Below are 55,330 nucleotides of genomic sequence, written 5' to 3' on the forward strand. Positions count from 1 at the left end.
GCGGTCGCCACCTACGGCTCGTCGGCGGAGGCCGCCCGGTGGGTCGCCGGCCCGACGACCTCGTCGCACGTCTCCGGCAGCGCCGTCGACGTCGGCCCCACCGCCGCGACGTCGTGGCTGGCCCGGCACGGCGCCGCCTACGGGCTGTGCCAGACCTACCGCAACGAGCCCTGGCACTACGAGCTGCGCCCGGCGGCGGTCCGCACCGGGTGTCCCGCGATGTACGCCGACCCGACGCAGGACCCGCGCCTGCAGCCGTGAGCAGGCCGGCGCAGCCCCGCCCGTGCCGTCCGGCCCGCGGGGTGCCACGCTGAGGCGGACGCCGGCTCGACGCCCCGGCGCCCCTGCGCCTGCCGCTCCCGGCGGCCCGCAGGCCCGTTCGGTCGGACACACGGAGGCCCGGTGCGCACCACGACGACCACCGACGCCCCCCGGCTGGACCCGCGACGACCCGCCGTCGTGGACCTGCTGCTCGCCTCGCACGCCGGACCGACCGCGGCGGTGTCCGCCCTGGCCGGCGTGCTGGTGGTCACCGCCGGCGCCGGTGCTCGCAGCGTGCTGATCGTCGCGGCGGTGCTCGCCGGCCAGCTGTCCGTCGGGTGGTCCAACGACTGGCTGGACGCGGTGCGCGACGCCGCGGTGGGCCGGACCGACAAGCCCGTCGCCGCCGGGCGGCTGGCGGCCGGCACCGTGCGGGTCGCCGCGCTGAGCGCCGCCGCGGCCTGCGTCGTGCTCTCGCTGCTGCTCGGCTGGGCGGCCGGCATCGTGCACCTGGCGGCGGTCGCGTCCGCCTGGTCGTACAACCTGCGGCTGAAGCGGACCGCGTGGTCGTGGGCGCCGTACGCCCTCTCGTTCGGCCTGCTGCCGCTCGCGCTCGCGCTGGCCCTTCCGGCGCGGCCGACGGCGGCGTGGTGGGCGATCGGCGCGGGGGCGCTGCTCGGCACCGGGGCCCACGGGCTCAACGTGCTGCCGGACCTGCTCGACGACGCGGCGACGGGGGTGCGCGGCCTGCCGCACCGGCTCGGAGCCGTCCCCACGGCCGTGGGCTCGGCGGCCGTCCTGCTGGTCGCGACCGTGCTGCTGGTCACCGGGCCGCCCGGCGGGGTGTCCGTCGCGGACTCGGTGACCCTGGTGCTCGCCGCGGCCGTGGCGGCGGCCGGTGCCACCGTGGCGCTGCGGCACCCGCGCAGCCGCCTGCCCTTCGTCGCCGCCATCGCCGTCGCCGCGATCGACGTGGTGCTGCTCGCCGGCTCGCCGTGGACGGTGCGCTGACCGGTCGACCGGCCCGCGGCCGCGCGGGCGGGTGTGCACGCGGGTGCACGCGAGCGCGCGGGCGGGGGATGTCCCCCGTGCCCGCTCGGCGGCGGGCACCCTGCCCTGCGCCACCCGGGACCGGAACGCTGGGACCATGACGAGCATGAGCGTGCCGGCGTCCGCCACCCCTGACGCCGTCCGGCCGCGCGAGCAGCGCCCGGGACCGAACTTCCTCACCGCGCCGTTCCACGCCCGGACCTGGCGCGAGCACGGCTACCTGTGGCTGGCGCTGCTGCTGGCGCCGTTCGCGTTCGCCTACGCGGTGCTGGTGCCGTCGCTGGCGGCCGGGCTGGTGGTGACCGTCGTCGGGCTGGGACTGGTCGGTGCACTGGTGCTGGCCGCCCGCGGCTGGGGTTCGACCTACCGAGGGCTCGCGCGGACGCTGCTCGACCAGGAGGTCGCCGAACCCCACCGGTTCGTCCGGCCGCGCGGCTTCTGGCGCAGCATCTGGGCGATGCTCGGCGACCTCGACGGGTGGCGCGCGCTGCTGTTCATGCTGGTCGCGTTCCCCGTGGCGATCGCCGGGTGGGTGTCGAGCATCACCGTCCTCGGCTGGGCGGTCGCCGGGCTGACCTACTGGGAGTGGTACCAGTTCCTGCCGGCGCAGCAGGCGGCCGACGGCACCTGGCACCGCGGCGCCCAGTTCGGCACCGGTTGGTACGCCGACACCCCCGGCCGGTTGGTGCTCGTCGCGGCCGGCGGCCTGCTGCTGCTCCTGGTGTGGCCGTGGGTGCAGCACCTGTTCGCCCTGCTGTTCCGGCTGCTGACGCAGGCCCTGCTCGGTCCGTCTCGCACCAGCGCGCGGGTGGCGGAGCTGCGGGCGTCGCGCGCGGCGTCGGTCGAGGACGCGGACGCCCGGCTGCGGCGCATCGAGCGGGACCTGCACGACGGCACGCAGGCCCGGCTGGTCGCCGTGGCGATGCAGCTCGGCGAGGCGCGCGACCAGCTGAGCTCGGGCGACGCGACGCTGGCCGCCGAGCTGCTCTCGACCGCGCACACCTCCACCAAGGAGGCGCTGACCGAGCTGCGCGAGATCGCCCGCGGCATCCACCCGCCGGCCCTGGACAGCGGCCTGTCCGTGGCGCTGGAGACGCTCGCCGCACGATCGGCGATGCCGGTGCAGCTGCGGGTCGACCCGGCGGTGGCCGGTGGTGCACCGCTGACGCCGGCGACGGAGTCGATCGCCTACTACACGGTCGCCGAGCTGCTGACCAACGCCGCCAAGCACTCCGCGGCCCACGTGGTGCGGGTGGACGTGGACCGGGACGCCGACCGCCTGCGGCTGCGCGTGCACGACGACGGCGACGGCGGTGCCGTGGTGGTGCCGGCGGACGGCACCGGCCTGCGCACCGGCCTCGCAGGGCTGGTCGAACGGGTGCACGCCGTCGACGGCACGTTCGACCTCTCCAGCCCGGTGGGCGGCCCTACGGTGGTCACCGTGACCTTGCCGGCCGGCCCCCAGCGGTGACGCCCACCGACGGTGCGGTGGCCACCCGCCCGTTGCGCGTGGTGCTCGCGGAGGACTCCGTGATCCTGCGCGACGGCCTCGTGGCGCTGCTCGCGCGGCGGGGGCACGAGGTGCTCGCCGCGCTCGGCGACGGCGAGACGCTGGTGCGCGAGGTCGACGCGCTGGCGGTCGCCGGGACACCGCCGGACGTCGTCGTCGCCGACATCCGCATGCCCCCGAACCACACCGACGAGGGCCTGCGCGCGGCTCTGGCGCTGCGCGCCGCCCATCCGGAGCTCGGCGTGCTCCTGTTCTCGCAGTACGTGGAGACGAGGTATGCCTCGCGGCTGCTCGCCGGCGACGCCCGCGGAGTCGGCTACCTGCTGAAGGACCGCGTGGCCGACGTCGGCGACTTCGTCGACGCGCTGCGCCGCGTCGCGGACGGTCAGACCGTGCTCGACCCCGAGGTGGTCAGCCAGCTGCTCAGCTCCTCGACGGCGCGGGACGACGGCGTCGGACGGCTGACGGCCCGTGAGCGCGAGGTGCTCGAGCTGATGGCGCAGGGCCGCTCCAACGGCGCGATCGCCGAGCAGCTGTACCTGTCCTACGGCGCCGTGGAGAAGAACGTCGCGGCGATCTTCACCAAGCTGAGCCTCGAGCCCGATGCGGCCGACCACCGGCGCGTGCTCGCCGTGCTGCGGTACCTCGGCGCCTGATCGCGACGGCACGGGGGGACAGCCCCCGCCGGGGCTGAGGCGGCCCCCCGAAGCACGAGGGCGGGAACCGCCCGGACTCTGGGAGGACGGCCACGTTCCGGGCATCGCGCCTGGTCACAAGGCTGGGACGGCATCGTCAGCCGATCCTGGGAGCCTGCCGTGGCCACCGTCCTCCTCCGTCCCGCACCGAGCCCGCCGGCGTCGCCGGCGCCCGCGACGGCGCCTGCGGGACGCGACACCTTCGTCGACGCGGTACGGGCCCTCGGCACCGTCGCGGTGGTCACGCTGCACTGGCTGATGGCCGACGCGACCTGGGACGGCACGTCGCTGCACATGGGCAACGCCCTGGCCCACGGCGCCGCCTGGACGATCACCTGGGTGCTTCAGGTGCTGCCGCTGCTGTTCTTCGCCGCAGGCGCAGCGGCCGGGTACCACGAGCGCCGAGCAGCCGCCGCGGAGCGAGGCGCAGAGGTGACTCGCGCAGCCACCGTGCCGAGCACCGGCTGGGCGCGCACGCTCGGTCGACGCGTGCGTGGCGTGGGCCGCCCCGTGGCGGTGCTGGCGGTGGTGTGGGTCGTCGCGGTCGCCGGGCTGCTGGGCGCCGGGGTGCCGGCCGGCGCGGTCCGGCGGATGGCGACCACGGCGCCGCAGCCGCTGTGGTTCCTGCTCGTCTGGCTCGCCCTCGTCGGCGTCGCACCGCTGCTGCTGCGCACCTGGCGGCGGTGGCGCGGCCGGGCGCTCGCCGTGGCGGTCGCCCTGCCGCTGGCCGTGGACCTGCTGCGGTTCGGCGCCGGCCTGCACCCGCTCGCCTGGGCGAACGTGCTGCTCGTCTGGGCCGTGCCCTTCCTGGCCGGACTGGCCTACGCCGACGAGCGTGCCGCAGGCCGCTCCTCCAGCCCCCGACCCGCGCTGCTGTGGGCGGGACTCGGCCTGGCGGTCGGCTCGATGGCGCTGCTGGTCACGCTGGGTCCGTACCCGCTCAGCATGGTCGGCATGCCCGGCCAGGCGATGTCGAACCTGTGCCCGCCGACGGCTCCCGTCGTGGCGCAGGCCGTCGCGCAGGTGTGCACGATCCTCCTGGCGCGCACTGCGATCGAACGGTGGGCGCGCGGTGCCGGACGACGGCCTGTCGCCTGGCTGGCCGGCCGGTCGATGACCGTGTACCTGTGGCACCTGACCGCGATGTTCACGGTGGTCGGTCTGGATCTGCTGGTGCTCCACGAGCGCCTGCCGGAGCCCTGGGGCGTCGACTGGTGGGCGAGCCGGCCGCTCTGGTTCGGCGCCTTCGCCCTGGTGCTGGCGGTGCTGGTCCGGGTGTTCGGCCGGTTCGAGCGGTCACGGTCCGCCGTCACCGGCGGTGCGGGTCACCGGCTGCCCGCAGGCGCGGTGCTCAGCGACGACGGCCGCTGTGGTCCGGCAGCCGGCGGCGCTGCCACGCCTCGATGATGTGGGAGTGCATCGCCTCGGCGGCCGCGTCCCGTGCACCCGCCTCGATGGTGGCGAATACGGCCTCGTGCTCGCGCAGCGTCTGCTCGTGGAACGAGTGGGGCGTGGTGCCGCGGTACCGCGCGCTCTCCCGGGCCCGCTCGAACAGGACGCGCGCGATGCTCTCGGCCAGGCGGTTGCCGGAGATGGCCATGACGGTCTCGTGGAACTCCACGTCCGCCGCGCCGAAGACGGAGTAGTCGTCGAGCGACCCGCGCATCGTCTCCACCACCTGGCGCAGCCGCGCCAGGTCCTCCTCGGTGCGCACCGCCGCGGTCTCCCCCGCCATGACGGCCTCGAGCTGGGCCCGCACCACGCTCAGCTCGTCCAGGACGCCGAGCGACTCGTCGTGCGCGATCAGGGCGTTCAGCACCATCCGGTCCATCATGTTCCAGCTCCGCGTGGGCTGGACCACGGTGCCGCGGCCCTGACCGACCTTGACCATGCCCTTCTCCTCGAGGCGCTTCACCGACTCGCGGAGCACCGTCCGGGACACCCCGAACTGCTGGCTGAGCGGCAGCTCCGGTGGCAGCGACTCCCCCGGGGCGACCTCGCCCGAGACGATGACGTTGACCAGAGCCTCGACGACGGCGACGCCGAGCCGCTGGGCTGGCAGCCTGTCGGGCAGCGAGGAGATGCGTGGGGCCTTGCCGTCGGTGGCCCGCTCCGTCATGCGGCCACTATAGGGCCCGCCCAGCCGTGAGTTGAGACGTGTGATGTATGCTCTTTCCGGTGCCGTTCGACGACGTCGCCACCTCGACCGGCCACGCGAAGGACTCGTGACACGCCCATGAAGATCACCGGCCTGCGGACACTGACGACGCTGCAGGACTGGGGCCGTCCGGTCGGTGACGTCAACGGCTTCATCAGCGGTGGGGTGACCGACGTCCCCCTCGTCGTGCTCGAGACCGACGAGGGACTGGAGGGCATCGGCATCGGCTCGCACGCGGACGTCGCGCGCGTGTTCCCCGCGATCGAGGGTCAGGACCCCCGTGCGACGTTCGCGCTGTACGACCGCATGCTCGCGTGGGTGTTCAAGAGCGGTCACGGCGGGGCCACCTTCGGTGGCATCGGCGCCCTCGACATGGCGCTCTGGGACCTGAAGGCCAAGATCGCCGGCGAGCCCCTGTGGCGCACTCTCGGCGCCCTGGACCGGTTCGTGCCGGGGTACGCCTCCGCGCTGGAGATCGCGATCCCGGACGACGAGCTCGAGGGGTTGTACGCCGGCTGGATCGACCGGGGCTTCACCAGCGTCAAGGTCAAGGGCGGCCTCGACCTCAGCAGCGACCTCCGGCGGCTGGCTCGGATCCGGGAGATCTTCCGGGCGAACACCCCGCACCCGGGCGTGATGCTGGATGCCAACGAGTCGTGGAACCGCAAGCAGGCGATCCGCTACATCAGTGCGCTCGAGGAGCACATCGACCTCGCCTGGGTCGAGGAGCCGCTGCGGCGCTGGGACGCCGAGGGCCTCGCGATGATCAGCCGGTCGGTACGGGCCGGTGTAGCGACGGGCGAGAACCTGACCGGGCTCGAGCAGTACAAGCCGCTGCTCGACGCGGGCGCGGTGGACATCGTCCAGGCCGGCAGCATGTGGGGCATCACGCACTTCCTGCGGGTCGCCACCGTCGCGCACAGCCGCGACCTGCCGGTCAGCCCCGTCGGGTCGGCCGCCAGCCCCGTGTGGCACGCCGCAGCGGCGGTACCCAACCACCTCGCCCTCGAGCTGCAGGACCTGGGCGCACCGCTGGGAGTGCGGCTGGACCACGAGTTCGTCGACGGCGGCGTGCTGCTCGGTCTGGAGCCCGGCAACGGCGTGCAGCTCGACGAGGCGTCGATCGCCGACGGGCTGCTGGAGCAGGGCTGGGCGCAGCCGGCGGGGCCGCACGTCCGGCCGGCGCGTGCGGGGCTCCGGCTGGTGCCGGACGGCCCGCGGCCGAAGGGAGCACCCGGCCAGGGCTGAGCCCCGGCCGCCCGCGTGTGGCGGCCGACCACGGGTGGACCCCCGTGCGGGGACACCCCCGGGTCAGCGACCCGCTGCGACCGCCGCGGGGTCCACGAGCCCCTGGTCGCACAGGTCGTCCCAGAGCTCGTCGGGAACGCCGGTGCGGTAGCGGTCCAGGTTGGCGTCGACCTGGTCGACGGTGCGCATCCCCAGCACGACCCCGGCCACCGCCGGGTGGAGCAGGGGGAACGCGATCGCCGCGGCGGGCAACGTGGTGCCGTGCCGACGGCACGCGTCGGCCAGCAACCGGGCGCGGCGGATGGTGGCGGGCGGGGCCGCCGCGTACTCGTAGCGAGCGTCGTCACCGGGCCACGGGCTGCTCAGCAGCCCGGAGTTGAACACCCCGGCCACCACCACGGCGACACCGTTGGCCCGTGCGGGCTCCAGCGCCGTGGCCAGCGCCGCGTGCTCGAGCAGGGTGTACCGACCGGCCACCATGGCGACGTCGGCGAGGCCGCTGGTGAACAGGCCCGGCACCCGGTCCGGCGCGTTGGTCCCCACCCCGATCGCCCGCACCACGCCCTGCTCGCGCAGGTCGGCGAGGGCCTCCAGCGCCTCGAGGCCGGCCCGGTCGCTCAGCTGGTCCGGGTCGTGGGCGTACGCGATGTCGACGTGGTCCAGCCCGAGCCGGGTCAGCGACTCGTCCAGGGATCGGCGCACGCCGTCGGCCGAGAAATCCCACACCCGGTGCAGGTCGCCCGGGACGACGAACCCGTCGTCGTCCAGCTCGGTCGGGGTCGGGTTGCGCTCGAGGAGGCGACCGACCTTGGTGGACAGCACGTACTGCTCGCGCGGGTGGGCCGCCAGCGCCCGGCCCAGGCGGCGCTCCGACAGCCCGAGACCGTAGTGCGGGGCGGTGTCGAAGTACCGCACGCCCCGGCACCAGGCCTGCTCCACGGCCGCGGTCGCGTCCTCGTCGGACATGGCGCGGTGCAGGTTGCCGAGCGTGGACGCGCCGAAGCCGACCTCGGTCAGCCGCAGCCCGCTGCCGCCGAGCGCGCGGCTGGGCAGCGGGGTCATGCGAGACCGTAGACGCGCACGGCGTTCCCACCGTCGACGGCATCGCGCTCGGCGGGCGTCAGGTGGTCGGTGAGCTCGCGGTAGGCCTGGAGCCAGCGTCGGTAGCCGCCGGCGAGCTCCACGACGGGCCAGTCGGAGCCGAACATCAGCCGGTCCGCACCGAACAGCGCGAGCGCGTGGTCGACGACGGGACGCAGGCGCTCCACCGACCAGGCGTCCCAACGGTCCTCGGTGACGACGCCGGACACCTTCAACGTCACGTTGGGGCGCTGCGCGACCGCCGTCAGCCCGCGCGCCCAGGTGACGAGCTCCGTGCTGGTCATCGGGACCTTGCCGAGGTGGTCGAGGACGAACGACGTGCCGGGATGACGACGGACCACGTCGGCGGCCGCGGCGAGCTGGTGGTGCGCCACGAGGACGTCGAAGGTCAGCCCCGCCTCGCCGAGCGCCGTCAGCCCGCGCCCGACGTCGGGACGCTGCAGCCACGCGGGGTCCGGGTCGGCGAACGTCACGTGCCGGACACCGACCAGCCGACCGCCACCCGGGCCGGCCCGGAGCGCGGAGACCTGCGCCGGGACGTCACCTGCCAGGTCGACCCAGCCCACCACCCCGCGCACCGCAGCCAGGTGCTCCGTGTCGGCGAGCAGGTCCACGGTCTCGGCGAGCTCGTTCACGCACTGGACGACCACGCAGCCGTCGACGCCGGCGTCGGCGAGCTGCCGCACGGCGGTCGCCGGGGGGAAGTCGCGGTCGATCGCGGACATGGCCGGGCCGATCCACGGCTGCGGATGACGTTCGCGTTCCCACACGTGCAGGTGGGAGTCGACGTGTGGGCTCACGGCAGGTGCCACACCTCCTCCAGCGCACGCCACCGGTCCCCGGGCCTCGCAGCGCGACCGAAGGGCACCTGGCAGGGGTCGGTGCGAGACAGCCACTCCTGCGTGACCGGGTCCGCGTCGACCGCGGCCAGATCGGCGGCGTGGTCCTCTCCCACGTACTCGTAATACGCGAACAGGGTGTCCTCGAGCACGAAGATCGAGTAGTTGGTGACGTGGTGGGCCGAGAGGGCCGCCTCGACCTCCGGCCAGACGGCGGCGTGGAGCCGCAGGTACTCCTCGCGCAGCTCCGGCACCACGTCGACGACGAAGGCGAACCGCTGCACGCTCACTCCTTGGTCCCGCCGGCCGTCAGCCCCGCCACCAGGAAACGCTGCGAGAAGAGGAAGATCAGCAGCACCGGGGTGACGGACAGCAGCGTGGCGACCGCCAGGGTGGGCAGCTCGACGGCGGCGTCCCCAGTGGCCGTGAAATTGAACGCCGGGACGCTGGCCAGCAGGTTGGTCAGTCCGACCTGGATCGGCGAGCGCACCCCCGGCACGGTGAGGAACGGCAGGAAGAAGTTGTTCCAGTTCGCCACGAAGCTGAAGAAGCCGACCAGCGCCACGACCGGCCGTGCCAGCGGCATCGCCACCCGGCCGAACACCGCCAGCTCCCCGCAGCCGTCGATCCGCGCCGCGTCCAGCAGGTCGCGCGGCACGCTCGTCGAGAAGTAGATGTACGTGAGGTACACGCCGAACGGGAAGAACGAGAACGGCAGGATCGCCGCGGCCGGCTTGCCGACGAGGCTGACGGCCGACAGCTCCAGGAACACCGGGAGCACCAGCGCGGTGCTCGGGATCAGCATCACGACGAGCGTGGTGGTGAGCAACGCCTTGCGCCCGCGGAAGTCGCCCAGCGCGAGCGCGTAGCCGGCGGGGATGGTGGTGAGCAGGGTGATGGCGAGCGCCGCGACCGCGTAGAACGCCGAGTTGCCGAGCCACTGGAACACGATGCCGTTCTGGAAGTGCACCAGCGCGTCCCAGTTGGCGGACAGCGCACCGAGCGACCCGGGCGTGAAGGCTCCGGTGCTGACCAGCTGGTGCGGTGTCTTGCCGGAGGCGATGAGCAGCCACACGATCGGCAGCGCGAAGAAGACGACGAAGAACGCCAGCACCAGGACCGTCGCGGCGCGACCGAGCCACGCTCCGGGCGTCAGCTGGTACGAGCGTCGTGTGCTAGTCGCGCTCAAAGAGACCTCCGCGGATCACGAAGAAGACGCTCAGCACGAGCGTCACCAGCAGCAGGAGGACCGCGATCGCGGCCGACCCGTTCAGGTCTCCCTGCTTGAACGCGAACAGGTAGGCGAGCTGGTTCAGGGAGTAGTCGTTGGGCACCACGGCGTGGCTCGCCTGGGACAGGACGCGCGGCTCGACGAACAGCTGCGTGCCGGCAGCCAGCGACATGATCGCCATGTAGGAGATCCACTTGCGCAGCATGGGCAGCTGCACGTGCAGCGCGGTGCGCACCGCACCGGCCCCGTCCAGCCGGGCGGCCTCCAGGACCTCGACGGGGATGCTGTTCAGGGCCCCGTACATCACCACGATCCAGCCGCCGGCACCGCTCCAGAAGGCGATCACCGCGAAGATCACGGGCAGGTTCCCCGGTGCGATCGTCTCGACGAAGGTGCTGAAGCCGAACGCACGCAGCACGGCCGAGACGGGGCTGACGGTCGGGTTCAGCAGGAAGAGCCACAGCACCACGGAGGCGGCGCCGGCCAGCGCGCCGGGGATGTAGTAGACGAAGCGCACGCTCGAGCTGAGCCAGGCCCTGCCGATCGCGTGCACCATCAGCGAGAGCACCGTGACGAGCACGAGCAGCGAGACCAGCCACACCCCGACGAACGCGGCCACGTGCCCGACCGCGGGCAGGAACCGGAAGTCCTGGACGGCGTCGACGTAGTTGGTCAGCCCGGCGAAGGTGCCGTCGTCATGGGTGAAGGACATCCGCACGGCGTACAGCGTCGGCAGGATCCCGAACGCCAGCGCGAACAGGACGTACCCCGACACGAACAGGTAGGAGATGCGTGACCACCGACCCGTGACGGAGCGGGACGCGCGGCGGGGCCGCTGCCGGGCCCCCGTAGGGGCGCCGGCAGCGGCTGCGCGGGACGGTGCGAGCGTCACGGTCACTTGACCTTGTAGCCGTTCGCCTGGGCCTGGTTCTTGATCGCCTTGTCCCACTCGGGGAGCGTGTCGACGAGGCTCTTGCCCGCCGAGAGGGCGGGGGTGACGGTCTTCGCCCAGACCGCCTCCTGGCTGAACCGCGGGTAGCCCCAGCCGTCCCAGACCTCGGACGCGGCCGCCGAGACGTTCTTGGCAAAGTCGCCGGCGAAGAACCCGCTGGCCGCCTGCTTGGCCAGCCACTTGTCGCCCGCGTCCTTGTAGGCCGGCAGGCCCTGGGCCAGGTCCACCTGGTAGCTCGGGTCCGAGGTGACGAACTCGATGAGCTTCTTCGCGGCCTCGAGGTTGGCCGAGTGCCGCGAGACGTACCAGGTGCCGCCGCCGACGTTGCCGGCCACGGCCTGCTGACCGTCCCACCCGAGGGGCAGGCCCGCGGCGATGGTTCCGGGCGCGGACTTGAGCGAGCTCGGGTTGTTGAACAGGGCGCCGGAGTACCAGACCGGGCCGGGCATCATCAGCACCTTGCCGGTGTACTTCTGCACGAACTCGGGGCTGAACACGCTCTCCTTGGCCATCGACCCGGACTTCAGCAGATCGTCGATCAGGGTCGCCATCTTGACCGACGAGGCGTCGGACGTGTTCGCGCTGAACTGGTCGGTGCCCTTGACCACGTTCACCGGGGCCTTGGCGCCCCAGAAGTAGATCTCCGGCGCGAACGAGTCGCCCACGGTCCCGACGATGTACCCGGGGTGCTCCTTGCCGACCTTCTCGCCGAGGGCCTGGTACGCCTCCCACGTGGTGGGCACGGTGTAGCCGAACTGCTTCATGAGAGCGGTGTCGTACCAGGTGACGGTCGGGGCCAGGTCGTTGCGGAGCCCGTAGACGGTCCCGTCGACGGTGACCGGTGCGAGCGCGCCCGGGGTGAAACCGTCGAGGAACGACTTGTCGAGGTAGCCCTTGTCCAGAGGAGCCGCGAAGGCGTCCTTCCCCTGGCTGGCCCACGCCGCCTCGTTGTTCTGCGTGGAGAACACCACGTCCGGCCAGCCGCTGCCGGCCTGGTTGAACGCCTCGACCTTGGTCTGGAACGAGCCGGACCCGTCCGCCCCGCCGTCGTACGTCTCGACCTTGATCGGCACCTCGGGGTGCGCCTTCTGGAACTGCTTCGCCGCCGCCTCGCGGGTGGCGTCCACCCACACGGTGATCGCCGCGCTCGAGTCCTGCTTGACCGGGGCGAACCCGAAGGCGGACGTGGAGCCGTCCGACTTGCTCGCACTGGGCGAGGTGGAGGAGCCGCAGGCTGCCAGGGCGAGCAACGTCACGGCTGCGGTCGCCGCCACGACCAGGTGCCGCAACGGGCTCGCTGCGCCTCGGGGGTGCTCTGTGGTCATGTGTCTCGTTCCTTCTTCCTTGGAGAAACTCGAGGCCCACCGCTCGATCGAGGTAGCAGACGGCAGTAGATCATACGTGTGACGTTTGGGCAATGCTCGGCTAGAGTCGGCGCGGGTCGTGACCGGACGGGCCACGCCGAAACCTCACGGAGGCGAGTCGTGCTCACTGCTGCGTACCTCGGCAACCGGACGGTCGCGGTTCGCGACGCGTCCCCGACCGCCCCGGGGCCGGGCGAGGTCCGCGTCCGCGTCGCGTACGTCGGCCTGTGCGGCACGGACCTGCACGTCGCGCACGGCGACATGGAGCGCCGGGTGCGCACGCCGCTGGTCTTCGGCCACGAGATGAGCGGGGTGGTCGACGCCGTCGGCGACGGCGTCGAGGGCTGGCGAGCGGGCGACCTCGTCACCGTGATGCCGCTGCTCTGGGACGGCACGTGCCCGGCCTGCAGGGCAGGCAACAGCCACGTGTGCCAGAACCTGACCTTCATCGGCATCGACTCCCCCGGTGCTCTCCAGGCGCTGTGGAACGTTCCCGGGTCGACGCTGGTGCGGATGCCGGCCGACGTGGAGCCGCGCCATGCGGCCCTCGTCGAGCCGGTCGCGGTGGCGGTCCACGACGTGCGACGCGGCGGGGTGTCCGCGGGCGACGCCGTGGTGGTGCTGGGCGGGGGGCCGATCGGCACGCTGATCGCCTGCGTCGCCGCGCACGCCGGTGCACGCGTCGTCGTCGTCGAGCCGGACCCCTCACGTCGCGAGCTGGTGCAGGACCTCGGGTTCCGCGCGGTCGGTCCGGAGGAGATCGGCCCCGAAGTCGAGCGGTGGACCGCCGGAGCGGGCGCCGACGTGGTCTTCGAGGTGTCCGGCTCCGCCGCCGCCGTCGCTGCCGCCACCGGCCTGGCCAAGGTGCGCGGGACGCTGGTGGTGGTGGCTATCCATCCCGAGCCGCGGCCCGTGGACCTGCAACGGGTGTTCTGGCGCGAGCTCACGCTCGTCGGGGCACGGGTCTACGAGCGCGTCGACTTCGAGCGGGCCGTGGAGCTCGTCGCCGCGGGGGTCGTCCCGGCCGAGAGGCTGATCACGCGGGTGGTGCCCCTCACGGACGTGAACGACGCGCTCGACGACCTCGGCGCGGGCCGCGCGATGAAGATCCTGGTCGACGTGCAGGCGGGTCAGCCCGAGGAGGTCCAGGCATGAGCGGCATGTTCGACCTGTCCGGCCGGCTGGCGGTGGTCACCGGCGCGAGCCGCGGCATCGGGATGGCCATGGCCGAGGCATTGGCGCAGGCCGGCGCCGACGTGATCGGGGTCAGCGCGACGATGCCGGGCAGCGGCAGCGCCGTCGCCGCGGCGGTCGCGGCGCACGGACGGTCCTTCGAGGCGCGCGCCGTGGACTTCGCGGACCGCGCCGCCGTGGTGGCGCTGGGCGCCGAGCTCGCCGAGCGGGCGCCTGACGTGCTGGTCAACAACGCCGGCACCATCGAGCGGGCGCCGGCGGCGGAGCACCCGCTGGAGAGCTGGGACCGCGTGCTCCAGGTCGACCTGTCCAGCCAGTTCGTGCTGACGCAGCTGGTCGCGCGCCCGATGCTCGAGCGCGGCCGCGGCAAGGTGATCTTCACCGCCAGCCTGCTCAGCTTCCAGGGCGGCATCAACGTGCCGGGCTACACGGCGGCGAAGTCCGGCATCGCCGGCCTGACCAAGGCGCTGTCCAACGAGTGGGCCGCACGCGGTGTGAACGTCAACGCGATCGCACCCGGCTACATCGCGACGGACAACACGGCGGCGCTCCGCGCCGACCCGGACCGGTCCCGGTCGATCCTCGAACGGATCCCGGCCGGCCGGTGGGGCCGACCGGCGGACCTCGCCGGTGCCACGGTGTTCCTCGCCTCGTCCGCGTCGGACTACGTCGACGGCATCGTCCTGCCGGTGGACGGTGGCTGGCTGGGACGCTGACGGGCCCGGCCGCGCGGCGCAGCCGATCGGGGCGGCGCCGCGCGCATGTGGTCGCGCACGCGGCCCAGCACGTCCGCCAGGGCCTCGACGTCGGCGCGGGACAGCGGCGCGAACAGCAGCTCGTCGAGCACGGCGAGGTGGCCGGGGAACACCGTCCGCAGCACGCCGCGACCGGCGTCGGTGATCGTCACCGTCACCCCTCGCTCGTCGTCGGGCGACGGCGCACGGGTCACCAGACCGCGCTGCTCCAGCAGCTGGGCCTGGTAGGTCAGGCCGCTGCGGCTGTAGACGACGCCGTCCGCGAGGTCGGTCATCCGGTGGCTGCCGGTCGGCGAGTCGCCCAGGGTGGCGAGCAGCTGGAACTGCACGTAGCTGAGGTCACCGGCCTCCCGCAGCTGCTGCTCGACGGTGTGCCGCAGCAGGCTGCTCGTCTCGATCAGCGCGAAGTACGCACCGAGCTGCGTCGGGTCCAGGGGCGGGGTCGGTGAGGCCACGACCGCAGCATATCGACGCTCCGAACTCGAAGCACTTGCTACGAAGTCGAAGCAGCGTTACGGTGACGACATCCGCTTCGAACTCGAAGCAACGTCCGAAGGAGCTCGACATGAAGGCAGTACGGTTCCACGAGATCGGCGGCCCCGAGGTGCTGCGGTACGAGGACGCGGAGCAGCCGACGCCGGCCGCGGGCCAGGTGCGCATCGCCGTCGCGGGGTCGGCGTTCAACCCCGCCGACGGCAACATCCGGGCCGGCCGCCTGCCCATCCCGGTCACGCTGCCGCACGTCCCCGGGTACGACGTGTCCGGCACCGTCGACGCGGTGGGCGACGGCGTGGACGGTCTGACGGTGGGACAGGCAGTCGTCGGCTTCATCCCGATGACGACCGACGGTTCGGCAGCCCAGTACGTGGTCACCCCGGCCGACGTGCTGGTCGGCGCCCCGACCACCATCCCGCTGGCCGACGCCGCGGCGTTCCCGTCGGTGGCGCTGACGGCCTGGCAGGCGCTGTTCGACGACGGTGGCCTGGTCGCCGGTCAGCGGGTGCTGGTGGTCGGCGCCGGCGGCTCTGTCGGCGGGTACGCGGTGCAGCTTGCCAAGCGGGCCGGCGCGTACGTGATCGCCACGGCCAGCCCGAGCAGCCGCGCGAGCGTCAGCGCCGCCGGGGCCGACGAGGTGGTGGACCACACGGTGTCCCGCCTGCTCGACGCGGTGACCGAGCCGGTCGACGTGCTGCTCAACCTGGCACCCGTCGACCCGACGGAGCTGCGTGCCCTGGTGGCGCGGGTGCGCGACGGCGGTGCCGTCGTCTCCACCACCGCCTGGATGCCGACGCCCCGCGACGACGAGCGGCAGGTGCGTGCCGTCACGGTCTTCGTCCGTCCCGACGCGGAGCAGCTCGCCGAGCTGGTGCGGCTGGTCGACAGCGGTGAGCTGCGCGTGGAGGTGGCCGAGCGGGTGCCGCTCAGCGAGCTGCCGGCGATCCACCGGCGGGCCGCCGACGGTCAGGTGCACGGCAAGGTCGTCGTCGTCCCGCCTGCCGACTGAGGGTCGCCGGCCGCGACGTCCGCTCCCCGCCGCGACACCGCGCCGCACAGCCGGGTGGGCGCGAGGCCTCGAGCCCCGCGCCCACCCGGTCGTGCTCACCTGCACGGGACCGGGGGTCGGCCCCGCCGCGGGGTCAGCCGCGGTGCGGCGCCCGCGTCGTCCAGAGCACCTGGCGCAGGTCCTGGTACTGCGGCTTGGGCTTGAGGTTGTCGTCGAACAGCAGGGCCGCACCCTCACCGGCGAACACCCCGGGGATCCACGAGTTGGAGTCCGCGACGCCCCACGCCGTGTAGGAGATGCAGCTGCGCACCGCGAGGCACGCCTGCAGCGTCTGCTTCCAGTAGGACTCCTGCGTCGACTGCAGCGCAGGCGTCAGCGGGACGTCGGTGTACGACCCCGGCTTGGCCGGGTCCGGCTGGACGAAGGTACGCACGTCCACCTCGGTCAGTGCGACCTTCAGGCCCAGCGCGGCGAACCGCTGCAGGTTGCTCTGCAGGTCCGGGAACCCGTACTGGGTGTCGAGGTGGCCCTGGAAGCCCACGCCCGCGATCGGCACGCCGGCCGCCTGCAGCTGCTGCACGAAGCCGTACACCGCGTTGCTCTTCGCCCCGGTGAACTCGAGGTTGTAGTCGTTGTAGAACAGCAGCGCGTGCGGGTCGGCCTGGTGCGCCCACCGGAAGGCGTCGGCGATGTAGTCGAGCCCGTTCATGCCGAGCGCCTGGTAGGCCTTGGAGAAGATGTCCTGGCGCGGGGTGCCGTCGTCGTTGAACGCCTCGTTGACCACGTCCCACTGCCAGATCTGGCCGCGGAAGTGGCTGACCTCGTCGACCACGTGCTTGTGCAGCAGGTCCCGTACCTGCTGCGGCGTGAACGTGGTGGTGGTGCCGTCGGTGGACAGCCACGACGGCAGCTGGCTGTGCCACACCAGCGTGTGGCCGCGCACCAGCTGGTGGTTGTCCCGTGCGGAGGCGACGAGGCGGTCCGCGGCCGCCCAGTCGTACGTGCCCTGGGTCGGCTCGACCAGCTGCCACTTCATGACGTTCTCGGGCGTGACCGTGCTGAACTGCTGGTCGACGATGCGGGTGTAGGCCGCGTCGGACCCGTACAGGTCCATGTTGACTGCGGTGCCCACCTTGAGGCCGGAGCGCTGCGCGAGGATGCGCAGGCTCGGCTGGGTGCTCAGGGTGCCGTGCCCGGAGTGGTCGGCGGCCTCGGCGGGGTGGGTGTCCGAGGCGGTCGCGGCGGCGGGCGTCGCGGCGAGGGCGGCCGCCGCGAGGGCGGCCACGAGCAGGGGTTGACGGATGCGCACTGCGTGCTCCTTTGCAGCAGAGGGCCGCGCCCCTGGACGTCTCGCAGGTGGCGCCGCCGGCGTTCGATAACGTTTTACATCCGGATGCGCCTCGACAGTAGGTGCGGTTCCAGCGTCGGTCAACCGGAACGAGCGGCGCAGTCATGCCTGCTGTGACGGAGCTCCGACGAAGCGCCTGGTCGAGGCGCCGCGACGGTCCGAGCCCGGAACGCCGCCTCGTCTCGGACCGTGGTCAGACGTCGTCAGACGGTGCCTGCAGGACCCTGGTCGGCGAGCCAGCGCTGCACCCCGCGAGCCGCGACCACGCCCGTGCTGAAGCATGCCTGCAGCAGGTACCCGCCGGTCGGCGCCTCCCAGTCGAGCATCTCGCCCGCGACGAAGGTGCCGGGCAGGCGGTGCAGCATCAGCTGCTCGTCCACCTCCGACCACGCCACGCCACCGGCGGTCGAGATCGCCCGGTCGATCGGCATGGTCCCGGTCACCACCACCGGTACGGCCTTGACCAGGGCCGCCGTCACGGCCGGGTCGGTCGGCAGCCCGCCGCCCGCCTCCCACAGCAGGGCCGTCGAGACGGTGTCGAGCCCGATGCTTCGGCGGAGCCAGGACGGTGCCGACTCCTTGGGGCGACGGCGGGACAGCCGCTGCTCCAGGTCCTGCACCGTCAGGTCGGGACGCAGGTCGACGTGGAGCACGCACCGGCCGTCGGCGTCCAGCGCCTCACGGACCGGCACCCCGAGTGCGTAGACCGGGCCGCCCTCGATGCCGGTGGCGGTCACCATCGCGTCCCCGGTCGAGCGTCCGGGTCCACCGGGGACCGTCAGGGCCACGTGCTTGAGAGGGGTGCCGGCGAACCGGTCGGCGAACACCTGCGACCACGCCACCCGCAGCCCGACGTTCGCCGGCCGCAGGGGCCGCACCAGCACCCCGCGCTCGGCCAGCAGGGGCACCCAGGCGGCGTCGGACCCGAGCCGCGGCCACGACGCGCCGCCGAGCGCGAGCAGGGTCGCCTCGGCGTGGACCCGGGCGGTAGCGCCGTCGGCGACGACGAACCGCAGGTCACCGTCCGGCGTCCAGCCCGTCCACCGCGTCCGCGTCTCGATCCGCACCCCCAGCTCGGCGAGGTGGCGCAGCCAGGCACGCACCAGGGGCACCGCGCGGAACGAGGCGGGGAAGACGCGCCCGCTCGACCCGACGAAGGTGGGCTCCCCCAGGTCGGCGCACCACTGGCGCAGCGCGTCCGGCCCGAAGGCGTCCAGCATCGGCGTCAACCGGTCTGCCGAGAGGCCGTAGCGCGCCCGGAACCGGTCGAGCGCCTCCGAGTGCGTCAGGTTCAGGCCGCCGTGGCCGGCCATCAGCAGCTTGCGCGCCACCGACGGCATGCGGTCGTGCACCGTGACGTCAACCCCGGCGGCCGCCAGCCGCTCCGCCGCCATCAGCCCGGCGGGGCCCCCGCCCACGACGTGGACGACCGTCACCGGCGGGGCCAGCGCGGCACGAAGCGGGGGGTCCGGGCCGCGTACTCGGGGTAGGCGGCGAACCGGCGGGCCAGGCGGACCTCCTCCCACCGGGCCTTCACGGTGAGCAGGACGACCAGGCCCGCGAACGCGAGCGCACGCCAGCCGCTGCCGGTGGCGACGACGTACGAGCCCGAGGCGAGCAGCAGCCCGGTGTAGATCGGGTGCCGCACCACCCGGTACAAGCCCCCGGTGCGCAGCTGCGCGTGCTCGTTGGGGATGGGCACGGCGGTCAGGCCGCGGCCGAGCGCTGTCCCGCCGAGCAGCATGACGACGACGCCGCCGAGCACGCCGAGCAGTCCGAGCAGGCGCAGCCAGGCCGGCACGGACCAGCCCCAGCCGCGCGGGAGGAACGCGATCAGGCCCAGCAGGACGAACTGCGCCGCGACCAGCAGCCGGGCCGTGCGCACCTCATCGGCGGAGAAGGTGTCGCCCTCGCCGGGCGGGCCGCTGGTCGTCACCGGCTCATGATGCCGGAGCGCCGCGGGTCAGTGGTCCGCGACCGCGTCCTCCAGCCACAGGGCGCGGCGCGGGCACGCCCGCACGGCGCGCCGGGCCTGCCGCGTCGCGGCACCGGGCTCGAGCTCCCCGGCCAGCACCGGGTAGCCCCAGCGGTCCAGGGTGACACTCCGGTCGGCGAGCTGCGCGCACAGGCCAACCCCGGCGCAGGCCACCGGGTCGACGCGCAGCCGCAGGGCGGTCGTGGCGGCGCGGCTCACCGGCGCACCCCCGGCACCGGCACGTCCGCCCGGGACGAGCCGTCGGCGCAGGACCGGCCGGCGAGGTGCGCCGCCACGTCCGCCTCGAAGGTCGCGACGGCGGAGGCGACCAGCCGCGTCGCACCGTCCGGGTGGTGGCAGGCGCCGCGGCCCTCCACCACCCCGGCGTCGTCGAGCACCGCTCCGACGCCGCCGCCGCGCCCGTCGGCGAGCGCCCGGAAGGAGTCGGCGAGCGCCGGCAGGCCCAGTCGGCACGGGCCGCACTGACGGGCGCTCATCGAGGCGAGGTAGTCGACCAGGTCCGCCGTCGCGCGCAGCCCGCACCCGCCCGGGGCCAGGGGCATCACCACTCCGGCGCCGAGCGTCAGCCCGTCGGCGCGCAGCGCGCGCTCGTCCAACGGCAGGTGCGCCAGCCGCTCCCAGGGCGCCCACAGGCCGCCGTACCCGCCGAGCAGCACCGCCTCGGGTGCGGACGGCCACCCGAGGCCGCCGAGCAGCTGTCCGAACGTGGTGGACTGCTCCACCTCGACCACCACCCGCTCGGTCCCGAGCACCGACAGCAGACGTGTCGTGGACGGGGCGTGACCGCGGGCGAGCAGGGCCAGCCGCGCCAGGGTCTCGACGTTGTGGACCAGCGTCCGGGGTGCCCGGGGGTCGCGGGGCCGGCGGCGGACGGTCGGCAGCGCGGAGCCGCCCTGCACGGCACCGGCGATCGCGCTCGACTCACCGGCGAGGTAGTGCACCGGACCCATCAGCACGTCGACACGGTGCCGCGCATCGCTCCACCGCCGCTCGTCGAGGGCGGCCAGGACGGCCCGACGCCCGCCGTCGTCGTCACCGTGCAGCCACACGACGGCGCGCTGGGCCCCCAGGGCCTCCGCGGTGAGCATCAGGCCGTCGAGCACCAGGTGCGGGCGCTGCCGCAGCAGGGTGCCGTCCTTGCCGGCCACCGGTTCGCTCTCCGCGCCGTTGGCCACGACGGTCAGCGGTCCGACCCCTGCCGCGAGCGCCCGCCACCGCAGGGCGGCGGGCACGTGGGCGCCACCGTGCCCCGTCAGGCCGGCACGCTCGAGCACGTCGACCAGCCCGGGGTCGCCGAGCGGCCGGGGGCCCAGCCGGTCGAGGTGCACCGAGAGAGGCTCCGCAGGGACGGGGTGCAGCGGGTCGGCCGGCCCCGAGGGATGCAGCCGCACGTCCCGCAGCAGCAGGCGGTGCGCCCCGTCCGCCGGGGCCCCGACAATGCCGGCAGGCAGCGTCGGGAACGTCAGCAGGCCGCTCATCGCCACGGTCCGCGCCCCACCACGGGGATCGGGCGCGTCGGAGCCGAGTCCCGCGCCGGCTGGTCCCGCAGACCTGCGTCGGGCTGAACGCCGTCACGCCGGGCGGCGGCGTCCCACAGCGCGCGGGAAGGCCGGGGCGCCGGCACCCGGTGCAGGTCCCGCGCGAGCTCGCCGACCTCGTCCGCCGGAGTCCGGGCGGCGTAGCGGGTCACCGCGAGGGCGACGACAGCGCACCCCGTGCCGACGTAGAAGCCGCGCAGGGCGACGACGTCGGAGCCGGCCAGCACGCTGTGCGCCCAGACGAGCCCGAGCAGCGCCGCCGCGACCTTGTGCACCGGCCACCACAGCCGCCCGACCACGCGCCCCGCGAACCGCGCGGTCAGCCCGGTGACCAGCCCTGCCCAGAGGGCGATCACGCCGAGGCTGACGGGCACCGGTCGGTACCGCGCCGCCATCGGCAGCAGCGCGCCGACCCAGCCCACCTTCGCCCACGGGTCCGTGGCCAGCACCACCACGTGCAGCACGGTGAAGGCGAGCGTGAACGTGGCGAGGCTCGCGTGCAGCGCCAGCCGAGTCCGGGCGGAGGGCCGGCGCAGGTGCCGGGCCCAGGGGTGGGCCAGCAGGATCCCGGTGCTCACCAGCAGGAGCAGCAGCACGTACGACGTCAGCCCGGCGGCGCGGCCGAGCACCCAGTGCGCGGTGCGGCCGCCGGCCGCGTCGAGCACCAGCCGACCGACCGCGACCAGGCTCACCGCCGTGGCCACCACGAGGGCGGCGGTCGCGACACGCAGCAGCGCGGCGCCGGGCTCCGGCGGCCGGTTCACGCGGCACGCCAGACGACGTAGGGCTCCATCGCCACCGACACGCGGACCTCGCCGGTGTCCGTCACCCAGGCGGCCGCGAGCTCCCGCACGTGCGCCTGCGCCTCCACCTCGAGGGCGCCGGCGAGGAACAGCGTCTTGCTCCAGACCTCGGCCCACACCGGGTCGCGGTGCACCACCGTGACCGCCGCCAGGCCGGGGCCGCCCGGCCGGCCGGTACGGGGGTCGACCAGGTGGTGCACGGGTGTGCCGTCCGGCGCCGCCCAGCGCCGGCGGCGGATCGAGGACGTCGCGCACGCCCGGTCGGACAGCGAGAGCACCAGCACCGGGTCCACCCCGCCGTGCGGATCCTCGACGCCGACCTTCCAGCCGTCGCCCTCCGGTCCGTCGCCGCCGAGCCACTCGTCGCCGCCGGCGTCCACGAGCACGGCGGTGCCGGCGCCCGCGAGCGCTCGCGCGGCGCGCCGCACGGCGAGCCCCTTGCCGATCCCTCCGAGGTCGATCGGGGAGCCGTCCAGGTGGACGAGCCGACGGTCGGCGCCGTCCTCTCCCGGGAGCACCGCCACCCGCCAGGGGGCCGCGGTGCCGGACGTCGGGCTGATCGGGGGGACGGTGGCCGGAACGGCCGTGCCGGCCAGGCCGGTCGCCGGCTCGATCGGGGGGAGGGCCGAGGGCACGGTCGTGGACGCCGCCTTCGTCGCCGACCACTCCGGGTGCGCGTCCCACGCTCCGGCGCCAGGCGCGCCGACCAGCTGGTCGAACGTGCGGTCGTAGCCCCACGCAACCAGCCGATCGAGCACCCGCGGGTCGAACAGCCCGCCGGTCGCGCGGTGCGCGCGCTCGGCCTCCTCGAGCGCCTCGGCGAGGACGTCGGGCACCACGTGCCACGAGGAGGGCTGCGCGTTGAGCCGGGACAGCGCGGACGTCGTCTCGAACCGCGTCAGGTGCGTGGCGACCGACCGGATCGCGGCGCACGCCGCCTCGACCGCCCGCGGTGCGTCCTGGCCGGGGTCGACGACGCGCACCTCCACGTCGCTGGCCATCGACCGGAACGCCGTGCTCAGCTGGTGCGACCCGGCGGTCACCGCCATCAGGACGCCTTGGTGGTGGTGTGCACGGGCGGCGCGGGGGCCGGGGCGGCGGGGCGCACCGGTGCCGCCGGCCGCACCGGTGCCTTGGCGGGCGCGGGGGCGGGGGCCGTAGCAGCTGCGGTGCGTGCGGCCGCCGCCTGCTGGTCGAGGGTCGCCTGGAGCGCCGCGATGCGGGCACGTGCGTCCTGGATCGCCGCGAGGGCGGCCGCCACCTGCGGGTCCGGGGTCGCGGACGCCACGGGCACCGGCGGTGCGGTCGGCACGGCGGCCGGCGCGTGGGACGCCGCCCAGGCGACGCCGCCGCCGAACCCGCCCACGCCGAGCGGCACCAGGCCCAACGCGGCCAGCCGCCGGGCCTGCCGGGCGCGGTCAGTCATCGGACCCGGGGCCCTCGTGCTCGGGTGCCTCGTGGTCGCCGCTCTCCGCCGGCTCGTGCGTCACGGTCGACGCGCGCTCGGGCGTCGAGACGACGGCGGACGCAGGCGCGGGCGCTTCCTCGGTCGGCGCGGGCGCCGTGGTGGCGACCGCCGGGGCCGGCGCCGGCAGCTGCCCCACCGCGGCCTGCAGCCCGGCCAGCTGGTCCTGCAGGTCGTGCGCCTCCTGCGTGAGCGCCACCACCTGAGGGTCGGCGCTCGGCTGTGCCACGGTCGACGGGGCCGGCTGCGGCGACCCGGTGGCGGCGTAGGCGGCGGTGAGCACACCGGCGCCGACGAGCGCGACGCCCGCCGTGCCGGCGAGAGCGGTGCGAGCGGTCCAGCGCATGAGGGTCCTCCTTCGTCCGACGGCCCGGGTGGCGTCGTCGAGGAGCAGCGTGCGGGCGGCGGCGTGAGGTCCGCGGCAACCGGCGGCTAAGACTCGGTTAACTCCGACGGGAGGATCAGGGCGAACCGGGCACCTCGTCCGTCGAGGCCCGGTCCGACCTCCAGCCGCCCGCCCGCGCGCTCGGCGGTCCGTCGCGCGACGTCGACCCCGAGACCCGTGGACCCCGTCCCCGAGCGCCCGCGCTGCGTGAGGGCGCCGTCGGCCAGGCCCGGACCGGCGTCGGCCACGGCGACGACGACGACGCCGGGCCCGCGGTGCACCGTCAGCGCCAGCGCGGTCCCGGCGGGCGTGTGCCGCAGCACGTTGTCCACCAGCACGTCGAGCGCGGCGCCGAGCTCGCCCGGGTCCACCCCGACCGTGCTCGGGCCGGGCGGCAGGTCGACCGTCAGAGGACGCCCCTGGTGGACCGCCAGCACCCGCCAGAACGTCGCCCTGCCTCGGACCACCTCCGCCGCGTCGCAGGTCGCGGGGACACGTGGGTCGTGCGTGCGCGCCGCGTGGATGACGGTGTCGACCGCGGCGACCAGACCGTCGACGTGCGCGCCCACCCGTGCCCGCTCGGCGGGGTCGGCGAGCAGGTCGACGTCCAGGCGGAGCGCGGTGATGGGCGTGCGCAACCGGTGCGAGAGGTCGGCGACCAGCTCCCGCTCGTCGGCGAGGAGGCCGGCGACCCGGTCGCCGAGGCCGTTGAGCACCGCACCCACCGACTGGATCTCGGCGGGCCCGCTGGGTACCACCCGGGAAGCCAGGTCGCCGGAGCCGAGACGCTCGGCGACGTCCGCCAGGTCCCGCACCGAGCGCGACAGCCGCGCGGCGATCCGGTCGCCGGCGAACGTCGTGACGGCCAGCAGCGCCAGGCCGACCAGCGCGAGCACGCTCCACGCGCGCAGCACACCGGCGGTGAGCAGGGCCTCCGGGACGAAGGTGCGCACCACCGCGGTGCCGGCCGACCCGCCGACCGGCAGCAGCACCTCGACCCCGCCGTCGGTGCGGGCGGTCAGCGCGCGGCCGAGCCCGGCGAGGTCGACGGCCGCGCTCCGGGACGCCGGCGCTCCGGCGACGCTGCCGTCGGGCAGGAACACGCTGGTGCGTCGGGCACCCGCGTTGACCGCGAGCAGGGTCGCCTGCAGGCGGGCCGGGTCCTGCGCGACCACCCCCGCGAACATCGCCACCTGCTGGGCGTCCTGACGCGCGCCGGCCAGCGCTCGCTCGGCGGCGAGCGAGCGCGCCAGCAACCCGAGCGGCACCAGGAAGGCGACCAGCATGACGGACGTCATCGCCAGGCCGTACCGCACCAGGAGGCCTCTCACGACGGCGGCACCAGCTTGACGCCCACCCCGCGCACCCGGTGCAGGTACACCGGCTCCTCCGCGGTCTCCCCGAGCTTGCGCCGCAGCCAGTGCAGGTGGACGTCCACGGTCTTGTCCGCCCCGCCATAGGGCTGGTTCCACACCTTCGCCAGCAGCTCGCGCTTGGCCACCACCTCGCCGCTGTGCTCAGCGAGGTACGCCAGCAGGTCGAACTCCTTGGGGCTCAGCTCGAGCGGGCTGCCGTCGAGGGTCACCGTCCGGGAGCGCACGTCGACCGCCAGCCCGCCCACCACCAGCGGGCCCGCCGGACGGCCATGGTCCGACCGTCTCAGGACGGCCCGGATGCGCGCCTCGAGCTGGTCCGCGGCGAACGGCTTGACCAGGTAGTCGTCGGCGCCGGCGTCGAGCACGGCGACGATCCCGGCCCCGTCGTCCCGCGCGCTGATCACGATCACCGGGACGTCGGAGACTGCCCGGATCATCGCCAGCAGGGCGGCACCGTCCAGGTCCGGCAGGCCCAGGTCCAGCAGCACCACGTCCGGCGGGTGGTCCACCAGGCTCTGCAGGCCCTCCAGGGCGTTCGGTGCGGTCATCGTCGAGTGCGCGCGCGCCGACAGGGACCGCACCAGCGCCGTCCGGATCGTCGCGTCGTCCTCGATGATGAGCACGTCCGCCACACCCCGGAACCTAGGCCATCGGCGGCCGGTGACGGCCGTCCGGCGGCGCTGCCGCGCAGATCTTGCGCCCGCCTTAACGTTCCCTTGGCCCCCGGGTGAGCCACCATGGACCGTGCCGCGCACCAGCCCCCGGACCGGACGGCGTCCGGGTCCGCCGACGCCGCCGCGCGCCCCCGGACGATCCGCGGCGCGGCGGGTCGGCGCGCTCGCCGCGTCCGGGTGGCTGCTGGGCGTCGCGGTGACCGGGGTGATCGCCAGCCGCGCGGTCGCCGTGCTGGACACCGAGACCTCCCGCAGCGGTGTGCTGTCGCGCACCGAGGTGGACCGGGCCCTGGTAGCCGCCCGCGCGGCCGCGACCACAGCCGCGAGGCCCGCACCCACCGGCACCCCGACCGCCTCGCCACCGGTGGCCACCCCGACCGCCGTACCCGAGGCGACACCGACCACCACCGCACGGCCGCTCCCCCCGCCACCCGCGCCCGCGCCGCCGCGGACGCCGGTCGCCGTGGCACGGACCTGGACGGTGCCCGGAGGCACCGTTGCCGCCTCGTGCACCGGGTCCGCCATCTCGCTGCTCTACGCGACACCGCTCGACGGGTGGACCGTCGAGGTGGGCGCCGCCGGCCCGGACCACCTGGAGGTCGAGCTGCGGCAGTCCGGCGCGGAGACCAAGGTGACGGCGGTGTGCGCCGGCGGGGTGCCGCAGCAGACGGTCAGCCAGGGCACGCCCGACGGGGCCGATGACCACTCCTCCTCCGACGGCTGAGGCCTCCACCGAGGGAGGAGCGGTCCCGCGGACACCTCAGACGGTGAAGGCGGCGACGCGGGTGCGCAGGTCGGCCGAGAGGCGGGCCAGCTCGGCGACCGAGTCGCCCATCTGCCCCAGCACCTGGGAGGACGTGGACGCCGCGGAGGCGACCGCGGTGATGTTCTGCGCGATCTCCCCCGACCCCGTCGCGGCCTCGGTCACCCCCCGGGACATCTCGTTGGTCGTGGCGGTCTGCTCCTCCACCGCCGAGGCGATCGTCATCTGGTGATCGTTGATCGCCGCCACGATCGAGCCGATCTGCCCGATCGAGGTCACCGCCCCCGCCGTGTCCGCCTGGATCGTCTCCACCCGACGAGCGATGTCCTCCGTCGCCTTGGCCGTCTCCCGCGCCAGGTCCTTGACCTCCCCGGCCACCACCGCGAACCCCTTGCCCGCCTCACCAGCCCGGGCCGCCTCGATCGTCGCGTTCAACGCCAACAAGTTCGTCTGCTCCGCGATGCTCGTGATCAGCTTGACCACGTTGCCGATCTCCGCACTGGACTCCCCCAGCCGGCCCACCGACTCGTTCGCCGCCGCCGCCACCCCCGTCGCCTGCGAAGCGACCTTCGCCGCCTCCGTCGCGCTCTGGGCGATCTCCCGGATGCTCGCCCCCATCTGCTCGGCACCCGCCGCGACCGCCTGCACGTTCCGGCTCACCTGCTCCGCCGCCGCCGCCACCACCCCGGCCTGCACGCTCGTCTCCTCCGACCCCGACGCCACCTGACCCGACGCCGCCGACAGCTCCTCCGCCGCCGCCGCCACCGCAGCCGCCGTCTCGGCCACCACGCTCAACGTCCCCCGCAACGACCCCTGCGCCGCGGACAACGCCCCGGCCATCCGACCCAGCTCGTCACGCGAGTCCAGGTGCAGCTCTCGGGTCAGGTCGCCGGCCGCCATCGCCTCCAGCGCACCCTTGACCGCGTTGACCTTCGTCAGCACCCCACGCAGCACCGCCATCCCCAGCACGATCGCCAGCACCGACGCCACGCCCAGGACGATCCACATGATCCGGATCGCCGACGCCGCCTGCGCCGCCCCGGTGTCGTGCAGAGACTTGGCCAGCTTGGTCAGCGCGGCCGCTTCCGCCGCGATCGCCGCGTTCGCGGCTGTGGCCTGGTCCCGCAGCCCGCCCATCGTGTAGGTGAGCGCGCCGGCGCGGTCACCGGTGGTCATCAGGTCGAACATCTTCTGGGAGTCGGCCTGGTATGCGGCCATCTCGGTCTCGATCGCCTTGATGCTCTGGGGGCTCGACGCCATCGGCTCGTACTTGGTCAGCAGCGCCTGGGTGTCCTTGAACCGGCCCTGCAGCTCCGAGATCACCCCGGTCAGATCAGCACCGCTCAGGGCGGGCACCTCCGCGTTGCGGACCCGGTCCCCGGCGAACTGCTGCTGGATGTCGATCATCGCCGTCAGCGGCACCGTCGTGCTGTCGTACAGCCGCCCGGACTCCACGTTCAGGGAGTTCATGCGCTGCACCGACAGGCCGGTCAGCCCGGCCGCAACGAGCACCAGCAGAGCCAGGCACAGCCCGATCTTCAGGGCGATGGACGAGTCGGCGGTCAGCCGCTTGAGCAGCGAGCGGGGTGCCGGAGGCACGACGGTGGACATGGCGAGCTCCCTTCGGGCGGCGGACCTTCCGACACTTGGTCGACCGATCGGCCGATACCGGGGCCCGTATAGGAGTCGCCCATGTGATCTTGGACATGTGCCCAGGTAATCGCGGGGTGAAGTTGGACGCCCGACCAGGACGGGCCGGGCGAGGGACCCGTCAGGTCGTCGCCGCGACCCGTCCTGCGACCATCGGCACCACCCGGTCCGCCAGCGCACGGGCGTCCGCCGGCTCGTGGGTCACCAGCACTACCGGACGCTCACCGTCCAACGCGTGCCGGCGGACCACCTCCTGCAGCAGCGGCCGCGCGGCCTCGTCGAGCGCCGCGAACGGCTCGTCCAGCAGCAGCACGTCCGGTTCGGCGGCCAGGGTGCGAGCGAGGGCGACGGCCTGCGCCTGCCCACCGGACAGCCGGGCCGCGCTCCGGCCGGCGTGGGGCAGCATGCCGACCCTGTCGAGCCACTGCCGAGCCTGCTCGTGGGCCTCCGGACGCGGCACGCCCTGGGCACGCAGCCCGAAGGCGACGTTCTCCAGCGCCGACAGGTGCGGGAACACCCGGTGGTGCTGGAACACCAGCCCGCAGCGGCGCAGCTCGGTGGGCACGTGCACGCCGCCGGCCACGTCGTCCAGCAGGTGGCCGCCGAGCCGGACGTGCCCGTCGTCGAGCGGCACCAGCCCGGCGACCGCCTGCAGGAACGTCGACTTACCCGCACCGTTCGGGCCCACCAGCGCGACCGTCTCCCCCGGCTGCACGGTCAGCGTCAGGTCGAGCGTGAACGCCGGCCGGCGCACCACGACCCGCGCCTCCAGCCTCATGACGGACCACCGGTGAGTGCCGAGAGCCACCGCGTGCGCAGGCCGATCAGCACCGCGAGCGAGACGCCGATCAGCACCAGCGACAGGGCGACGGCCTGCGCCGGGTCCTGCTCCATCGCCAGGTAGATCGCCAGCGGCATGGTGCGCGTGGTGCCCGGGTAGTTGCCGGCGAAGGTGATGGTGGCCCCGAACTCGCCGAGCGCCCGCGCGAAGCACAGCACCGCACCCGCCAGCACGCCGGGCGCCACCAGCGGCAGCGTGATGCGCCGGAACGTGTACCAGCGGGTCGCGCCGAGCGTCGCGGCCGCCTGCTCGTACTGCTCGTCGGCGCTGCGCAGCGCGCCGTCCACCGCCAGCACCAGGAACGGCAGCGCGACGAACGCCTCGGCGATCACCACCGCCGTGGACGTGAACGGCACCGTGATGCCGAACCAGGCGTCCAGGTGCCGCCCCAGCAGGCCGCGGCGGCCCAGCAGCGTCAGCAGCGCCACGCCGCCGACCACCGGCGGGAGCACCAGCGGCATGGTGGTCACGGCACGCAGCAGCCCGCGGCCCGGCAGCGCGGTCCGGGCCAGCACCCAGGCGAGGGGCACGCCGAGCAGCAGGCACAGCACCGTGGCGGCCGTCGCGGTGCGCAACGAGAGCCACAACGCCTGCAGCACCGGGCCGGAGGCGATCAGGCCGCCGAGCCGGCTCCACGGGGCGGTGACCAGCAGGGCGACGAAGGGTCCGACGAGGAACAGCACGGCGACGGCGGCGAGCGCCAGCAGCAGCACGGGCGGACGGCTGCGTCGGTGACGTCGGACGCGCCCCACCACGGGTCCCCTCTCTCGGGCGGTGCCCGGCCGGCGGCGCCGACCTGCCTGAACTCTCTCAGGCCGCGTCGAACCCCGCGTCGGTGAGCACCTTCTGGCCCTGGGCGGACAGCACCAGGTCGACGAACGCCTGGGCCGCCGCATGGTTGCGGGCGCCGGCGACGGTGGCGATCGGGTAGTCGTTGCGGGCGGCGGACGCCTGCGGGAAGTCGATGCCCTGCACCTTGTCGCCCGCGGACCGCACGTCGGTCCGGTACACCAGCGCCGCGTCGACCTCACCGAGGACCGCCTTGGTGAGCGTCGCGGTCACGTCCTTCTCGTAGGTGTCCGGCGCCGGCGTGATTCCGGCGGCGGCGAACGCGGTCGCGGCGGCCGACCCGCACGGCACCTCGACGGCGCACAGGGCGATCTTCAGCTGCGGCTTGGCGAAGTCCGCCAGGCCGGTGACGTGACCGGGGTTGCCGGCCGGCACGACGATCTCCAGGGAGTTGTGCGCGAAGGTGACGGGCCGGTCGGTGACGGCGGAGGCCGCCTTCATCGTCGCGGGGTTGGCGGAGGCGAAGACGTCGGCCGGGGCGCCCTGCTCCAGCTGCTGCGCCAGCGTGGACGACGCACCGAAGCTGAAGATGATGTGCAGGCCGGGGTTCTGGGCCATCAGCCGGTCACCCAGGGCGGTGAACGTCTGCTGCAGCGAGGCGGCCGCGAACACGACGAGCTGGCCGGTCAGCGGGGCCCGGCTCGACGCCGACCCGGTGGGCGCGCCGGAGGCGGTGCCGGCGGGCGCTCCGGTGCCAGGGCCGGCGGCGCAGGCCGTCAGCAGAAGGCCGACCGCGGTGGCCACCGGGACGGCGCGTGCGGCGGCCCGTCCGGACCGGGCGCGCGCCGTCGTGCCACGTCCCGTCGTCCCTCGTCGTGCGCTCATCCGCGCCTCCTCTCGAATCCCGCGACCAACGGGGTGTCCACCCCGGTCGGACCCGTCCGCGACGCACCGCCGGGCGACCCGAGCGGCGCCGCCCGTCCCGGCAGCGGCTCGGCGAAGAACCGGGCGTTGTCGTCCTGGTAGACCTGCCAGTCGGCCGGCAGGTCGTCCTCGTAGTAGATCGCGAGCACGGGGCAGACGGGTTCGCAGGCGCCGCAGTCCACGCACTCGTCGGGGTGGATGTACAGCGACCGGCCACCTTCGTAGATGCAGTCGACGGGGCACTCCGCGACGCACGCGCGGTCCTTGACGTCGATGCACGGCTCGGCGATCACGTAGACCATGTCTCTCCCACTTGCTCTGCGACGGGCTGGACGGAGCACACGTGCCGCGGACGACGAGGTCCGCCGCGACGCACGCACGGTCGGTCGGCACCGCGACACGCCGGACGTGGCGCGACGACCTGCGGACAGGATATTTTCACAGCCACACCCGTAGTAAGTTCCCCCCGCACGGATCGCGGCGGATCGAGGAGGATCGCGTGGCTCAGCTGGCCACCTCAGGCAGGGTTCTCGAGGGCTGGAACCCCGAGGACGAGAAGCACTGGGACAGCAAGGTCGCCTGGCGGACGCTGGCGGTGACCACGTACTCGCTGCTGATCGCCTTCTGCGTCTGGTACCTGGTCAGCGCCGTCGCGCCCAAGCTGAACGAGGTCGGCTTCACGCTGACCAAGCCGCAGCTGTACTGGCTCGTGGCGATCCCCGGCCTGTCCGGCGGCCTGATCCGGCTCGTCTACATGTTCCTGCCGCCGGTGCTGGGCACGCGCAAGCTGGTGGGCATCACCTCGCTCCTGCTGGTGGTCCCGATGCTCGGCTGGTTCTCGGCCGTGGGCAACCCGAAGACCCCGTACTGGTGGCTGCTGGTGCTCGCCGCGCTGACCGGCATCGGCGGCGGCTGCTTCTCCGGCTACATGCCGTCCACCGGGTACTTCTTCCCCAAACGGCTGGCCGGCACCGCCCTCGGCCTGCAGGCCGGGCTCGGCAACTTCGGCGTCTCGCTGATCCAGTTCCTCGGCCCGTGGGTGATGGGCTTCGGGCTGTTCGGGCTGCAGATGGTGGGCACCCAGCACGCGCGCAGCGGGCACGTGCTCAACGTCTACAACGCGGCGATCGTGCTGGTGCCCTGGACGGTGCTGGCCTCGATCCTGGCGTTCTGGCTGCTGCGGGACGTGCCGATCAAGGCGAACTTCCGCCAGCAGATCGACATCTTCGGCAACCGCAACACCTGGGTGCTGACCGCCGTCTACATCATGACCTTCGGGGCGTTCTCCGGGTTCGCCGCCCAGCTGGCCCTGATCATCAACAACACGTTCGGCAAGGACTCGCCGTTCGCCACCGGCGGGCACTACGCCGCCTCCACCCTGCCGCTGGGCGGCACGTTCGCCTTCCTCGCACCGCTGATCGGCTCGCTGGTGCGGGCGATGTGGGGACCGCTGTGCGACCGGTTCGGCGGGGCGATCTGGACCTTCGTCGGCGGCGTCGGGATGGTGATCTCGGCGGCTGTGGCCGCGGTCTACCTCTCACCGCGGTCGCCGCGCGACTTCTGGCCGTTCCTGTTCGCGATGCTGGTGATGTTCTTCTTCACCGGCATCGCCAACGCCGGCACCTTCAAGCAGATGCCGATGATCCTGCCGCCCCGCCAGGCGGGCGGCGTGATCGGCTGGACCGCCGCGATCGCGTCCTTCGGACCGTTCTTCGTCGGCGTCTCGCTCACCGCCGTCACGCCGAAGTCGTTCTTCATCGGCGCGACCGTCTACTTCGCGATCTGCACCGTCCTGGTGTGGGTCAACTACGCACGGCCGAGGGCGCCCTACCCGGGCTGACCCCCCACGACCCCGTCCGGGTCCACCCGCGCACCTCACCGACCGTGAACAGGCGTCCGGCTCAGGCCCGACGCCAGACCGGAGACCCGTCATGCCCGCAGGCCGTGCCATCCCCGCACCGGAGACAGCCGCCACCGCCGACCCGGCCGCGCCGATCTACCGGTTCGGCTCGTTCCTCCGCCGCGGCGAGGCGTCCCCCGACGCCCGGCAGCTGTTCCTCACCGGCGGCCGCGAGGCGGACCGCTTCTACCGGGACCGCTGGAGCCACGACAAGGTGGTGCGCTCCACGCACGGCGTCAACTGCACGGGCTCCTGCTCGTGGAACGTGTACGTCAAGGACGGCGTGATCACCTGGGAGTCGCAGGCCACCGACTACCCGAGCACCGGCCCCGACCTGCCGGAGTACGAGCCCCGCGGCTGCCCGCGCGGAGCGTCCTTCTCCTGGTACACGTACTCCCCCACCCGTATCCGGTACCCGTACGTGCGCGGCGTGCTGCTCGACCTCTACCGCGAGGCGAAGGCCCGGCTCCGCGACCCCGTGCTCGCGTGGCGGGACGTGGTGGAGGACCCCGAGAAGGCGCGGGCGTACAAGTCGGCGCGCGGCAAGGGCGGCCTGGTCCGGGCGAGCTGGGACGAGGCGGCCGAGATGGCCGCCGCCGCGCACGTCTACACGATCAAGCGGTACGGGCCGGACCGGCTGGCCGGCTTCTCGGTGATCCCCGCGATGTCGATGGTGTCCTACGGCGCCGGTGCGCGGTTCTACGAGCTGCTCGGCGCCACGATGCTGTCGTTCTACGACTGGTACGCAGACCTGCCGATGGCCTCGCCGCAGGTGTTCGGCGACCAGACCGACGTGCCGGAGTCCGGCGACTGGTTCAACGCCGGCTACCTGGTGATGTGGGGCTCGAACATCCCGGTCACCCGCACGCCGGACGCGCACTTCATGACCGAGGCGCGGTACCACGGCCAGAAGGTGGTGGCGGTCTCCCCGGACTACGCGGACAACACCAAGTTCGCCGACGAGTGGCTGCGGATCGCCCCCGGCACCGACGGTGCGCTGGCGGCCGCGATGGGGCACGTGATCCTGTCCGAGTTCCACGTCGGGCAGCGCACGCCGTTCTTCCTCGACTACCTGAGGCGGTTCACCGACAGCCCGTTCCTGGTGCGACTGAAGCAGCGGGACGGCGCGTTCGTGCCCGGGAAGTTCCTGGTCGCGGCGGACGTCGCGGCCGACGGGGTCCTCGACCCGACCTCCCCCCTGGTGCGGGACGCCGACGTGGCGGGCACGGCCAACGCCGCGTTCCGGCCGTTGGTGTGGGACCGCGAGGGCGGCATCGCCGACCCGGGCGGCACGCTGGCGGACCACTACGGCCCCGACGGTGCCGGTCGCTGGAACCTCGACCTGTCCGGGGTGGACCCGGTGCTGTCGGCGCAGGACCTGCCGGGCGCCGAGCCGGTGGAGCTGCTGCTGCCGCGGTTCGACCTGCCGGGCGGGCCGGGCGACGACTCGGTCGGCGCGGGCGTGGTGCGCCGCGGCGTCCCGGTGGTGCGCGTCGCCGACGGCGAGTACGTCACCACCGTCTACGACCTGCTGCTGGCGCAGTACGCGGTGCGCCGCGAGGGGCTGCCGGGCGAGTGGCCGACGGGGTACGACGACGCCTCGACACCGGGGACCCCGGCGTGGCAGGCGGAGCTGACCGGCGTCCCGGCGGCGGCCGCCGAGCGAATCGGACGGGAGTTCGCGCAGAACGCGATCGACACCGGCGGCCGCTCGATGATCGTGATGGGCGCCGGCACCAACCACTTCTTCCACTCCGACGAGATCTACCGGACGTTCCTCGCGCTCACCACGATGTGCGCCACCCAGGGCGTCAACGGCGGCGGCTGGGCGCACTACGTCGGCCAGGAGAAGGTCCGGCCGATCACCGGGTTCGCGCAGTACGCCTTCGCCCTGGACTGGCAGCGGCCGGCGCGGCAGATGATCTCGGCCGGGTTCTTCTACCTGCTGACCGACCAGTGGCGGTACGACGGGACGCCGGTGGCGCGCATCGGGTCGCCGCTGGCGGAGGGGTCGCTCGACGGGCTCACGACGGCGGACACCCTGGTCGAGTCGATGAAGCGCGGCTGGATGCCGTCGTTCCCGACGTTCTCGCGGTCCCCGCTGCTGCTCGGGCAGGAGGCCCGCCAGGCGGGCGTCGACCCGAAGGACTGGGTGGTGTCCCAGCTCGAGTCGGGCGACCTGCGGTTCGCCTGCGAGGACCCGGACGACCCCGAGAACTTCCCGCGGGTCCTCACGTCCTGGCGCACCAACCTGCTCGGCTCGTCCGCCAAGGGCGCCGAGTTCTTCTACCGGCACGTGATCGGCTCGGACAGCGCGGTGACCGCCGCCGAGGTGCCGGAGGACCGGCGGCCGGCGCAGATGGTGTGGCGGGACGCGGCCGCCGTCGGCAAGGTCGACCTGCTGCTGACGATGGACTTCCGCAACACGTCGACGACGCTCTACTCCGACATCGTGTTCCCGGCGGCCACCTGGTACGAGAAGAACGACCTCTCGTCCACCGACATGCACCCCTTCGTGCACTCGTTCGACGCGGCGATCGACCCGCCATGGGAGGCCCGGACGGACTACCAGGCCTTCCAGACGCTGGCGGGCCTGGTCTCCCAGATGGCCGTGCGCCATCTGGGCACGCAGACGGACGTCGTCGCGGCGCCCATCTCGCACGACACCCCGGACGAGCTCGCCAACCCCGGCGGCGTGGTGCCGGACGTCTCGATGGTGGGCCTGGTGCCGGGCGTGACCATGCCCAAGCTGGTCACCATCGAGCGCGACTACACGGCGATCCGGCACAAGTTCGACGCGATCGGGCCGCTCGCCGACGGCGTCGGCATGGTGACCAAGGGCGTGCAGTACCACCCGGACCAGGAGATCGCCGAGCTGGGCCGCCGCAACGGCACCGCGGCCGGCGGGGTGGCGGCCGGCAGGCCGCTGGTCGACACCGACGCCAAGGCCGCGGACATGATCCTGGCGCTGTCCGGCACCACCAACGGGCGGCTGGCGGCGGAGGGGTTCGCGGACCTCGAACGACGCACCGGGACGGCGTTCGCCGACCTCGCCGACGGGTCCAAGGACCGGCGCACCACGTTCGCCGACCTGCAGCGCGGCGGACCGCAGCCGGTGGTGACGTCGCCCGAGTGGTCGGGCTCCGAGCACGGCGGCCGCCGGTACAGCGCCTTCGTGATGAACGTCGAGCGGTCCCGGCCGTTCCACACGCTCACCGGCCGGCAGCACTTCTACCTGGACCACGACTGGATGCGTGACCTGGGCGAGCAGCTGCCGATCTTCCGGCCGCCGCTGGACCTGCACCACCTGTACGGGGAGAGCGCGGTCGGTGACCTGGGGACGGCTGCCGGCGGCGAGGCCCAGGTGGCGGTCCGCTACCTGACCCCGCACAACAAGTGGTCGATCCACTCCCAGTACTTCGACAACCTGCACATGCTCACGCTCGGCCGCGGCGGCCAGGTGGTGTGGATGAGCCCCGCTGACGCGGAGAAGGTCGGGGTCCGGGACAACGACTGGATCGAGGCGACCAACCGCAACGGCGTCGTCGTCGCCCGCGCCGTCGTCTCCCACCGCATGCCCGAGGGCACCGTGTTCATGTACCACGCGCAGGAACGGACCATGGGCACCCCCCTCTCGGAGACCTCCGGCAAGCGCGGCGGCATCCACAACTCGCTGACCCGCGTGCTGATCAAGCCGACGCACCTGATCGGCGGCTACGCGCAGCAGAGCTACGCGTTCAACTACATCGGCCCGACGGGCAACCAGCGCGACGAGGTCACGCTGATCCGCCGCCGGTCGCAGGAGGTGCAGTTCTGATGAAGGTCATGGCTCAGATCGCCATGGTGATGAACCTCGACAAGTGCATCGGCTGCCACACCTGCTCGGTCACGTGCAAGCAGACGTGGACCAACCGGACCGGCACCGAGTACATGTGGTTCAACAACGTCGAGACGCGCCCCGGCGTCGGCTACCCGCACACCTGGGAGGACCAGGACCGCTGGAAGGGCGGCTGGACCCGCACCCGGTCCGGCCGGCTCAAGCCGCGCTCCGGCGGACGCGTCGCCCGGTTCGCCAACCTGTTCGCCAACCCGGACCTGCCCGAGATCGTCGACTACTACGAGCCGTGGACGTACGAGTACGACAAGCTGCTGTCCGCGCCCAAGGACTCGAAGGACTTCCCGGTGGCGCGCGCGGTCAGCCAGCTGACGGGCAAGCCGATGGACACCATCGGCTGGGGCCCCAACTGGGACGACGACCTGGGCGGCTCCACGGAGACGATGCAGCAGGACCCGGTGCTGGCGAAGATCAACACCGAGGTCCGCGCCGAGATCGAGCAGACGTTCATGTTCTACCTGCCGCGGATCTGCGAGCACTGCCTGAACCCGAGCTGCGTCGCGGCCTGCCCGTCCGGCGCGATGTACAAGCGGGCCGAGGACGGCATCGTGCTGGTGGACCAGGACCGGTGCCGCGGCTGGCGCATGTGCGTCTCCTCCTGCCCGTACAAGAAGGTCTACTTCAACCACACCACCGGCAAGGCCGAGAAGTGCACGCTGTGCTACCCGCGCCTCGAGGTCGGTCAGCCGACGGTGTGCTCCGAGACCTGCGTCGGCCGGCTGCGCTACCTCGGCGTGCTGCTCTACGACGCGGACCGGGTCACCGAGGCCGCCTCGGTCGAGGACCCGCAGGACCTGTACATGGCCCAGCGCTCGATCCTGCTCGACCCGCACGACCCGACCGTCGTGGCGGCCGCCCGCGCCGAGGGTGTGCCGGACTCCTGGATCAAGGCCGCGCAGGACTCCCCGATCTGGGCGCTGATCGACACCTACGAGGTCGCGCTGCCGCTGCACCCCGAGTACCGGACGCTGCCGATGGTCTGGTACGTGCCGCCCCTGTCCCCGGTGGTCGACCGCGTGACCGCCGCCGGCAACGACGGCGAGGACCACAAGGTGCTGCTCACGGCCCTGTCGACCATGCGGATCCCGCTGGAGTACCTCGCCGGGCTGCTGACGGCCGGGGACACCCGGCCGGTGGAGCGGTCGCTGCGGCGGCTGGCCGCGATGCGGTCCTACATGCGCGACCTGGACCTGGGCCGCGAGGGGAACGAGGAGATCGCCGCTGCCGTCGGCATGGACGGCGAGCGGGTGCAGGCGATGTACCGGCTGCTCGCGATCGCCAAGTACGACGACCGGTACGTCATCCCCACCACGCACCCGGAGACGCCGCGCGGCATCGCCGAGCTGGGCGAGGACGTGACCGGCATGGTCGAGGAGCTGCTCGGCGCCGGTGAGGGTGCGCCGGAGGCGTGCTCGGTCTCGACGTTCCACGGCGGTGGGACCGGGCTGCGGATCACCTCCCGCGGTCGGGCCAAGGCGGGGGCGGACGGGCTCGCACCGACCCCGGGCCGCGTCAACCTGCTCGACTGGGGCGGCGACACCGCCCAGGCCGGGCTGTTCCCGCCGGTGGCCGCGGGGGTGGACGCCTGATGGTCGCCCGCATGGTGCACGCCCCGCGGCTGCCGGAGCTCGCGCGCGTCGTCTGCACCCCGGAGCAGCTGCGGACCGTGCACATGACGGTGTCCGTGCTGCTGGACTACCCCGGCGATCGGACAGGTGCCGCGCTGGGCGCCGCGCGGGCGTCGATCGCGGGGCTGCCGCCGCTGGTGCAGCAGGACGTGGAGGCCTTCTGCGAGTGGGCGGGCCGCAGCGGGCTGCGGGCCATGGCGGAGCACTACGTCGACACGTTCGACCAGCGCCGCCGCTGCGCGCTGTACCTCAGCTACTACGCGGTGGGCGACACGCGGCAGCGGGGTGCGGCGATCCTCGGGTTCAAGGCGGTGCTGCGCGCGCTCGGCTTCGAGCAGGTGCGCGACGAGCTGGCGGACTACCTGCCGCTGGTGCTGGAGCTGTCGGGGCTGACGGGCGACCGGCTGGTGCTGGAGCTGCTCGCCTCGCACCGGGAGGGCATCGAGGTGATGCGCTCGGCGCTGCGCGGGTACCGCTCCCCCTACGCGCACCTGCTCGACGCGCTGTGCCGCACGCTCCCGCCGGTGGACGCCGCCACGCACGAGCGGTACCAGCGCCTGGTCACCCAGGGGCCGCCGGCCGAGATGGTCGGCACCACGTCCGCCTTCGCGGACGCGACGCCCTTCGCACCCGCATTCGCCCTCGCTGACGGGAGCTCCCCCTCGTGACCACCGCCGACGTCCTGCTCTGGGTCGCCTACCCCTACATCTGCCTGACGCTGCTGGTCGGCGGGCTGGTGTGGCGGTGGCGCACCGACCAGTTCGGCTGGACCACCCGCTCCTCGCAGCTGTACGAGGGGCGGATCCTGCGGGCGGCCTCGCCGACCTTCCACCTCGGGTTCCTTGCCGTGATCGGCGGGCACTTCGTCGGCCTGCTGGTGCCGAAGACGTGGACGGCGGCGGTCGGCATCCCGCAGCACGTCTACCACCTGACGGCGACCATCGGCGGGTCGGTGGCGGCGTTGGCCACCGTGCTCGGCCTGGCCGGGCTGCTGTACCGGCGGTTCGCCGTGCGGTCGGTCACGCTGGCCACCACCACGCGGGACAAGGTGATGTACGTGCTGCTGGTGCTGCCCGTGGCCCTCGGCACGTGGGCGACCGTCGCCAACCAGGTGCTCGGCGGGCCTGAGGGCTACGACTACCGCGAGACGATCAGCCCCTGGCTGCGGTCGGTGCTGACGTTCTCCCCGCACCCCGCGCTGATGACGACGGTGCCGCTGTCGTTCCGGCTGCACGTCCTGGCCGGCTTCGCCTTGTTCGCGATCTGGCCGTTCACCCGCCTGGTGCACGCCGTCACCATCCCGGTGCAGTACCCGACGCGCCCGTACATCGTCTACCGGGCCCGTCGGGCCTCCGTGTCCGCTGCGGCGGGCCGCCGCGGCTGGGCGCCCGTGCAGCGCTCCGCCGACCGTGACGGCGCTCGGTCGCGGGGCGCATGAGCGCCGTGCCGGCGCCCGGCGCGAAAGGGCGCATCCTTGGATCGGACGCCTCGCATGACAGGATCACGGCCGACATGAGCAGCCTCGCCACGCACGACCAGCCCGATGCTCCGGACGGGCCCACCACCCCGCAGACGCTGATGCGCGCCCTCGAGGCGCTGTCCCCCGCCCAGCACACCCTGCTGCGCGAGGTCGCCCGGTACACCGAGCCGGTCACCGTCACCGAGCTCGCGGTGGGCATGGGCCTGCACCCGAACTCCGTGCGCGAGTCGATGGCGGCGCTGCTCGACGCCGGCCTGGTGGCCCGGGGCCGTCGGCCTGCGGTCGGTCGCGGCCGGCCGTCGTGGACCTACCGGTCGGTCGCCCCCGCGCAGCCGTCCGCGCTGGCCCGCGAGTTCGCGGACGTCTGCGCCGCCGTCGCGGACCACCTGGCTGACACGGTTCCGGACCCTGAGGGCGCGGCGCGGGACATCGGCTCGCGGTGGGCCCGGCGCATGGTCGACGTCGCCGGACCGCCTGCCGGCAAGAACGGTCAGCCGCTCGACGAGCCGCAGCGGATCGACGTGCACGGCGGCCGGCTGCGGCTGCTGCTCAGCTCGCTGGGCTACGGAGCGCTCGCCGAGGAGACGCCCGGTCGGCTGACGCTGCACCAGTGCCCGCTGCGGATCGAGGGCCAGGTGCCCAGCCCCCTGGTGTGCCAGATGCACCGCGGGCTGATCGACGAGGTGCTGCAGCGGGTGTCGCACGGCAACGTGGAGGCCGAGCTCACGCCGTTCGCGGGACCGGACCACTGCACGGTCGCGCTGCACCTGACCAAGCGGGACGCCGCCACCGCCTGACGGCGGGGTCCGCCGGCCTGGTGGTGGCCGCGCAGCGACGGGCCGTCGGGCGGCGGGCCGTCAGCCCGTCACCTGCAGCACGCCGTGCGCGCCCTTCTCCGCCAGGCTCATCTCGTGGTTGACCAGGGCGTAGCGGCCCGCGGCCGGCGGCACCAGCTCGACGAACCCGCCCTCGGCCGGCAGCAACGGCAGCACCTGCGCGCCCGTGCTGCCGGTGGTGGTCCCGTCGGTCGCCGTGCCGTGGTGGACGCGGTAGGCGCCCTCCGTCCAGACCGTGTCGAACTGGGTGCCGACGACGTGGAACGACAGTGCCGAGTTGGGCCCGGCGTCCAGCACCCAGAGGCGCACGCGCTGGCCGACCGTGGCCGTCAGCGGGTGGGCGTCGTACTGGAACGCGCGGCCGTTGAACGCCACGACGTCGGGCACCAGCCCGGCGATCGTGGTGGCGTCCGCCGGCTGGCCGTTCGCGCCGAGGTAGAGCTCGGACTGGACGACGACGTAGGAGCGGTCCACCTGCTCCAGCCCGTCCGGCTCGATGACGACCGCCCCGAACATGCCGTTGGCGATGTGGCCGGACATCGGCATGGTCGCGCAGTGGTACATCCAGATGCCGGCGCGGCCGGCCGTGAACGTGTAGTCGAGGCTCTGACCAGGCTCGATGGTGCGCATCGGCTGGTCCGGGGCCACCTCGCCGGCGTGGAAGTCGATCGAGTGGCCCATCGTCCCGTGGTTCACCAGCGTGATGTGGAACGTGTCGCCGACGCGCCCGTGCAGGATCGGGCCGGGCGTCGTGCCGTTGTACGTCCACACCTCACGGGTGCGCCCGGCGGTCACCGGGTCCTGCTGCTGGGTGATGGTGAACGTGTACGAGTGGTCCGTCGACGGGTCGAGCGGCGGCAGCTGCGCCGGGTAGGCCGGGAGCGCGGCGGCCTCGGCCTGCAGGTCCGCCATGGTGGGGGCGGCGGTGGTCCCGTCGGTCGCGCCCATCCCGGGCATGGCTGAGCCGGACGACGAGCCGGACGACGAACCCGGCGAGGCAGACGCCGCCGGCGTCCCGACCGCGACGACGTGCACCACCATGCCCAGCTGCCGATGCCCCGGCAGCGAGCACCAGCCCTCGAGGTCGCCGGTGATCACCCCCACGTCCAGCACCGCCGTGGCACCGGGCGCGAGCGGCTCCAGGGCCGCGCCGTTGGCGAACACCAGGTCGTGCCGCTGGTCGCCGCTGTTCACCAGGGTGACGCGCAGCCGGTCACCGACGGGCACCTGGATGGTGGACGGGGTGAACGACATGCCGCTGACGTGCAGCGTCACCTCCGTCGTGCGTCCGGTCGGGGTGACCGTCGTCGTCCCGGCGCCCGCTGCGCCCGCCGTCGCCGCCGGCGTCATCGTCATCCCGCCGCCTGCCAGGCCCGTCGCGGGGCGCGCGAGCAGCACGGCCAGCGCGACGCCGACCACGACCACCACGCCGACCACGGCCATCGCCGCCCGGGACGTCGGCGTGCCCTCGCGACCCGGCAGCTGCCGGGGTCCGGTGGGGCGGGACTGCTCAGACATCGGCTCCTCCGAGACTCTCCGCCGCGGCCCGTCGCGCCGTGGCCTGCCGCACCCCGGAGACCGCGAACAGGACCACGTCGAACGCGTACGCACCCAGCACCAGCAGCCACCACGCCGTGCGCAGCGCGCCGGACCCGGTGCCGGTCACGGCGATCAGCAGCAGGGCGGTGCTGCGCAGCACCACGCGCAGCGGCCAGGCGGTCTCCAGCGCCCCCATGCCCCGGCGGACGGCCTCCGGACCGCCACCCACCACCACGGGCATCAGGTAGGTCAGCGCGCCGACGAACACCTGGGCCAGTCCCCCGGCACCGAGCACCGCCACCCAGGGCAGGTCGGCGTCGCGCAGCGCCGAGGCGTCGGCGGCACGGAAGGCGTTCACGGCGACGGCCAGCACGGCGACCAGCGCCCAGCCGATGCCGGCGGTCATGGTCCACGTCGCATAGGCGCGCGGCGCCTTGCCCAGCGCCGCGCGCACCAGCGGGACCGCCACGCCGACCAGCAGACCGACCAGCACCACCAGCAGGCCGATGCCGATGCCCGGCATCAGCCCGGCCGTCGCCGCCGTCGCGGCGAGCAGCACGCCGCCGGCCACCCACGGCAGCACGCCGATCGCGTCGTCCACCGCCCGCGGGTCCATGCGGGTGCGCAGCATGGTCGGGCCGAGGGTGACCAGCGTCCCGGCGATCGACAGCCCCAGCCAGCCGCCCACGTTGACCAGGGCATGCGCCAGCGTCAGGTCGTCGCGAGCGTGCAGCAGCCACGCCGGCGCGGTGCGGGCGAACATCGAGACCGTGAGGAAGCCGGCCAGCACGCAGCCCACCACCAGGAAGCCGGCCGCCACCACGTAGTACCGGATCACCACCGCGAACCGGGACGCCAGGGCGGTGCGGCCGGCACGCAGCAGGGCCAGCCCATGCCAGCCGATCACCACGCCGACCAGCCCCGCGGCCGTGACGGTGCCCCACGTGCTGGCCGTCCACATCGCCGCGACCAGGCCGATCAGCACCACGTTGAACGCCACGCTGCGCACGGTCGCGTCGCGGCCGGACCGCCGGTCGTCCGGCGGCAGGTGCAGCAGCGCGCGGGTGAAGTACCAGGACCACTGCAGGATGCCGTTGGTCAGCACCCCGAGGGCGCCGACATGGATCATGCTCCACAGCGGCTGCGGCAGCGCCGCGGGGTGCAGCAGCCCGACGGCGGTCACCGCGAGGGTGGCCAGCAGCCAGCCGGTGGTCCACCGGTCCGTCCGGGGCCGTCTGGTCGGACGCCGCGCCGGGGTGGCCGGACGGGACAGCCCAGGTGCGCTCAGCCCGGTCATGCCACCACCTCGCGGTCGTCGTCGGCCGCGTCGGTGCGGGCCGAGACCCGCGCTCGTCGTCCGCCCACGGTCACCAGCGCCACGGTGCTGCCCAGGAACGCGAGCAGGGCCACCACGCTGAGGGAGCCGCCGAGCTGCCACGCGCCGACCGACGTCCGCGCGTCCGCCACCAGCCGGATCGCCAGGCCGACGTGCAGCATCCCCCACACGGCCCACATCACCGGGTGGTACGGCAGCGGTCGCCGGGCGACCGCCGGCACGATGACCGGGGCGTGCGCCACCACCATCGACATGACGAACCCGATGGTCAGCGCGTGCACCACCGCGTCGTACCCGAAGCCGGAGAACACCCGTCCGTGCACCATCCAGACGAGCGCCGGAACCATCGCCCACACGTACCCGGCGAGCATGCACGCGCCCATGAACCGCGTCAGGCCGCGGCTGCGGACGGTGCGCCGAGCGACGTCGTGCAGGCCGACGTCCACCATCAGCACGCCGAGCGCGAGCCCCAGCAGCGGGTACCCCCACGTGGGGGTCACGACGGTGGCGACCAGGGCGACCAGCAGCAGGCACGACTCGGCGAGGATCCGCGGCTCGGTGGCCGACGTCATGAACGCCACCCGGGCGAGCTCCAGCCGCTCACCGACGATGGTGAGCACCATCAGCGACGCCCACCACGGCACGATCGTCGCCACCTCGTACCCGCGCGCCCACAGGGCCACGCCGCCCAGCCCGGCGGCGGCCCCGAGCAGCTGCACCAGCACCGCGACCGACTGCTGCCGGCGCCACACGGTGAGGTAGATCGCCACGAACAGCACCATCGAGGCGACCCACGCCCCGCCGGGCAGCGCGCGGCCCCACGGGACGTGCAGCGGCGTCGACCGGGCCACGAGGAGCAGGGCACCGAGCCCGCCGGCAGCTGGGGCCGCGTACGCCCAGCCCGAGCGCGGCCTGGACTGCAGGGCGACGGCCCGCTCCAGCATGATGGCGGTGCCCAGGAAGCCGTAGATCATGAGGATGCCGTGGGACGACGCGAGGGAGTCCGAGCGCACGGGTGCGGTCACGCCGAGACGCAGCAGCGCGGCGTCCAGCCCGGACAGCGCGGCGACCAGGACGAGCGCCAGCACGGCGAGCCGTCCGCGCGGCACATGGCCGGTCGGCACGCCCGTGGCGCGCGCGTCCGGTCGGCTCTTTGTCACGGATCTAACCGTAGTAAGTTGGCGACCCGCCGAGTACCGCGCCCACGGCAAGGAGACTGAGGCGATGCTCACACCCCAGCCCGTGGCGCTCCCTCCGCTCGTGGCCCCCGGGCCCCCGCTGGCGGAGTCCGAGGCGCGGCGCACCGCGCGACAGACCCTGCTGCCGGAGCTCGGCGAGCTCGGTCAGCGGCGGCTCGCCGCCGCCCGCGTGCTGGTGATCGGCGCCGGCGGCCTGGGGGCACCGGCCCTCCTGTACCTCGCTGCGGCCGGCGTCGGCACCATCGGGATCGTCGACGACGACGTGGTCGCCCTGACGGACCTGCACCGCCAGGTGATCCACGCGACCGCGGCGGTCGGCGAGCCCAAGGTGGACAGCGCCGCCCGTCGGCTGACGGAGCTGGCGCCGGACCTCGTCGTGGAGCCGCACCGGCTGTGGCTCGACGAGTCCAACGCCGCCACCGTGCTGCAGGGCTACGACCTGGTGCTCGACGGCACGGACACGTTCGCCACCCGGTACCTGATCTCCGACACCTGCGCCGAGCTCGGGGTGCCGCTGGTGTGGGCGTCCGTGCTCCGGTTCGACGCCCAGGTGTCGGTGTTCTGGTCCCGGCCGCCCGCCGGCATCGCACCGGTGACGCTGCGCGACCTGTTCCCCGAGCCGCCTGCGCCGGGGTCGGTGCCGTCGTGCGCCGAGGCGGGCGTGCTGGGGGCGCTGTGCGGGATGGTCGGCTCGATGATGGCCACCGAGGCGGTCAAGCTGGTCATCGGCGCCGGGCAGGTGCTGCTGGGCCGCGTCGCGGTGGTGGACGCGCTCGGCATGCGGGTGCGTGAGGTGCCGCTGCTGCCGCGGGCGACGAGCGCACCGACGGACGTGGCGGGGGCACCGGGGGCGGCGGCGGGCGCGTCGCCGGCGGTGGTGACCGAGCGGCTCGCCGTCGGGACGCACCCTGTGCCGTTCACCGCTCGGGCGACCGGGGATCCGCGTGGGCCCGCCACCGCGCGAGAGGCCACGGCGTCCGGCGACCTGTCGCTGGACGAGTACCGGGCGCTGGCCGCCGCCGACCCGGCCCCGGTGCTGCTCGACGTGCGGGAACCGTCCGAGTTCGCCGCGGACGCGCTTCCCGGTGCGGTCAACGTGCCGGTGTCCGCCCTGGTGCAGGCCTCGCGGCACGGGCCGGACGTGGTGCGCGCGCTGCTGACCGAGGCCGGCGCCGACCCCACCGGGCTGCTGGTCGCGTACTGCGCGGTCGGCGCACGCTCGACCCGTGCCGTCCAGCTGCTGGTGGCCACCGACCACCGCGCCCGGACGCTGGCGCCGGCGGCGGTCACGGCGATCCGCGCCGAGGTCGCGGCGGCCGGGCGGAGTGCCCGGTGAGCGGTCTGGTCCCGGTCGCCGAGCACCTGGCGCGCGTGCTGGCCGTCACCCCGACGCTGCCCGCCGAGCGCGTGCCTCTCGCACAGGCGGCAGGGCGGCGGATCGCCGAGGACGTGCACGCCCTGGTGCCGGTCCCGCCGTGGGACGCCTCGGCGATGGACGGCTACGCGCTGCGCCACGTCGACGTCGCCGGCATGGCGGCCCAGGGCGAGGCCGGCGGTGCAGACGACGACGGCGTCACGCTCGACGTCGTCGCCGACGTGCCGGCCGGCTCGGACCTCGACCCGCACCTGACTGCCGGCCAAGCGGTCCGCATCATGACCGGTGCGACGCTTCCGACCGACGCGGACACCGTCGTGCAGCTGGAGCACACCGACCGCACCGACACGCTCGCCGCCCTGCCGCCCACCGTCACGGTGCTGCGCGCACCGAGCACAGGCATGCACGTGCGGCGCACCGGCGAGGACAAGGCCGTCGGCGACCTGGTGGTCCCTGCGGGGACGCTCGCGCGCGCCACCGTGCTGTCGGCGCTCGCGTCGACCGGCCACGGCAGCGTGCTGGTGACCCGGGCGCCGCGCGTCGTCGTGATCGCCACCGGCAGCGAGCTGGTCGCGCCGGGCGAGCCGCTGCCGCGCGGGCACATCCCCGACTCCAACAGCCTGCTGGTCTCCGGGCTGGTGGCCGAGGCTGGTGGCGAGGTTCTCACGGCCGAGCGGGTGCATGACGACCCCGCGGCGCTGGCGTCCGCGCTCGAACGGGCGGTCGCCCTGGAGCCCGATGCGGTGATCCTGACCGGCGGGGTGAGCGCGGGGGCGTTCGACCCGGTCAAGCAGCTGTTCACCGGCTCGTCGGACGTCACGTTCACCAAGGTGGCCATGCAGCCGGGCAAGCCGCAGGCGTTCGGCACGCTGCCGGGCGGGGCGCTGCTGCTGGCGCTGCCGGGCAACCCGGTCAGCGTGTGGGTGTCGTTCCACGTGTTCGTCCGTCCGGCGCTGCTGACCATGCAGGGGGCGGAGCCGTCGGCCGTGCGGCCGGCGCCGGTGCGCGCCCGCGCCGCCTCGTCGTGGCGCACCCCGGCCGGCCGCACCCAGTACCTGCCCGTACGCCTGTCACCGGCTGCGGAGGGCTGGGCCGTCGAGCCCGCAGCCCGGCGCGGGTCGGCATCGCACCTGGTCGGCAGCCTCGCGGCGGCCGACGGGTATGCGATCGTGCCCGCGGAGACCGAGCAGGTGCAGGCCGGTGACCTGGTGGACGTCGTGCTGACGGACCGACGCTGAGGACGAAGAAGGAGCCATGGACGCACTGACCCACCTCGACGGCGCCGGCCACGCCCGGATGGTCGACGTGACGGAGAAGACGCCGACGGTCCGCTCGGCGACGGCCAGCGGATTCGTGCACTGCAGCCCGACGGTGGTCGCCGCGCTGCGCGACGACACGGTACCGAAGGGCGACGCGTTCGCCGTCGCCCGCATCGCCGGGATCGCCGGGGCCAAGCGCTGCGCCGAGCTGCTGCCGCTCGCGCACGTGATCGGCGTGCACGGCGCCAGCGTCGACCTCGAGCTGACCGACGACGGCGTGCGGATCAGTGCGACCGTGCGTACGGCCGACCGCACGGGCGTGGAGATGGAGGCCTTCACCGCGGTGTCGGTGGCGGCACTCGCGCTGGTGGACATGGTCAAGGCGCTGGACCGCGGCGTGTGGTTCGGCGACGTGCGGCTCGAGGCGAAGACCGGCGGGAAGTCCGGCGAGTGGCGCCGCGAGCCGTGACCGGTCCCGTCCCGCAGCCCGGGTCGATCCAGCCGGGCTCGATCCAGGCCGTGGTGCTGACCGGCGGCCGTGGGTCGCGGCTCGGCGGTGCGGCCAAGGCGGAGCTGGATCTCGGCGACGGACCGCTGATCGCCCGGCTGCTCGATGCACTGGCCGCGACGGGGCTCACGGACGCCGTCGTCGTCGGGCCGCCACCCTCCCACGTGCCGGACTCCGTCCGCGTGCGCGTCACGCGCGAGGACCCGCCCTTCGGCGGTCCGGCGGCGGCGGTGCAGGCCGCGCTGCCCCTGCTCGAGGCCCCGTGGGTGCTGCTGCTCGCGTGCGACCTGCCCCGCGCGGGCGACGTGGTGCGGCTGCTGCTGGACCGCTGGGCCGGGGGCACGGGCGGCGGGCGCGACGGCCTGGTGCTGGTGGACGACGCGCAGCAGCCGCAGTGGCTGGCCGGCGTCTACGAGCGAGAGGCGCTGGCGCAGGCGTTGCGGGTGGCGACGTCCGAGGCGACCCTCGGAGGGCGGCGCGGACCGCGGATGGGCGACGTGGTGCGGCGCCTGCAGCTGGAGCCGGTGGCGGACCCGTCGGGCGCGAGCCGCGACGTGGACACGCCGGAGGACGTGGAGTGGTGGCGACGCCGCGCCGGTGACGGTGGTGCGGCGGCGGGGCCGACGACCAACGAGAGGACGACCGTGGAGCACAGCGGCAAGGCCGGACGGGTTCCGGCAGGGGCGCTCGGCGACTGGCTCGCCGAGCTGCGGGGGCTGCTCGGCATCGAGGACCGGATCGACGTCGATACCGTGCTCGACGTCGCGCGGGACGTGGCGCACGGGGTCGCACGGCCGGCGGCGCCGCTGAGCACCTTCGCGCTCGGCCTGGCGGTGGGTCGCTCGGCGGCGGCAGGCTTGCCGGTCGACGAGGAGCTGGAGCGCCTGGCGGCGCTGGTGCAGCGCCGCGCCCTCGAGCACGCCGCCGAGCCCGCCACCGAGGCCGCCGTCGAGCAGGGCACCGAGTGAGCACCACCACGGCCACGGTCCGGCTGTTCGCGGCGGCCGCCGAGGCGGTCGGCGCCGAGCAGCTGGAGCTGCCGGTCGGCACCGTCCAGGACGTCGTCGACGCCCTGGTCGCGGCTGGCGGCCCCGACACCGCCACTGTGCTGGGCCGGTGCTCCTTCCTGGTCGCGGGCCTGCGCGCCGACACCGCGCACACGCCGGTGCCGGCCGGTGCGGTCGTCGACGTCCTCCCACCCTTCGCCGGCGGCTGACCCGACCTGCAACGCCTTTTGCCTCAACCCCTCGACCGTGGGTGACGACGAACAACCATGCGCAGCCGTCCTGAGCCGCAGCCGTCGGCCGCCTCCGCCGTCGTGCTCACCGTCGACGATTGGGCCGGGACGTTTCAGGTCCCGTCGGGTGCCGAGCGACAGCTCGAACCCGGTCCACGCTGGCTGGTACCGGGCGCAGGCGCGATCGGTCTGGTCCTTGCCACCATCCTCATCAGCCCCGGACCGCCGCCGCCCTTCACGTGGCTCGGCGTCCTGCTGTTCCTGGCGAGCGCGGTTGCGATGGCTCTGAACTTGGGAGGAAGCCGCGGCGTGACGGCGGCGATGGCCGGCGCGACCCTGGGATGGTTCGCTCTCGTGGCTGCCGTTCTCGGCACCGACCACCTGGACAAACGGCTCGCGATCGCCTTCCTGGCGCTCGGCCTGCTCGGTCAGGTGGTCGCGGCAGAACGCCTTCGATCCCGCTCACTCCGGGACGGGAACTGCATCGTCGCCGCACGCCGCGGCGCGCGCACCGACGGCTGGGTGGTGCGCGTCGATGGTCCGCCCTGGGGGCGACAACTCGGCGTCGAGACGTCGGGCGGCCCGGGTGGCCCGTGGACCGGCTCTCAGGCCGGATGGCAGACGCTGCGACCAGGCGTGGGCCATCCCGTGGGGATCTGGCAGGGCGACGCCGGCCGGACCGTGGTGCTGCTGCCTCGAGTGCCGCGCTGATCCGCGGACCGTCGCGGGTCAGCCGCCGATGGCGTTCATGCCGCGGGCCGGCTGGAGGAAGCCGGGGTCGTTGATGCCGTGGCCCGGCAGCTTGCCGTGCACGCACCGGCGGAGCACCGCGTCGATCCCGTCGTCCGTGCCCTCGTCGTCCCGCCCGTCCGCACCCGCCTCGCCGCGCAGGACCGCCCGCAGGTCCAGCTCCGAGGTGGCGAACAGGCAGCTGCGCAGCTGACCGTCGGCCGTCAGGCGCAGCCGGTCGCACGCCCCGCAGAACGGCGCCGTCACGGCCGCGATCACGCCGACCCGGTCAGGTCCGCCGTCGAGCAGGAACGTCTCGGCGGGTGCACCGCCGCGCCCCGGCAGCGGGGTCAGGGTCCACCGCTCCCCCAGCGCCGCCAGCATCTCGTCGCGCGTCACCATGCGGCCGCGGTCCCAGGTGTGGCCGGCATCGAGCGGCATCTGCTCGATGAACCGCATCTGCGCACCGTGAGCCACGGCGAACTCGACCAGGTCCACCAGCTCGTCGTCGTTGACGCCGCGCATCGCCACGGCGTTGAGCTTGAGCGGCCGCAGCGGGGAGGCCGCCGCCGCCGCGATCCCCTCGAGCACGTCGTCGAGCCTGTCGCGCCTGGTCAGGGCGTGGAAACGGTCGGGACGCAGGGTGTCCAAGCTGATGTTCAGCCGGTGCAGACCGGCCGCGACCAGGTCGTCGAGCACCGCGCCGAGCCGGATGCCGTTGGTGGTCATCGCCACCTGGACCGGGTCCCCGGACGGCCCACGCAGGGCCGACAGCCGCGCCACCAGGTCCACCAGGTCCGGCCGCAGCAACGGCTCACCCCCGGTCAGCCGGAACGTGGTGATGCCGTCCTGCGCGCACACACGGGCGACCCGCACGATCTCGTCGGCGGACAGGATGCTGGGGCCGGCCAGCCAGGCCATGCCCTCGGCCGGCATGCAGTACGTGCAGCGCAGCGAGCAGCGGTCGGTCAGGGAGATGCGCAGGTCGCGGTGCACCCGGCCGAACGTGTCCACCAGCGGGTCACCGCGGCGTCCCGACGGCACCCCGGGCATCGCCTCGGGGGCCGGTCGGGGCGCTCCGATCGTCACGGGGACCGCGGTCCGCCCACCGCCGGTCACATCAGATCCCGACCCACGACGTGCGACCGTCCGCCTGCGACTGCCGCTTCCACACGGGCAGCTCGGCCTTGATCCGCTCCACCAGCTCCCGCGACACCTCGTACGCCTGCGCCCGGTGGGCGGTCGCGACGCAGGCCACCAGCGCGAGGTCGCCGACAGCGAGCGCACCGATCCGGTGGCTGACCGCGACACGCGCGCCGCCGGCCTCCGCCGCCTCGGCGAGCTCGGTGAGGATCCGCTCGGCCTCCGGGTGCGCGCTGTACTCGATGCCGGTCACCTCACCGTCGGCATCCGGGTCGTGGTCGCGCACCTGGCCGACGAAGGTCACGACGGCGCCGCACGCCGGGTCCTGCACGGCCGCGAGGTGCGCGGTCAGGTCCAACGGGTCGCTGCTGACGCGCGCGAGCGCCGCCATCAGTGGTCGCCGCCGCGCAGCTGGTCGAGCACGTGAGGCACCAGCGGCACCAGCACCTCCAGGGACTCGCGGACGGCGGCGGGCGAACCGGGCAAGTTCACCACCACCGAGTGTCCGGCCGTTCCGGCGACCGCGCGCGACAGGGCCGCGGTCGGAGTCTTCTGCAGACCTCGGGCACGGATCACCTCCGCGACACCCGGCAGCTCCAGGTCGAGCACGGCGCGGGTCCCCTCCGGTGTGCGGTCCCGCGGTCCGACACCGGTCCCACCGAGGGTCAGCACCAGGTCGGCACCCTCCGCGACCGCCTCCTCGAGAGCGACGCGAACCGGGTCGGCCCCGTCCGGGACCACGCGGGGCGCGTCCACCGACCAGCCGGCCTGCGTCAGCGCCTCTGCGGCTGCAGGTCCGGACAGGTCCTCGCGCAGCCCAGCTGCGGACCGGTCCGAGACGGTGATCACCACGGCACGGCGACGTGGCACCTGGTCGGTGTGGACGTGGACGTGGGCGCCGGCGGAGGGGTTGCGGCCGACCTCGTGGCGGTGCTGGCCGGTGGTGTCCACGCCGTGCGCGGCGGCGTCCGTCGGGTCCGGTCGCGGCATCGGGCCAATATAACGGACGATGGTAGTTTCTAAGCCGTGACGGACGACGCGAGCACCAGCGCCGCGCTGGCCTCCCCGGCACGCCGCCGGGTGCTCGACGCGGTCCGCGCGGCAGCGGAGCCTTCGACGGCCCAGCAGCTCGCCGTCGCGCTGGACCTGCACGTCACCACGGTCCGCTTCCACCTGGACCTACTGGAGCAGTCGGGTCTCGTGGAGCGGGTGACCCGCCATGCCGGCCGGCGCGGGCGGCCCAGCGTGCACTACCGCGCGGTGGGGCCAGCGGCGGACGTCGCGAGGGACCAGATGATCGAGGCGCTCGCCGAGGCCCTTGCCGCGAGCGGAGCCGCCGCGCACCGGGAGTCGGCGGCGGCGGGCCGGCGGTGGGCGGACCAGCTCGCGGCGCGAGCCGACACCGACCCGGGCACGCACATCGACCCCGCCACGCGCACCGACCTCGCCACCCGCACCGACCCTGCCGGTCAGGCTGCCGAGGCCACCGCCGCCATCTCCGAGGTGTTCGGGCGGCTCGGCTTCGACCCCGAGGCGCACGACGACACGATCCGGCTGAGGTCCTGCCCGTTCCGCGAGACCGCGTCCCGCTACCCCGAGATCGTCTGCCAGGTGCACACCGGGTTGGCGCAAAGACTGGCGGAACGGGCCTTCGACGGGGAACGTGTGCAGGTACGCCTCACCCCCTTCGTCGAACCGGAGCTCTGCGTGCTCCGCCTGGCCCCGCGAACGGATGGCGCCCTTGTCCGCTGAACCGAGCTCCCAGGACGACTGGGACCCGCGCTCTCCCGCCGTCCTGCAGGACCAGCTCGCCGCGTACGACGAGATGCGCGGCCGCTGCCCCGTCGCGCACAGCGAGTACCTCGGCTGGTCGCTGTTCCGCCACGCCGACGTGCTGCAGGTGGTGCAGGACCACCAGACCTTCTCCAACGCGGTGTCCACGCACCTGAACGTCCCCGACGGCATGGACCCGCCCGAGCACACCGTCTACCGGCAGATGGTGGACCGGTACTTCACCGACGAGCTGGTGGACGCCTTCGAGCCGGAGTGCCGCCGGGTGGTGACCGAGCTGCTGGGCCAGCTGCCGCGGGACGGGTCGCCGTGGGACGTCGCGGACCTCTCGGAGCAGGTGGCCCTGCGCACCCAGTCCGCCTACCTCGGCTGGCCCGAGCGGCTGCACGAACCGCTGCGCGCGTGGACCGCCCGCAACCGCGCGGCCACCCTGGCGCAGGATCGCGGCGCGATGGCGGACGTGGCGGAGGACTTCGACGGCTACATCACCGGTCTGCTCGACGAGCGGCGGGCGCTCGGGGACGCGGCGCCGGACGACCTGACGACGCGGCTGCTGACCGACCAGGTGGACGGGCGACCTCTGACCGGCGCCGAGCTCGTCTCCACGCTGCGCAACTGGACCGTCGGCGAGCTGAGCACCATCGCGGCGTCGGTCGGCATCGTCGTGCACCTGCTGGCCACCCGACCCGAGACCCAGCAGGCGCTGCGCGACGACCCGTCCCTGATCCCTGCCGCGATGGACGAGATGCTGCGGATCCACCCGCCGCTGGTGGCCAACCGCCGCGTGGTGACCCGGGACGTCACCGTCGGTGGCCACGACTTCGCACCAGGCGACCGGCTGACCGTGATGTGGGCATCGGCGGACCGGGACGAGGCCGTGTTCGGCGATCCCGACGAGCTGCGGCTGGACCGGCCGCCGGCGGACAACCTGCTGTACGGCGCGGGGATCCACGTCTGCCCGGGTGCCCCGCTGGCCCGGCTCGAGCTGCGCGTGCTGACCGAGGAGCTGCTGCGCCGCACCCGCTCGATCGAGCTGGACACCGAGCAGCAGCCGGAGCTGGCCGTCTACCCCGCCAGCGGCTTCACGCGGCTCTTCGTCCGGGTGCGCCGAGCGGGGCGCCACACCGCCTGACCCCCCCCGCGAGCCCTGCGAGAGCGCCACGTCACCGTGGCGAGACGCGGGTCCGTTCGACGAATAAGCCGGAGTAGAGTCCTCTCTATTCAGGGTGAGACACGGCCCTGTCCCGGGCGGAGCGCCCGGCGCGACGTCACCGAGGAGCACCACGTGAGCGAGCCCATCGAGATCCTGCCCAGCGCCCCCGCGCCCGCCGGCCATTCCTGCGGCTGCGGCGGCCACGACGAGGCCGTCCCGGTGCTCGACGTGCGCACCATCCCGCACGCCATCCGCCACGCCGCGGTGTTCGGCGCCTTCGACGCGATCGCCCCGGGCGGCTCGATGGTGATCGTCGCGCCGCACGCCCCGCTGCCGATGCTGTCCCAGCTCTCCGAGCGCGCGCCGATCGACGTCGAGTTCCTCGTCGAGGGCCCCACGGAGTGGCACGTGCGTCTCACCCGGCTGGCCGCCGCCGCCGTGTGAGCCGGACGGGTGCCGGTCCGGTTCTCCCCGAGCCGGACCGGCACCCGTCGTCATCACGCAAGGCCCCCGAAGGAGGCTGGCATGAGCGGTGTCGTACGGATCAAGCGGGTCTACGACGACCCGGCGCCCGAGGACGGCTACCGCGTGCTGGTCGACCGCCTCTGGCCGCGCGGCGTCAGCCGCGAGCGCGCCGCCGTCGGCACCTGGCTCAAGCAGATCGCCCCGAGTGCGAAGCTGCGCACCTGGTGGGACCACGACCCCGCCCGCCTCGACGAGTTCACCGCCCGCTACGGCGCGGAGCTGCAGGCGAACCCCGCACTCGACGAGCTGCACCGGCTGCTGCACGACCACCCGGTGGTCACCCTCGTCTACTCCGCACGGGACCCGCACCTGAACCAGGCGCAGGTCCTGAGCGACTACCTCGCAGCCCCCAGCGAGACGACCGGCTGGCGCGGCGAGAACCCGTAGCAGCCGGCCCGCCGCGGCCCTACACCGGCTCGGGTCCGGGCACGTCCGCGGTCGGCTTCTCGTCCGTGGTCGGCTTCTGGTCCGCGGCGAGCGACGCGAGGATCTGCTGGATCGCCGCGTCCTGAGCCAGCAGGTGCACCTGGATCTGCCGCGCCTCCTCCAGCACCGCCGACGCGTCGTTGTAGGTGGCCAGCGAGCGCTCGTCGGCCGCCGCGGCCTGCACGTTCTGCCCCACGATGATGATGGGCAGCAGCACCAGCTGCAGGAACGTCTGCGCGATCCACGCGACGATCACCAGCCGGTCGCCGGACTTGAACGCCGCGGGCGCGCTGACCAGGGCCAGCACCGTGAACACGTACGCGGTCCACATGGTGCCGACGATCAGGGTGATCCGCAGACCGACCCGGGCGTTGAACCTCCCCACCAGCCCGCTGCCGTGCACCTGGGCGGCCGCGGCGGCGACCTTCGGCGGCCCGGCCTGCTGCCGGCGCGCGATGTGCGGGTGCGGGATGTACTCGAAGAGGTCCGGCATGGCGCGAGTATCGCGGCGCTGGGCGACGGACCCGGGCAGGCACGGCGCAGGCGCGCATGGGAAGGTCTGACAGGCGTCCGCAGTGGTCGCCAGGCACCGACGGGAGCGGTCATGCAGGGTCCCACGCGCAGCCCGACACCGGCAGCGTCGCCGTCGGTCCCGCGTCCGGGGTCGTCCGACTGGATGCGCCCTCTGGGCCGTACGGGCATCACCGTCTCGGCGGTGTGCGCCGGCGGCAGCCCGCTCGGCAGCATGCCCGCGCTGTACGGGCGGGACGTCAGCCGGGACGAGGGGATCGCGACGGTCCGGGCGCTGCTGGACAGCCCGATCCGCACCATCGACACGTCCAACGGGTACAGCGACGGCGAGAGCGAGCGTCGCATCGGCGCCGCGCTGGCCCAGGTGGGCGGCAAGCCCGCCGACGTGGTGGTGATCACCAAGGTCGACGCCGACGGCCGGGACTA

The 55,330-nt window shown here is 74.0% G+C and carries 58 protein-coding genes (2 of these 58 running past the window's edge); 27 read left to right on the forward strand and 31 right to left on the reverse strand.

The genetic code is table 11. From position 1 onward, the window contains the following. The 5 genes from QMF98_RS12345 to QMF98_RS12365 form a co-directional block, all read left to right on the forward strand. Positions 1 to 261: the final stretch of a D-alanyl-D-alanine carboxypeptidase family protein gene (locus QMF98_RS12345; protein ID WP_337973309.1), read on the forward strand. It extends 381 nt beyond the left edge of the window; 261 of the gene's 642 nt are visible here — the last part of the coding sequence; the start codon falls outside the window, past its left edge; the stop codon is at positions 259 to 261. Positions 262 to 402: 141 nt separating this feature from the next. Continuing rightward, positions 403 to 1,272 (forward strand): UbiA family prenyltransferase, encoded by an 870-nt coding sequence (locus tag QMF98_RS12350; protein ID WP_337973310.1) that lies wholly within the window; start codon positions 403 to 405, stop codon positions 1,270 to 1,272. Positions 1,273 to 1,408: 136 nt separating this feature from the next. Next, positions 1,409 to 2,782, forward strand: coding sequence for a sensor histidine kinase (locus tag QMF98_RS12355; protein WP_337973311.1), 1,374 nt, complete (start codon positions 1,409 to 1,411; stop codon positions 2,780 to 2,782). A 32-nt stretch (positions 2,783 to 2,814) separates the two neighbouring features. Beyond that, a complete protein-coding gene (locus tag QMF98_RS12360) occupies positions 2,815 to 3,477 on the forward strand; it encodes a response regulator transcription factor (RefSeq protein WP_337975619.1) in 663 nt (220 codons plus the stop codon). A gap of 159 nt (positions 3,478 to 3,636) precedes the next feature. Further along, a complete protein-coding gene (locus QMF98_RS12365) occupies positions 3,637 to 4,923 on the forward strand; it encodes an acyltransferase family protein (protein ID WP_337973312.1) in 1,287 nt (428 codons plus the stop codon). Here QMF98_RS12365 and QMF98_RS12370 read toward each other — a convergent pair. Then, positions 4,868 to 5,635, reverse strand: coding sequence for a FadR/GntR family transcriptional regulator (locus tag QMF98_RS12370; RefSeq protein ID WP_337973313.1), 768 nt, complete (start codon positions 5,633 to 5,635; stop codon positions 4,868 to 4,870). The two genes, QMF98_RS12365 and QMF98_RS12370, sit on opposite strands and share 56 nt — an antisense overlap. 117 nt (positions 5,636 to 5,752) lie before the next feature. Between QMF98_RS12370 and QMF98_RS12375 the strand changes: the two genes are divergently transcribed. Further along, the gene (locus QMF98_RS12375; RefSeq protein WP_337973314.1) at positions 5,753 to 6,922 is read left to right on the forward strand and encodes a mandelate racemase/muconate lactonizing enzyme family protein; all 1,170 of its coding nucleotides are present in this window, start codon (positions 5,753 to 5,755) and stop codon (positions 6,920 to 6,922) included. Between the two features lie 63 nt (positions 6,923 to 6,985). Here the strand turns inward: QMF98_RS12375 and QMF98_RS12380 are convergent, their stop codons facing one another. From QMF98_RS12380 to QMF98_RS12405, 6 genes are read right to left on the reverse strand one after another with little or no spacing between them, the layout of a single operon-like run. Beyond that, positions 6,986 to 7,984: an aldo/keto reductase gene (locus QMF98_RS12380; RefSeq protein WP_337973315.1), complete on the reverse strand. Its 999-nt coding sequence runs from the start codon at positions 7,982 to 7,984 to the stop codon at positions 6,986 to 6,988. Then, entirely contained in the window at positions 7,981 to 8,823 is an 843-nt protein-coding gene (locus QMF98_RS12385; protein ID WP_337973316.1) for an amidohydrolase family protein, read from the reverse strand. Before QMF98_RS12385 ends, QMF98_RS12380 begins: the two co-directional genes overlap by 4 nt. Beyond that, positions 8,820 to 9,146 carry an L-rhamnose mutarotase gene (locus QMF98_RS12390; RefSeq protein WP_337973317.1) on the reverse strand — a complete coding sequence of 109 codons (327 nt, stop codon included), beginning with the start codon at positions 9,144 to 9,146 and terminating at the stop codon, positions 8,820 to 8,822. The genes QMF98_RS12385 and QMF98_RS12390 overlap by 4 nt, the downstream gene beginning before the upstream one ends. Positions 9,147 to 9,148: 2 nt before the next feature. Next, a complete protein-coding gene (locus QMF98_RS12395) occupies positions 9,149 to 10,051 on the reverse strand; it encodes a carbohydrate ABC transporter permease (protein WP_337973318.1) in 903 nt (300 codons plus the stop codon). Next, positions 10,038 to 10,985 carry a carbohydrate ABC transporter permease gene (locus QMF98_RS12400; protein WP_337973319.1) on the reverse strand — a complete coding sequence of 316 codons (948 nt, stop codon included), beginning with the start codon at positions 10,983 to 10,985 and terminating at the stop codon, positions 10,038 to 10,040. The genes QMF98_RS12395 and QMF98_RS12400 overlap by 14 nt, the downstream gene beginning before the upstream one ends. Positions 10,986 to 10,987: 2 nt before the next feature. Continuing rightward, positions 10,988 to 12,370, reverse strand: coding sequence for an ABC transporter substrate-binding protein (locus QMF98_RS12405; protein WP_337973320.1), 1,383 nt, complete (start codon positions 12,368 to 12,370; stop codon positions 10,988 to 10,990). Positions 12,371 to 12,529: 159 nt separating this feature from the next. Here QMF98_RS12405 and QMF98_RS12410 point away from each other — a divergent pair, with 159 nt between their 5' ends. Beyond that, positions 12,530 to 13,564, forward strand: a complete 1,035-nt coding sequence (locus QMF98_RS12410) for a zinc-dependent alcohol dehydrogenase (RefSeq protein ID WP_337973321.1) — start codon at positions 12,530 to 12,532, stop codon at positions 13,562 to 13,564. Further along, positions 13,561 to 14,319: an SDR family oxidoreductase gene (locus tag QMF98_RS12415; RefSeq protein ID WP_337973322.1), complete on the forward strand. Its 759-nt coding sequence runs from the start codon at positions 13,561 to 13,563 to the stop codon at positions 14,317 to 14,319. The genes QMF98_RS12410 and QMF98_RS12415 overlap by 4 nt, the downstream gene beginning before the upstream one ends. On the opposite strand, the gene QMF98_RS12420 is transcribed toward QMF98_RS12415, so the two are convergent. Continuing rightward, positions 14,268 to 14,813 (reverse strand): MarR family winged helix-turn-helix transcriptional regulator, encoded by a 546-nt coding sequence (locus tag QMF98_RS12420; RefSeq protein ID WP_337973323.1) that lies wholly within the window; start codon positions 14,811 to 14,813, stop codon positions 14,268 to 14,270. The genes QMF98_RS12415 and QMF98_RS12420 overlap by 52 nt on opposite strands. Positions 14,814 to 14,923: 110 nt before the next feature. Here QMF98_RS12420 and QMF98_RS12425 point away from each other — a divergent pair, with 110 nt between their 5' ends. Beyond that, a complete protein-coding gene (locus QMF98_RS12425; RefSeq protein ID WP_337973324.1) occupies positions 14,924 to 15,862 on the forward strand; it encodes an NADP-dependent oxidoreductase in 939 nt (312 codons plus the stop codon). A 133-nt stretch (positions 15,863 to 15,995) separates the two neighbouring features. Here QMF98_RS12425 and QMF98_RS12430 read toward each other — a convergent pair whose 3' ends face one another. The 11 genes from QMF98_RS12430 to QMF98_RS12480 all read right to left on the reverse strand — a co-directional run bounded on the left by QMF98_RS12430 (position 15,996) and on the right by QMF98_RS12480 (position 25,405). Beyond that, the gene (locus tag QMF98_RS12430; RefSeq protein WP_337973325.1) at positions 15,996 to 17,171 is read right to left on the reverse strand and encodes an endo-1,4-beta-xylanase; all 1,176 of its coding nucleotides are present in this window, start codon (positions 17,169 to 17,171) and stop codon (positions 15,996 to 15,998) included. A gap of 242 nt (positions 17,172 to 17,413) precedes the next feature. Then, positions 17,414 to 18,628 carry a BaiN/RdsA family NAD(P)/FAD-dependent oxidoreductase gene (locus QMF98_RS12435; RefSeq protein WP_337973326.1) on the reverse strand — a complete coding sequence of 405 codons (1,215 nt, stop codon included), beginning with the start codon at positions 18,626 to 18,628 and terminating at the stop codon, positions 17,414 to 17,416. A gap of 14 nt (positions 18,629 to 18,642) precedes the next feature. Next, positions 18,643 to 19,146 (reverse strand): methyltransferase family protein, encoded by a 504-nt coding sequence (locus QMF98_RS12440; protein WP_337973327.1) that lies wholly within the window; start codon positions 19,144 to 19,146, stop codon positions 18,643 to 18,645. 27 nt (positions 19,147 to 19,173) lie between these two features. Continuing rightward, complete coding sequence (locus tag QMF98_RS12445) at positions 19,174 to 19,404, reverse strand: ferredoxin (protein ID WP_337973328.1); 231 nt, start codon at positions 19,402 to 19,404, stop codon at positions 19,174 to 19,176. Continuing rightward, the gene (locus QMF98_RS12450) at positions 19,401 to 20,684 is read right to left on the reverse strand and encodes an NADH-ubiquinone oxidoreductase-F iron-sulfur binding region domain-containing protein (protein ID WP_337973329.1); all 1,284 of its coding nucleotides are present in this window, start codon (positions 20,682 to 20,684) and stop codon (positions 19,401 to 19,403) included. The genes QMF98_RS12445 and QMF98_RS12450 overlap by 4 nt, the downstream gene beginning before the upstream one ends. Further along, a complete protein-coding gene (locus QMF98_RS12455; protein ID WP_337973330.1) occupies positions 20,681 to 21,508 on the reverse strand; it encodes a hypothetical protein in 828 nt (275 codons plus the stop codon). The genes QMF98_RS12450 and QMF98_RS12455 overlap by 4 nt, the downstream gene beginning before the upstream one ends. Beyond that, positions 21,505 to 22,596: an FAD:protein FMN transferase gene (locus QMF98_RS12460; RefSeq protein WP_337973331.1), complete on the reverse strand. Its 1,092-nt coding sequence runs from the start codon at positions 22,594 to 22,596 to the stop codon at positions 21,505 to 21,507. The genes QMF98_RS12455 and QMF98_RS12460 overlap by 4 nt, the downstream gene beginning before the upstream one ends. Beyond that, entirely contained in the window at positions 22,596 to 22,973 is a 378-nt protein-coding gene (locus QMF98_RS12465; protein ID WP_337973332.1) for a hypothetical protein, read from the reverse strand. Before QMF98_RS12465 ends, QMF98_RS12460 begins: the two co-directional genes overlap by 1 nt. After that, positions 22,966 to 23,358 (reverse strand): hypothetical protein, encoded by a 393-nt coding sequence (locus tag QMF98_RS12470; protein WP_337973333.1) that lies wholly within the window; start codon positions 23,356 to 23,358, stop codon positions 22,966 to 22,968. Before QMF98_RS12470 ends, QMF98_RS12465 begins: the two co-directional genes overlap by 8 nt. A gap of 86 nt (positions 23,359 to 23,444) precedes the next feature. Beyond that, positions 23,445 to 24,728 carry a HAMP domain-containing sensor histidine kinase gene (locus tag QMF98_RS12475; protein ID WP_337973334.1) on the reverse strand — a complete coding sequence of 428 codons (1,284 nt, stop codon included), beginning with the start codon at positions 24,726 to 24,728 and terminating at the stop codon, positions 23,445 to 23,447. After that, a complete protein-coding gene (locus QMF98_RS12480; RefSeq protein ID WP_337973335.1) occupies positions 24,725 to 25,405 on the reverse strand; it encodes a response regulator transcription factor in 681 nt (226 codons plus the stop codon). Before QMF98_RS12480 ends, QMF98_RS12475 begins: the two co-directional genes overlap by 4 nt. A gap of 112 nt (positions 25,406 to 25,517) precedes the next feature. On the opposite strand from QMF98_RS12480, the gene QMF98_RS12485 reads away from it, so the two are divergent. Next, positions 25,518 to 26,171: a hypothetical protein gene (locus tag QMF98_RS12485; protein WP_337973336.1), complete on the forward strand. Its 654-nt coding sequence runs from the start codon at positions 25,518 to 25,520 to the stop codon at positions 26,169 to 26,171. Between the two features lie 36 nt (positions 26,172 to 26,207). On the opposite strand, the gene QMF98_RS12490 is transcribed toward QMF98_RS12485, so the two are convergent. The 5 genes from QMF98_RS12490 to fdxA all read right to left on the reverse strand — a co-directional run bounded on the left by QMF98_RS12490 (position 26,208) and on the right by fdxA (position 30,716). Continuing rightward, entirely contained in the window at positions 26,208 to 27,821 is a 1,614-nt protein-coding gene (locus QMF98_RS12490; protein ID WP_337973337.1) for a methyl-accepting chemotaxis protein, read from the reverse strand. 160 nt (positions 27,822 to 27,981) lie between these two features. Further along, positions 27,982 to 28,638 (reverse strand): ABC transporter ATP-binding protein, encoded by a 657-nt coding sequence (locus QMF98_RS12495; RefSeq protein WP_337973338.1) that lies wholly within the window; start codon positions 28,636 to 28,638, stop codon positions 27,982 to 27,984. Next, positions 28,635 to 29,414, reverse strand: a complete 780-nt coding sequence (gene modB, locus QMF98_RS12500) for a molybdate ABC transporter permease subunit (protein WP_337973339.1) — start codon at positions 29,412 to 29,414, stop codon at positions 28,635 to 28,637. The genes QMF98_RS12495 and modB overlap by 4 nt, the downstream gene beginning before the upstream one ends. 97 nt (positions 29,415 to 29,511) lie before the next feature. Then, positions 29,512 to 30,375: a molybdate ABC transporter substrate-binding protein gene (modA, locus tag QMF98_RS12505; protein ID WP_337973340.1), complete on the reverse strand. Its 864-nt coding sequence runs from the start codon at positions 30,373 to 30,375 to the stop codon at positions 29,512 to 29,514. Continuing rightward, positions 30,372 to 30,716: a ferredoxin gene (fdxA, locus tag QMF98_RS12510; protein ID WP_337973341.1), complete on the reverse strand. Its 345-nt coding sequence runs from the start codon at positions 30,714 to 30,716 to the stop codon at positions 30,372 to 30,374. Before fdxA ends, modA begins: the two co-directional genes overlap by 4 nt. Positions 30,717 to 30,913: 197 nt before the next feature. On the opposite strand from fdxA, the gene QMF98_RS12515 reads away from it, so the two are divergent. The 6 genes from QMF98_RS12515 to QMF98_RS12540 all read left to right on the forward strand — a co-directional run bounded on the left by QMF98_RS12515 (position 30,914) and on the right by QMF98_RS12540 (position 40,114). Beyond that, positions 30,914 to 32,254: a nitrate/nitrite transporter gene (locus tag QMF98_RS12515; protein WP_337973342.1), complete on the forward strand. Its 1,341-nt coding sequence runs from the start codon at positions 30,914 to 30,916 to the stop codon at positions 32,252 to 32,254. Positions 32,255 to 32,345: 91 nt separating this feature from the next. Next, on the forward strand, positions 32,346 to 36,131 hold the full coding sequence (locus tag QMF98_RS12520; RefSeq protein ID WP_337973343.1) for a nitrate reductase subunit alpha: 3,786 nt from the start codon (positions 32,346 to 32,348) through the stop codon (positions 36,129 to 36,131). Next, positions 36,131 to 37,798, forward strand: coding sequence for a nitrate reductase subunit beta (gene narH / locus QMF98_RS12525; protein WP_337973344.1), 1,668 nt, complete (start codon positions 36,131 to 36,133; stop codon positions 37,796 to 37,798). Before QMF98_RS12520 ends, narH begins: the two co-directional genes overlap by 1 nt. After that, positions 37,798 to 38,505: a nitrate reductase molybdenum cofactor assembly chaperone gene (gene narJ / locus QMF98_RS12530; protein ID WP_337973345.1), complete on the forward strand. Its 708-nt coding sequence runs from the start codon at positions 37,798 to 37,800 to the stop codon at positions 38,503 to 38,505. Before narH ends, narJ begins: the two co-directional genes overlap by 1 nt. After that, positions 38,502 to 39,275, forward strand: coding sequence for a respiratory nitrate reductase subunit gamma (gene narI / locus QMF98_RS12535; protein WP_337973346.1), 774 nt, complete (start codon positions 38,502 to 38,504; stop codon positions 39,273 to 39,275). Before narJ ends, narI begins: the two co-directional genes overlap by 4 nt. A gap of 74 nt (positions 39,276 to 39,349) precedes the next feature. Further along, the gene (locus QMF98_RS12540) at positions 39,350 to 40,114 is read left to right on the forward strand and encodes a helix-turn-helix transcriptional regulator (protein WP_337973347.1); all 765 of its coding nucleotides are present in this window, start codon (positions 39,350 to 39,352) and stop codon (positions 40,112 to 40,114) included. 60 nt (positions 40,115 to 40,174) lie between these two features. On the opposite strand, the gene QMF98_RS12545 is transcribed toward QMF98_RS12540, so the two are convergent. From QMF98_RS12545 to QMF98_RS12555, 3 genes are read right to left on the reverse strand one after another with little or no spacing between them, the layout of a single operon-like run. Next, positions 40,175 to 41,671 carry a multicopper oxidase domain-containing protein gene (locus QMF98_RS12545; RefSeq protein ID WP_337973348.1) on the reverse strand — a complete coding sequence of 499 codons (1,497 nt, stop codon included), beginning with the start codon at positions 41,669 to 41,671 and terminating at the stop codon, positions 40,175 to 40,177. Then, complete coding sequence (locus tag QMF98_RS12550) at positions 41,664 to 42,989, reverse strand: hypothetical protein (RefSeq protein WP_337973349.1); 1,326 nt, start codon at positions 42,987 to 42,989, stop codon at positions 41,664 to 41,666. The genes QMF98_RS12545 and QMF98_RS12550 overlap by 8 nt, the downstream gene beginning before the upstream one ends. Further along, positions 42,986 to 44,188 carry a DUF8744 domain-containing protein gene (locus QMF98_RS12555; RefSeq protein WP_337973350.1) on the reverse strand — a complete coding sequence of 401 codons (1,203 nt, stop codon included), beginning with the start codon at positions 44,186 to 44,188 and terminating at the stop codon, positions 42,986 to 42,988. The genes QMF98_RS12550 and QMF98_RS12555 overlap by 4 nt, the downstream gene beginning before the upstream one ends. A gap of 64 nt (positions 44,189 to 44,252) precedes the next feature. On the opposite strand from QMF98_RS12555, the gene QMF98_RS12560 reads away from it, so the two are divergent. Genes QMF98_RS12560 through QMF98_RS12585 form a run of 6 tightly spaced genes read left to right on the forward strand, consistent with a single transcriptional unit; the run spans position 44,253 to position 49,317 of the window. Beyond that, positions 44,253 to 45,563 (forward strand): HesA/MoeB/ThiF family protein, encoded by a 1,311-nt coding sequence (locus tag QMF98_RS12560; protein WP_337973351.1) that lies wholly within the window; start codon positions 44,253 to 44,255, stop codon positions 45,561 to 45,563. Beyond that, a complete protein-coding gene (locus tag QMF98_RS12565; protein WP_337973352.1) occupies positions 45,560 to 46,840 on the forward strand; it encodes a molybdopterin molybdotransferase MoeA in 1,281 nt (426 codons plus the stop codon). The genes QMF98_RS12560 and QMF98_RS12565 overlap by 4 nt, the downstream gene beginning before the upstream one ends. 16 nt (positions 46,841 to 46,856) lie before the next feature. Then, positions 46,857 to 47,330, forward strand: a complete 474-nt coding sequence (gene moaC / locus QMF98_RS12570) for a cyclic pyranopterin monophosphate synthase MoaC (RefSeq protein WP_337973353.1) — start codon at positions 46,857 to 46,859, stop codon at positions 47,328 to 47,330. Then, positions 47,327 to 48,337, forward strand: coding sequence for an NTP transferase domain-containing protein (locus QMF98_RS12575; RefSeq protein WP_337973354.1), 1,011 nt, complete (start codon positions 47,327 to 47,329; stop codon positions 48,335 to 48,337). The genes moaC and QMF98_RS12575 overlap by 4 nt, the downstream gene beginning before the upstream one ends. Next, complete coding sequence (locus tag QMF98_RS12580) at positions 48,334 to 48,585, forward strand: MoaD/ThiS family protein (RefSeq protein ID WP_337973355.1); 252 nt, start codon at positions 48,334 to 48,336, stop codon at positions 48,583 to 48,585. The genes QMF98_RS12575 and QMF98_RS12580 overlap by 4 nt, the downstream gene beginning before the upstream one ends. Positions 48,586 to 48,642: 57 nt before the next feature. Beyond that, a complete protein-coding gene (locus QMF98_RS12585; RefSeq protein WP_337973356.1) occupies positions 48,643 to 49,317 on the forward strand; it encodes a hypothetical protein in 675 nt (224 codons plus the stop codon). Between the two features lie 18 nt (positions 49,318 to 49,335). Here QMF98_RS12585 and moaA read toward each other — a convergent pair whose 3' ends face one another. The 3 genes from moaA to QMF98_RS12600 all read right to left on the reverse strand — a co-directional run bounded on the left by moaA (position 49,336) and on the right by QMF98_RS12600 (position 51,468). Beyond that, the gene (gene moaA / locus QMF98_RS12590) at positions 49,336 to 50,388 is read right to left on the reverse strand and encodes a GTP 3',8-cyclase MoaA (RefSeq protein WP_337975620.1); all 1,053 of its coding nucleotides are present in this window, start codon (positions 50,386 to 50,388) and stop codon (positions 49,336 to 49,338) included. 67 nt (positions 50,389 to 50,455) lie between these two features. Continuing rightward, positions 50,456 to 50,869, reverse strand: a complete 414-nt coding sequence (locus QMF98_RS12595; protein WP_337973357.1) for a molybdenum cofactor biosynthesis protein MoaE — start codon at positions 50,867 to 50,869, stop codon at positions 50,456 to 50,458. Beyond that, entirely contained in the window at positions 50,869 to 51,468 is a 600-nt protein-coding gene (locus tag QMF98_RS12600; protein ID WP_348773370.1) for a MogA/MoaB family molybdenum cofactor biosynthesis protein, read from the reverse strand. Before QMF98_RS12600 ends, QMF98_RS12595 begins: the two co-directional genes overlap by 1 nt. A gap of 36 nt (positions 51,469 to 51,504) precedes the next feature. Here QMF98_RS12600 and QMF98_RS12605 point away from each other — a divergent pair, with 36 nt between their 5' ends. From QMF98_RS12605 to QMF98_RS12620, 4 genes are all read left to right on the forward strand, one after another. Further along, complete coding sequence (locus tag QMF98_RS12605; RefSeq protein ID WP_337973358.1) at positions 51,505 to 52,230, forward strand: helix-turn-helix transcriptional regulator; 726 nt, start codon at positions 51,505 to 51,507, stop codon at positions 52,228 to 52,230. Further along, positions 52,220 to 53,401, forward strand: a complete 1,182-nt coding sequence (locus tag QMF98_RS12610) for a cytochrome P450 (RefSeq protein WP_337973359.1) — start codon at positions 52,220 to 52,222, stop codon at positions 53,399 to 53,401. Before QMF98_RS12605 ends, QMF98_RS12610 begins: the two co-directional genes overlap by 11 nt. A gap of 153 nt (positions 53,402 to 53,554) precedes the next feature. Next, complete coding sequence (locus QMF98_RS12615) at positions 53,555 to 53,866, forward strand: DUF2249 domain-containing protein (RefSeq protein WP_263729481.1); 312 nt, start codon at positions 53,555 to 53,557, stop codon at positions 53,864 to 53,866. An 81-nt stretch (positions 53,867 to 53,947) separates the two neighbouring features. Further along, positions 53,948 to 54,334 (forward strand): DUF488 domain-containing protein, encoded by a 387-nt coding sequence (locus QMF98_RS12620; protein WP_337973360.1) that lies wholly within the window; start codon positions 53,948 to 53,950, stop codon positions 54,332 to 54,334. Between the two features lie 19 nt (positions 54,335 to 54,353). On the opposite strand, the gene QMF98_RS12625 is transcribed toward QMF98_RS12620, so the two are convergent. Next, positions 54,354 to 54,866: a DUF1003 domain-containing protein gene (locus tag QMF98_RS12625; RefSeq protein WP_337973361.1), complete on the reverse strand. Its 513-nt coding sequence runs from the start codon at positions 54,864 to 54,866 to the stop codon at positions 54,354 to 54,356. A gap of 111 nt (positions 54,867 to 54,977) precedes the next feature. Between QMF98_RS12625 and QMF98_RS12630 the strand changes: the two genes are divergently transcribed. Further along, a protein-coding gene (locus QMF98_RS12630; RefSeq protein ID WP_490715610.1) for an aldo/keto reductase crosses the window boundary here: on the forward strand, positions 54,978 to 55,330 show its start. It continues 673 nt past the right edge of the window; 353 of the gene's 1,026 nt are visible here — the first part of the coding sequence; the start codon lies at positions 54,978 to 54,980; the stop codon falls past the right edge of the window.

This window comes from Cellulomonas sp. NTE-D12 (genome assembly GCF_027923705.1).
Classification (GTDB): Bacteria; Actinomycetota; Actinomycetes; order Actinomycetales; family Cellulomonadaceae; genus Cellulomonas.

Excerpts from the sequence above, each read along its gene's own strand:
- QMF98_RS12355 (WP_337973311.1), top strand. The coding sequence starts at position 1,409 with ATGACGAGCATGAGCGTGCCGGCGTCCGCCACCCCTGACGCCGTCCGG.
- QMF98_RS12370 (WP_337973313.1), bottom strand. The coding sequence starts at position 5,635 with ATGACGGAGCGGGCCACCGACGGCAAGGCCCCACGCATCTCCTCGCTG.
- QMF98_RS12375 (WP_337973314.1), top strand. The coding sequence starts at position 5,753 with ATGAAGATCACCGGCCTGCGGACACTGACGACGCTGCAGGACTGGGGC.
- QMF98_RS12380 (WP_337973315.1), bottom strand. The coding sequence starts at position 7,984 with ATGACCCCGCTGCCCAGCCGCGCGCTCGGCGGCAGCGGGCTGCGGCTG.
- QMF98_RS12405 (WP_337973320.1), bottom strand. The coding sequence starts at position 12,370 with ATGACCACAGAGCACCCCCGAGGCGCAGCGAGCCCGTTGCGGCACCTG.
- QMF98_RS12415 (WP_337973322.1), top strand. The coding sequence starts at position 13,561 with ATGAGCGGCATGTTCGACCTGTCCGGCCGGCTGGCGGTGGTCACCGGC.
- QMF98_RS12425 (WP_337973324.1), top strand. The coding sequence starts at position 14,924 with ATGAAGGCAGTACGGTTCCACGAGATCGGCGGCCCCGAGGTGCTGCGG.
- QMF98_RS12450 (WP_337973329.1), bottom strand. The coding sequence starts at position 20,684 with ATGAGCGGCCTGCTGACGTTCCCGACGCTGCCTGCCGGCATTGTCGGG.
- QMF98_RS12460 (WP_337973331.1), bottom strand. The coding sequence starts at position 22,596 with ATGGCGGTGACCGCCGGGTCGCACCAGCTGAGCACGGCGTTCCGGTCG.
- QMF98_RS12465 (WP_337973332.1), bottom strand. The coding sequence starts at position 22,973 with ATGACTGACCGCGCCCGGCAGGCCCGGCGGCTGGCCGCGTTGGGCCTG.
- QMF98_RS12470 (WP_337973333.1), bottom strand. The coding sequence starts at position 23,358 with ATGCGCTGGACCGCTCGCACCGCTCTCGCCGGCACGGCGGGCGTCGCG.
- QMF98_RS12490 (WP_337973337.1), bottom strand. The coding sequence starts at position 27,821 with ATGTCCACCGTCGTGCCTCCGGCACCCCGCTCGCTGCTCAAGCGGCTG.
- QMF98_RS12495 (WP_337973338.1), bottom strand. The coding sequence starts at position 28,638 with ATGAGGCTGGAGGCGCGGGTCGTGGTGCGCCGGCCGGCGTTCACGCTC.
- modA (WP_337973340.1), bottom strand. The coding sequence starts at position 30,375 with ATGAGCGCACGACGAGGGACGACGGGACGTGGCACGACGGCGCGCGCC.
- fdxA (WP_337973341.1), bottom strand. The coding sequence starts at position 30,716 with ATGGTCTACGTGATCGCCGAGCCGTGCATCGACGTCAAGGACCGCGCG.
- QMF98_RS12520 (WP_337973343.1), top strand. The coding sequence starts at position 32,346 with ATGCCCGCAGGCCGTGCCATCCCCGCACCGGAGACAGCCGCCACCGCC.
- narH (WP_337973344.1), top strand. The coding sequence starts at position 36,131 with ATGAAGGTCATGGCTCAGATCGCCATGGTGATGAACCTCGACAAGTGC.
- narJ (WP_337973345.1), top strand. The coding sequence starts at position 37,798 with ATGGTCGCCCGCATGGTGCACGCCCCGCGGCTGCCGGAGCTCGCGCGC.
- QMF98_RS12540 (WP_337973347.1), top strand. The coding sequence starts at position 39,350 with ATGAGCAGCCTCGCCACGCACGACCAGCCCGATGCTCCGGACGGGCCC.
- QMF98_RS12545 (WP_337973348.1), bottom strand. The coding sequence starts at position 41,671 with ATGTCTGAGCAGTCCCGCCCCACCGGACCCCGGCAGCTGCCGGGTCGC.
- QMF98_RS12550 (WP_337973349.1), bottom strand. The coding sequence starts at position 42,989 with ATGACCGGGCTGAGCGCACCTGGGCTGTCCCGTCCGGCCACCCCGGCG.
- QMF98_RS12560 (WP_337973351.1), top strand. The coding sequence starts at position 44,253 with ATGCTCACACCCCAGCCCGTGGCGCTCCCTCCGCTCGTGGCCCCCGGG.
- moaC (WP_337973353.1), top strand. The coding sequence starts at position 46,857 with ATGGACGCACTGACCCACCTCGACGGCGCCGGCCACGCCCGGATGGTC.
- QMF98_RS12585 (WP_337973356.1), top strand. The coding sequence starts at position 48,643 with ATGCGCAGCCGTCCTGAGCCGCAGCCGTCGGCCGCCTCCGCCGTCGTG.
- moaA (WP_337975620.1), bottom strand. The coding sequence starts at position 50,388 with ATGCCCGGGGTGCCGTCGGGACGCCGCGGTGACCCGCTGGTGGACACG.
- QMF98_RS12595 (WP_337973357.1), bottom strand. The coding sequence starts at position 50,869 with ATGGCGGCGCTCGCGCGCGTCAGCAGCGACCCGTTGGACCTGACCGCG.
- QMF98_RS12600 (WP_348773370.1), bottom strand. The coding sequence starts at position 51,468 with ATGCCGCGACCGGACCCGACGGACGCCGCCGCGCACGGCGTGGACACC.
- QMF98_RS12620 (WP_337973360.1), top strand. The coding sequence starts at position 53,948 with ATGAGCGGTGTCGTACGGATCAAGCGGGTCTACGACGACCCGGCGCCC.
- QMF98_RS12625 (WP_337973361.1), bottom strand. The coding sequence starts at position 54,866 with ATGCCGGACCTCTTCGAGTACATCCCGCACCCGCACATCGCGCGCCGG.